Origin of the sequence: Staphylococcus shinii, from assembly GCF_017583065.1 — a bacterium.
Taxonomy (GTDB): Bacteria; Bacillota; Bacilli; order Staphylococcales; family Staphylococcaceae; genus Staphylococcus; species Staphylococcus shinii.
On record NZ_JAGEVL010000007.1, the window covers coordinates 57,672 to 115,342 of the forward strand.

General features: G+C 32.6%; 64 protein-coding genes. 45 read left to right on the forward strand and 19 right to left on the reverse strand.

What is annotated here, in order from left to right:
* The first annotated feature begins 110 nt into the window (after positions 1-110).
* Positions 111-1,493 (forward strand): amino acid permease, encoded by a 1,383-nt coding sequence (locus J5E45_RS09890; protein WP_208182141.1) that lies wholly within the window; start codon positions 111-113, stop codon positions 1,491-1,493.
* A gap of 266 nt (positions 1,494-1,759) precedes the next feature.
* On the forward strand, positions 1,760-2,236 hold the full coding sequence (locus J5E45_RS09895; protein WP_069792799.1) for an SRPBCC domain-containing protein: 477 nt from the start codon (positions 1,760-1,762) through the stop codon (positions 2,234-2,236).
* A gap of 183 nt (positions 2,237-2,419) precedes the next feature.
* On the opposite strand, the gene J5E45_RS14460 is transcribed toward J5E45_RS09895, so the two are convergent.
* Entirely contained in the window at positions 2,420-2,551 is a 132-nt protein-coding gene (locus tag J5E45_RS14460) for a hypothetical protein (protein ID WP_017723505.1), read from the reverse strand.
* A gap of 263 nt (positions 2,552-2,814) precedes the next feature.
* Between J5E45_RS14460 and J5E45_RS09900 the strand changes: the two genes are divergently transcribed.
* From J5E45_RS09900 to J5E45_RS09930, 7 genes are all read left to right on the forward strand, one after another.
* Complete coding sequence (locus J5E45_RS09900) at positions 2,815-3,168, forward strand: zinc ribbon domain-containing protein YjdM (RefSeq protein ID WP_039068944.1); 354 nt, start codon at positions 2,815-2,817, stop codon at positions 3,166-3,168.
* A 314-nt stretch (positions 3,169-3,482) separates the two neighbouring features.
* On the forward strand, positions 3,483-4,340 hold the full coding sequence (locus J5E45_RS09905; protein WP_107548822.1) for a MurR/RpiR family transcriptional regulator: 858 nt from the start codon (positions 3,483-3,485) through the stop codon (positions 4,338-4,340).
* Positions 4,341-4,491: 151 nt separating this feature from the next.
* Positions 4,492-5,148: an RraA family protein gene (locus tag J5E45_RS09910; protein ID WP_039068942.1), complete on the forward strand. Its 657-nt coding sequence runs from the start codon at positions 4,492-4,494 to the stop codon at positions 5,146-5,148.
* Positions 5,149-5,159: 11 nt separating this feature from the next.
* Positions 5,160-6,023, forward strand: a complete 864-nt coding sequence (locus tag J5E45_RS09915; protein WP_107548820.1) for a DUF1932 domain-containing protein — start codon at positions 5,160-5,162, stop codon at positions 6,021-6,023.
* 15 nt (positions 6,024-6,038) lie between these two features.
* Positions 6,039-7,388 carry a TRAP transporter large permease subunit gene (locus J5E45_RS09920; RefSeq protein ID WP_208182143.1) on the forward strand — a complete coding sequence of 450 codons (1,350 nt, stop codon included), beginning with the start codon at positions 6,039-6,041 and terminating at the stop codon, positions 7,386-7,388.
* 5 nt (positions 7,389-7,393) lie between these two features.
* Positions 7,394-7,618 carry a hypothetical protein gene (locus J5E45_RS09925; protein WP_039068937.1) on the forward strand — a complete coding sequence of 75 codons (225 nt, stop codon included), beginning with the start codon at positions 7,394-7,396 and terminating at the stop codon, positions 7,616-7,618.
* A gap of 282 nt (positions 7,619-7,900) precedes the next feature.
* A complete protein-coding gene (locus J5E45_RS09930; RefSeq protein ID WP_208182152.1) occupies positions 7,901-9,208 on the forward strand; it encodes an NtaA/DmoA family FMN-dependent monooxygenase in 1,308 nt (435 codons plus the stop codon).
* A 249-nt stretch (positions 9,209-9,457) separates the two neighbouring features.
* On the opposite strand, the gene J5E45_RS09935 is transcribed toward J5E45_RS09930, so the two are convergent.
* Positions 9,458-10,633: an MFS transporter gene (locus J5E45_RS09935; RefSeq protein ID WP_069792792.1), complete on the reverse strand. Its 1,176-nt coding sequence runs from the start codon at positions 10,631-10,633 to the stop codon at positions 9,458-9,460.
* A 122-nt stretch (positions 10,634-10,755) separates the two neighbouring features.
* Between J5E45_RS09935 and J5E45_RS09940 the strand changes: the two genes are divergently transcribed.
* On the forward strand, positions 10,756-11,646 hold the full coding sequence (locus J5E45_RS09940) for a LysR family transcriptional regulator (RefSeq protein WP_107548816.1): 891 nt from the start codon (positions 10,756-10,758) through the stop codon (positions 11,644-11,646).
* A gap of 45 nt (positions 11,647-11,691) precedes the next feature.
* Here the strand turns inward: J5E45_RS09940 and J5E45_RS09945 are convergent, their stop codons facing one another.
* Positions 11,692-12,348 carry a FusB/FusC family EF-G-binding protein gene (locus J5E45_RS09945; protein WP_208182154.1) on the reverse strand — a complete coding sequence of 219 codons (657 nt, stop codon included), beginning with the start codon at positions 12,346-12,348 and terminating at the stop codon, positions 11,692-11,694.
* Positions 12,349-12,788: 440 nt separating this feature from the next.
* Between J5E45_RS09945 and J5E45_RS09950 the strand changes: the two genes are divergently transcribed.
* On the forward strand, positions 12,789-13,751 hold the full coding sequence (locus J5E45_RS09950) for an NAD-dependent epimerase/dehydratase family protein (RefSeq protein WP_069792789.1): 963 nt from the start codon (positions 12,789-12,791) through the stop codon (positions 13,749-13,751).
* Between the two features lie 498 nt (positions 13,752-14,249).
* Positions 14,250-15,326 (forward strand): branched-chain amino acid aminotransferase, encoded by a 1,077-nt coding sequence (locus J5E45_RS09955; protein ID WP_039068931.1) that lies wholly within the window; start codon positions 14,250-14,252, stop codon positions 15,324-15,326.
* A gap of 151 nt (positions 15,327-15,477) precedes the next feature.
* On the opposite strand, the gene J5E45_RS09960 is transcribed toward J5E45_RS09955, so the two are convergent.
* The gene (locus tag J5E45_RS09960) at positions 15,478-15,696 is read right to left on the reverse strand and encodes a hypothetical protein (RefSeq protein ID WP_208182286.1); all 219 of its coding nucleotides are present in this window, start codon (positions 15,694-15,696) and stop codon (positions 15,478-15,480) included.
* Positions 15,697-15,865: 169 nt separating this feature from the next.
* Here J5E45_RS09960 and J5E45_RS09965 point away from each other — a divergent pair, with 169 nt between their 5' ends.
* The 3 genes from J5E45_RS09965 (at position 15,866) to J5E45_RS09975 (ending at position 17,607) form a co-directional block, all read left to right on the forward strand.
* Positions 15,866-16,336 (forward strand): DUF1648 domain-containing protein, encoded by a 471-nt coding sequence (locus J5E45_RS09965; protein WP_039068929.1) that lies wholly within the window; start codon positions 15,866-15,868, stop codon positions 16,334-16,336.
* A 106-nt stretch (positions 16,337-16,442) separates the two neighbouring features.
* Positions 16,443-17,135, forward strand: a complete 693-nt coding sequence (locus J5E45_RS09970) for an HAD family hydrolase (protein ID WP_039068928.1) — start codon at positions 16,443-16,445, stop codon at positions 17,133-17,135.
* 82 nt (positions 17,136-17,217) lie between these two features.
* Entirely contained in the window at positions 17,218-17,607 is a 390-nt protein-coding gene (locus J5E45_RS09975; RefSeq protein WP_069792786.1) for a hypothetical protein, read from the forward strand.
* A 72-nt stretch (positions 17,608-17,679) separates the two neighbouring features.
* Here J5E45_RS09975 and J5E45_RS09980 read toward each other — a convergent pair whose 3' ends face one another.
* Positions 17,680-18,342: a deoxynucleoside kinase gene (locus J5E45_RS09980; RefSeq protein WP_039068926.1), complete on the reverse strand. Its 663-nt coding sequence runs from the start codon at positions 18,340-18,342 to the stop codon at positions 17,680-17,682.
* Entirely contained in the window at positions 18,335-18,952 is a 618-nt protein-coding gene (locus tag J5E45_RS09985; RefSeq protein WP_039068924.1) for a deoxynucleoside kinase, read from the reverse strand. Before J5E45_RS09985 ends, J5E45_RS09980 begins: the two co-directional genes overlap by 8 nt.
* Before the next feature lie 64 nt (positions 18,953-19,016).
* Here J5E45_RS09985 and tadA point away from each other — a divergent pair, with 64 nt between their 5' ends.
* The 3 genes from tadA to J5E45_RS10000 all read left to right on the forward strand — a co-directional run bounded on the left by tadA (position 19,017) and on the right by J5E45_RS10000 (position 21,066).
* Positions 19,017-19,508 carry a tRNA adenosine(34) deaminase TadA gene (gene tadA, locus J5E45_RS09990; RefSeq protein WP_039068923.1) on the forward strand — a complete coding sequence of 164 codons (492 nt, stop codon included), beginning with the start codon at positions 19,017-19,019 and terminating at the stop codon, positions 19,506-19,508.
* Between the two features lie 100 nt (positions 19,509-19,608).
* On the forward strand, positions 19,609-20,481 hold the full coding sequence (locus J5E45_RS09995; RefSeq protein WP_039068922.1) for a Cof-type HAD-IIB family hydrolase: 873 nt from the start codon (positions 19,609-19,611) through the stop codon (positions 20,479-20,481).
* Between the two features lie 18 nt (positions 20,482-20,499).
* Positions 20,500-21,066 carry an NADPH-dependent FMN reductase gene (locus J5E45_RS10000; protein ID WP_039068920.1) on the forward strand — a complete coding sequence of 189 codons (567 nt, stop codon included), beginning with the start codon at positions 20,500-20,502 and terminating at the stop codon, positions 21,064-21,066.
* 160 nt (positions 21,067-21,226) lie between these two features.
* On the opposite strand, the gene J5E45_RS10005 is transcribed toward J5E45_RS10000, so the two are convergent.
* The 5 genes from J5E45_RS10005 to J5E45_RS10025 form a co-directional block, all read right to left on the reverse strand.
* Positions 21,227-21,565 carry a transcriptional regulator, SarA/Rot family gene (locus J5E45_RS10005; RefSeq protein WP_039068919.1) on the reverse strand — a complete coding sequence of 113 codons (339 nt, stop codon included), beginning with the start codon at positions 21,563-21,565 and terminating at the stop codon, positions 21,227-21,229.
* Positions 21,566-21,662: 97 nt separating this feature from the next.
* Positions 21,663-22,412 (reverse strand): hypothetical protein, encoded by a 750-nt coding sequence (locus J5E45_RS10010; protein ID WP_069792784.1) that lies wholly within the window; start codon positions 22,410-22,412, stop codon positions 21,663-21,665.
* A 299-nt stretch (positions 22,413-22,711) separates the two neighbouring features.
* Positions 22,712-23,590 (reverse strand): GTP cyclohydrolase FolE2, encoded by an 879-nt coding sequence (gene folE2, locus J5E45_RS10015; RefSeq protein ID WP_039068917.1) that lies wholly within the window; start codon positions 23,588-23,590, stop codon positions 22,712-22,714.
* A 14-nt stretch (positions 23,591-23,604) separates the two neighbouring features.
* Positions 23,605-24,270 (reverse strand): bacillithiol biosynthesis deacetylase BshB2, encoded by a 666-nt coding sequence (gene bshB2 / locus J5E45_RS10020; RefSeq protein ID WP_039068915.1) that lies wholly within the window; start codon positions 24,268-24,270, stop codon positions 23,605-23,607.
* A 12-nt stretch (positions 24,271-24,282) separates the two neighbouring features.
* Entirely contained in the window at positions 24,283-24,642 is a 360-nt protein-coding gene (locus J5E45_RS10025) for a YojF family protein (RefSeq protein ID WP_039068914.1), read from the reverse strand.
* Positions 24,643-25,011: 369 nt separating this feature from the next.
* Between J5E45_RS10025 and nagB the strand changes: the two genes are divergently transcribed.
* From nagB to J5E45_RS10060, 7 genes are all read left to right on the forward strand, one after another.
* Entirely contained in the window at positions 25,012-25,743 is a 732-nt protein-coding gene (nagB, locus tag J5E45_RS10030) for a glucosamine-6-phosphate deaminase (RefSeq protein ID WP_039068913.1), read from the forward strand.
* A gap of 109 nt (positions 25,744-25,852) precedes the next feature.
* Complete coding sequence (gene hxlA / locus J5E45_RS10035; protein ID WP_208182162.1) at positions 25,853-26,485, forward strand: 3-hexulose-6-phosphate synthase; 633 nt, start codon at positions 25,853-25,855, stop codon at positions 26,483-26,485.
* A 1-nt stretch (position 26,486) separates the two neighbouring features.
* Complete coding sequence (hxlB, locus tag J5E45_RS10040) at positions 26,487-27,035, forward strand: 6-phospho-3-hexuloisomerase (protein WP_039068909.1); 549 nt, start codon at positions 26,487-26,489, stop codon at positions 27,033-27,035.
* Between the two features lie 455 nt (positions 27,036-27,490).
* The gene (gene dcuS, locus J5E45_RS10045) at positions 27,491-29,071 is read left to right on the forward strand and encodes a DcuS/MalK family sensor histidine kinase (protein WP_069792783.1); all 1,581 of its coding nucleotides are present in this window, start codon (positions 27,491-27,493) and stop codon (positions 29,069-29,071) included.
* Between the two features lie 14 nt (positions 29,072-29,085).
* Positions 29,086-29,805, forward strand: coding sequence for a response regulator (locus J5E45_RS10050; protein WP_039068907.1), 720 nt, complete (start codon positions 29,086-29,088; stop codon positions 29,803-29,805).
* A 154-nt stretch (positions 29,806-29,959) separates the two neighbouring features.
* Complete coding sequence (locus J5E45_RS10055; protein WP_039068906.1) at positions 29,960-30,328, forward strand: YbaN family protein; 369 nt, start codon at positions 29,960-29,962, stop codon at positions 30,326-30,328.
* A gap of 215 nt (positions 30,329-30,543) precedes the next feature.
* A complete protein-coding gene (locus J5E45_RS10060) occupies positions 30,544-30,708 on the forward strand; it encodes a hypothetical protein (protein ID WP_172643897.1) in 165 nt (54 codons plus the stop codon).
* Between the two features lie 135 nt (positions 30,709-30,843).
* Here the strand turns inward: J5E45_RS10060 and J5E45_RS10065 are convergent, their stop codons facing one another.
* Positions 30,844-31,080: a hypothetical protein gene (locus tag J5E45_RS10065; RefSeq protein ID WP_039068905.1), complete on the reverse strand. Its 237-nt coding sequence runs from the start codon at positions 31,078-31,080 to the stop codon at positions 30,844-30,846.
* 277 nt (positions 31,081-31,357) lie between these two features.
* Here J5E45_RS10065 and J5E45_RS10070 point away from each other — a divergent pair, with 277 nt between their 5' ends.
* Complete coding sequence (locus J5E45_RS10070; protein ID WP_237282877.1) at positions 31,358-31,906, forward strand: NDxxF motif lipoprotein; 549 nt, start codon at positions 31,358-31,360, stop codon at positions 31,904-31,906.
* 189 nt (positions 31,907-32,095) lie between these two features.
* On the opposite strand, the gene J5E45_RS10075 is transcribed toward J5E45_RS10070, so the two are convergent.
* Positions 32,096-32,503, reverse strand: a complete 408-nt coding sequence (locus J5E45_RS10075) for a carboxymuconolactone decarboxylase family protein (protein ID WP_208182163.1) — start codon at positions 32,501-32,503, stop codon at positions 32,096-32,098.
* Between the two features lie 110 nt (positions 32,504-32,613).
* Between J5E45_RS10075 and J5E45_RS10080 the strand changes: the two genes are divergently transcribed.
* Positions 32,614-33,024 carry an Lrp/AsnC family transcriptional regulator gene (locus tag J5E45_RS10080; protein WP_069792781.1) on the forward strand — a complete coding sequence of 137 codons (411 nt, stop codon included), beginning with the start codon at positions 32,614-32,616 and terminating at the stop codon, positions 33,022-33,024.
* A 46-nt stretch (positions 33,025-33,070) separates the two neighbouring features.
* Here the strand turns inward: J5E45_RS10080 and J5E45_RS10085 are convergent, their stop codons facing one another.
* Positions 33,071-33,979, reverse strand: coding sequence for a PhzF family phenazine biosynthesis isomerase (locus J5E45_RS10085; RefSeq protein WP_069792780.1), 909 nt, complete (start codon positions 33,977-33,979; stop codon positions 33,071-33,073).
* A gap of 293 nt (positions 33,980-34,272) precedes the next feature.
* On the opposite strand from J5E45_RS10085, the gene J5E45_RS10090 reads away from it, so the two are divergent.
* The 8 genes from J5E45_RS10090 to J5E45_RS10125 all read left to right on the forward strand — a co-directional run bounded on the left by J5E45_RS10090 (position 34,273) and on the right by J5E45_RS10125 (position 42,653).
* Positions 34,273-35,616 (forward strand): 2-hydroxycarboxylate transporter family protein, encoded by a 1,344-nt coding sequence (locus J5E45_RS10090; RefSeq protein ID WP_069792779.1) that lies wholly within the window; start codon positions 34,273-34,275, stop codon positions 35,614-35,616.
* A gap of 68 nt (positions 35,617-35,684) precedes the next feature.
* Entirely contained in the window at positions 35,685-36,860 is a 1,176-nt protein-coding gene (locus J5E45_RS10095; protein ID WP_069792778.1) for an NAD(P)-dependent malic enzyme, read from the forward strand.
* A gap of 340 nt (positions 36,861-37,200) precedes the next feature.
* A complete protein-coding gene (locus tag J5E45_RS10100) occupies positions 37,201-38,571 on the forward strand; it encodes an AMP-binding protein (RefSeq protein WP_069792777.1) in 1,371 nt (456 codons plus the stop codon).
* Positions 38,568-39,710 (forward strand): acetyl-CoA C-acyltransferase, encoded by a 1,143-nt coding sequence (locus tag J5E45_RS10105; RefSeq protein ID WP_069792776.1) that lies wholly within the window; start codon positions 38,568-38,570, stop codon positions 39,708-39,710. The genes J5E45_RS10100 and J5E45_RS10105 overlap by 4 nt, the downstream gene beginning before the upstream one ends.
* Positions 39,682-40,044: a hypothetical protein gene (locus J5E45_RS10110; RefSeq protein WP_069792775.1), complete on the forward strand. Its 363-nt coding sequence runs from the start codon at positions 39,682-39,684 to the stop codon at positions 40,042-40,044. Before J5E45_RS10105 ends, J5E45_RS10110 begins: the two co-directional genes overlap by 29 nt.
* A gap of 1 nt (position 40,045) precedes the next feature.
* Positions 40,046-40,309 carry a hypothetical protein gene (locus J5E45_RS10115; protein WP_039068893.1) on the forward strand — a complete coding sequence of 88 codons (264 nt, stop codon included), beginning with the start codon at positions 40,046-40,048 and terminating at the stop codon, positions 40,307-40,309.
* Between the two features lie 191 nt (positions 40,310-40,500).
* Complete coding sequence (locus J5E45_RS10120) at positions 40,501-41,913, forward strand: MFS transporter (RefSeq protein WP_069792774.1); 1,413 nt, start codon at positions 40,501-40,503, stop codon at positions 41,911-41,913.
* Between the two features lie 293 nt (positions 41,914-42,206).
* On the forward strand, positions 42,207-42,653 hold the full coding sequence (locus J5E45_RS10125) for an ASCH domain-containing protein (protein ID WP_039068891.1): 447 nt from the start codon (positions 42,207-42,209) through the stop codon (positions 42,651-42,653).
* 256 nt (positions 42,654-42,909) lie between these two features.
* Here the strand turns inward: J5E45_RS10125 and vraX are convergent, their stop codons facing one another.
* The gene (gene vraX / locus J5E45_RS10130; RefSeq protein WP_017723548.1) at positions 42,910-43,080 is read right to left on the reverse strand and encodes a C1q-binding complement inhibitor VraX; all 171 of its coding nucleotides are present in this window, start codon (positions 43,078-43,080) and stop codon (positions 42,910-42,912) included.
* A 273-nt stretch (positions 43,081-43,353) separates the two neighbouring features.
* On the reverse strand, positions 43,354-44,184 hold the full coding sequence (gene thiD, locus J5E45_RS10135; RefSeq protein ID WP_039068889.1) for a bifunctional hydroxymethylpyrimidine kinase/phosphomethylpyrimidine kinase: 831 nt from the start codon (positions 44,182-44,184) through the stop codon (positions 43,354-43,356).
* Positions 44,185-44,430: 246 nt separating this feature from the next.
* Here thiD and J5E45_RS10140 point away from each other — a divergent pair, with 246 nt between their 5' ends.
* The 4 genes from J5E45_RS10140 (at position 44,431) to J5E45_RS10155 (ending at position 47,396) form a co-directional block, all read left to right on the forward strand.
* The gene (locus tag J5E45_RS10140; RefSeq protein ID WP_039068888.1) at positions 44,431-45,087 is read left to right on the forward strand and encodes a uracil-DNA glycosylase; all 657 of its coding nucleotides are present in this window, start codon (positions 44,431-44,433) and stop codon (positions 45,085-45,087) included.
* Positions 45,088-45,090: 3 nt separating this feature from the next.
* Entirely contained in the window at positions 45,091-45,456 is a 366-nt protein-coding gene (locus J5E45_RS10145; RefSeq protein WP_039068886.1) for a DUF5327 family protein, read from the forward strand.
* A 26-nt stretch (positions 45,457-45,482) separates the two neighbouring features.
* Positions 45,483-45,845: a DUF423 domain-containing protein gene (locus tag J5E45_RS10150; RefSeq protein WP_039068954.1), complete on the forward strand. Its 363-nt coding sequence runs from the start codon at positions 45,483-45,485 to the stop codon at positions 45,843-45,845.
* A 63-nt stretch (positions 45,846-45,908) separates the two neighbouring features.
* Positions 45,909-47,396, forward strand: a complete 1,488-nt coding sequence (locus J5E45_RS10155; RefSeq protein WP_069792773.1) for an APC family permease — start codon at positions 45,909-45,911, stop codon at positions 47,394-47,396.
* Between the two features lie 142 nt (positions 47,397-47,538).
* Here J5E45_RS10155 and J5E45_RS10160 read toward each other — a convergent pair whose 3' ends face one another.
* The 3 genes from J5E45_RS10160 to hemQ form a co-directional block, all read right to left on the reverse strand.
* Entirely contained in the window at positions 47,539-47,991 is a 453-nt protein-coding gene (locus tag J5E45_RS10160; RefSeq protein WP_039068882.1) for a threonine/serine exporter family protein, read from the reverse strand.
* 11 nt (positions 47,992-48,002) lie between these two features.
* Positions 48,003-48,773, reverse strand: coding sequence for a threonine/serine exporter family protein (locus J5E45_RS10165; protein ID WP_172643899.1), 771 nt, complete (start codon positions 48,771-48,773; stop codon positions 48,003-48,005).
* A gap of 498 nt (positions 48,774-49,271) precedes the next feature.
* Entirely contained in the window at positions 49,272-50,021 is a 750-nt protein-coding gene (gene hemQ / locus J5E45_RS10170) for a hydrogen peroxide-dependent heme synthase (RefSeq protein ID WP_039068878.1), read from the reverse strand.
* Positions 50,022-50,194: 173 nt separating this feature from the next.
* Here hemQ and pta point away from each other — a divergent pair, with 173 nt between their 5' ends.
* The 6 genes from pta to J5E45_RS10200 all read left to right on the forward strand — a co-directional run bounded on the left by pta (position 50,195) and on the right by J5E45_RS10200 (position 57,521).
* Entirely contained in the window at positions 50,195-51,181 is a 987-nt protein-coding gene (gene pta / locus J5E45_RS10175) for a phosphate acetyltransferase (protein WP_208182164.1), read from the forward strand.
* A complete protein-coding gene (locus J5E45_RS10180; protein ID WP_208182165.1) occupies positions 51,181-52,017 on the forward strand; it encodes a lipoate--protein ligase family protein in 837 nt (278 codons plus the stop codon). The genes pta and J5E45_RS10180 overlap by 1 nt, the downstream gene beginning before the upstream one ends.
* A gap of 618 nt (positions 52,018-52,635) precedes the next feature.
* Positions 52,636-53,559: a mevalonate kinase gene (gene mvk, locus J5E45_RS10185; protein WP_119605301.1), complete on the forward strand. Its 924-nt coding sequence runs from the start codon at positions 52,636-52,638 to the stop codon at positions 53,557-53,559.
* Between the two features lie 5 nt (positions 53,560-53,564).
* The gene (gene mvaD / locus J5E45_RS10190) at positions 53,565-54,548 is read left to right on the forward strand and encodes a diphosphomevalonate decarboxylase (RefSeq protein WP_069792772.1); all 984 of its coding nucleotides are present in this window, start codon (positions 53,565-53,567) and stop codon (positions 54,546-54,548) included.
* Between the two features lie 12 nt (positions 54,549-54,560).
* Positions 54,561-55,637 carry a phosphomevalonate kinase gene (locus J5E45_RS10195; protein ID WP_039068872.1) on the forward strand — a complete coding sequence of 359 codons (1,077 nt, stop codon included), beginning with the start codon at positions 54,561-54,563 and terminating at the stop codon, positions 55,635-55,637.
* Between the two features lie 273 nt (positions 55,638-55,910).
* A complete protein-coding gene (locus tag J5E45_RS10200; RefSeq protein ID WP_039068953.1) occupies positions 55,911-57,521 on the forward strand; it encodes an alpha-glucoside-specific PTS transporter subunit IIBC in 1,611 nt (536 codons plus the stop codon).
* Positions 57,522-57,671: the final 150 nt, after the last annotated feature.

The window sequence follows — 57,671 nt, forward strand, 5'->3', positions numbered from 1 at the left end:
AGATATATGCATGCAATATTTAAATTAGTTTATTTATAGTAAAACAAAGGGGCAAATAAACTGAACATATATTAATTATGCTTAAAAACAACTGAGGTGGGGCTAGTTTTATGACGAATACTTTAAACAGAGAGTTAAGCAATAGACATATTCAACTTATTGCGATTGGTGGCGCTATTGGAACAGGATTATTCTTAGGGGCAGGACAATCCATAAGTTTAACGGGGCCATCCATTTTACTAACTTATATTATTGTCGGTTTCGTATTGTTTATGTTTATGCGTGCAATGGGAGAAATGTTATTACATAACACAGAGTACAAAACATTTGCAGACATCGCACATGATCAAATAGGTCCGTTTGCGGGGTTTGTAACTGGTTGGACATATTGGTTAACTTGGATTACATCTGGTATGGCTGAAATTACAGCAGTTGCAAAATATGTAGAATTTTGGGTGCCAGATTTACCAAACTGGATAACATCATTATCATGTATTTTGATATTAATGGCATTTAATTTAACAAGTACAAAAATGTTTGGAGAATTAGAATTTTGGTTCGCAATTATAAAAGTAATTACAATTATCGCATTGATTGTTGTAGGTATTGTAATGATAGTATTTGCGATACAGACACCCTTTGGAAAAACGAGTGTATCTAATGTTTTTAATAATGGTTCATTTTTTCCACATGGTGCATCTGGCTTTTTCATGTCATTCCAAATGGTAGTATTTTCATTTACAGGTATTGAAATTTTAGGTATTACAGCAGGTGAAACGAAGAACCCAGAAAGAACGATACCGAAAGCAATTAATAGTGTGCCTATAAGAATTTTATTATTTTATGTAGGAGCATTGGCGGTTATGATGTCTATTATTCCATGGCAAGATATTGATCCGAATAACAGTCCATTTGTTAGTTTATTTGCATTAATTGGTGTGCCATTTGCAGCAGGACTTATCAATTTTGTAGTATTAACAGCTGCGTCGTCAGCGTGTAATAGTGGTATTTTTGCTAATAGCAGAATCCTATTTGGATTATCAGAGAAAAAGCAAACACATCATTTATTGATGAAAACTAATAAAAAAGGCGTACCGTATATCGCAATTTTAGTGACTTGTGCGTTATTATCTATAACAGTGTTGCTCAATTACTTAATACCTAATGCAACTCAAGTATTCTTTTATGTAACAGCAATATCAACTATATTGTTAGTTATTGTGTGGATGTTTATCATGCATTCTTATGCGAAATACGTTAAATCACATCCAGAAAATCATAAAAAGAGTGCATTTAAACTTCCTGGTGGCATAAACATGGCAAGAACGGTTCAATTATTCTTTGTTTTCGTATTAATTATTTTATTCTTTGTTCCTGATACGAGAATGGGTATTGTGTTATCGCCAATATGGTTTATTCTACTTGCATTAATTTATTTGAGGTATACAAGAAAAGCGCGTAAATTAGAGATGGGCGGTCTTGGTCATAAATAGATGTCTAAGATTGTGTAGTTATTTAAGCAGTTGATGACTAAAGTGAAAAATCCCTAGTTTTATGCAAGGGTTTAGCAATGGTGACCATTGGTCAAAAACATTATACTCTGGGGCATTTTTGCTAAGGATGAATTATTACAATGACACTATTTTAACAAAAATGTTTTCTGTACTATTCAAAGTTTAAATAACTCATTGTAGGCATTATGATGAAATTTAATGATATTCATTAAATTTTTTGATGTACGAGAGGAGGTAAGTTTGAGATGGAGGCTGTATATGCTAAGGACGATCAAGGTGCTTATCAAACACTGAAACTAACTATTGAAAAAGATAGTGAAACTGTTTTTAATTTATTAAGCACGACTGAGGGTGTTCAGAAATGGTTTCCTCAATTATCATTTAAGGAACGAAAAGTTGGTGGCAAGATGACATTTCATATGGATGAACAAGACGATATGGAGATGGAAATTACTGCTTTCGAAGATAATGTAGCTATTGGTTACACATGGGACACTGGTGCAGTAAGATTTGATTTGTATGATAGTGGACGTGAAACAGTGCTTATATTAGATGAGTTTTTACCGTTTGATTTTCCGCATATCATTTTAGACTTTTCGGGTTGGCAGTTCCAAATGCAAAGTATAAAAAACGTTGCAGAAACAGGAAAAACCTTAGACCAAAGTGAATGTGATTTGGACAGTATAAAAGATGAAGTAGAAACACAACTTGATTTAGGTTAAAAATTTAAATTTAGTAGAACTTCAAAAAATAAAGACTATACGATTGTATAAGTGCAACTAATTCAATAAACTAAGTAATGATTTTAGCAGTTTGATTTTTTATTGTGATAATTATCGCTTAAAACCAAAATAAAGCTGGGACATAAAATTTAATGTCCCAGCTTTATTTTTTAGTCTATAAAATTAGAATTTATCTTTTAAGTCTTTTGCTTTATCTGAAGCTTGATCTTTCACTTCTTTTTGCTTATCTTTATCGTTTTTTACTTCGTCAACCTTATCTTTTGCTTTGTCTTTAAATTCGTCAAATTTACTCATTATAAAAACCTCCTTTAAGATTTGTGACACAAGTATTTTTCCACTTATTAATGTAAATAAACATATTTCTTTATATTGATTGAAAAAGATAAGAAGACAATGACGTTAGTATTATTAAAAAAATATAGTATATCGACTTTTTAACAGTTTAGTTAGATGAGAAAAATAAGTGACGATTTTAATAAAAAAGTAGAGAAAATAGAGGATATATTTTATAATATGGTAGATTAAAAGCAAGTTAATAATTTAATGGAGGTTTAAGCATGGAATATACTTTACCTAATTGTCCAGAGTGTGATTCAAGTTATACATACGAAGATGGAAATTTATTCGTTTGTCCTATGTGTGGTCACGAATGGTCTGAAGCTGAAAATGATGAAAACAAAGAAGCTCAAATTACAAGAGATGTGAATGGGCAGGAATTAGTTGACGGGGATGCTGTTACAGTTATTAAAGATTTAAAAGTAAAAGGTACATCATTTGTAATCAAACAAGGTACGAAAGTAAAAAGTATAAAAATAGTTGAACCTGACGATGGCCATGACATCGACGCGAAAGTTGATAAAATTGGACTAGTGGGATTAAAATCTTCACTTGTAAAGAAATTAAAAGGTTAGAGCAAAATTTAGCATAAAATAACAACATTGAGGGATGGGGTAAAACCTGATTTAAATAAGGAATCTCATCCTTTTTGTTATTTATATTTAGTGAAGTTAAGTAGCTGAAAGATTATTTATAGTAATTGAATAAGTGTATTTACTATAAATGAATATGACGTTACATCGAAAAATTACATGTTGTGTATATCTCTATATGTTATTATAAATCTAACTATTTTACATTCGTTAATTATGTTAGGTATGAAATTTATCTATAATTTTCTCAGATAACAAATACGAATTTAATTACTTATTACGAGGAGATTGAGTATATGTCAAAAGATAACATTTTTATAAAAATTAAAGAAAATATAAAAAACTTATCTCAATCAGAAAGAAAGGCAGCCAATTTTATAACTAAAGAACCAACAGATATTATGTTTGATACTATAAACGAATTATCTGAGAAAGTTGGTACCAGTACTACAACAATTATGCGTCTCGCAAGTAAATTAGGTTACTCTGGTTATACAGAGTTGCAACGAGACATTCAAAATTTTATAAAAGATGGAAAAGCACCTCAGTCTAGATTAACTTCTAATTTACAAAATATAGAGAAAGATAATTTGTGGACAGAAACGGTTAATTTTCATGCTACACAATTACAACAATTTTCAAACCAACTTGATGAGCAAACTTTGGATAAAGCTATAAATTTAATTGAAAATGCTAATCTTATTTGTTGTACATGTGTGAGAAGTGGCTTGCCTGCAGGTCATTATTTTTCACAAAATATAAATAGAATAAAAGGCAACTGTAACCTTATAGTAGCGGATACTTCAGATTGGGTAGATGAAGTTGTGTCAATGAATGCTCAAGATGTGTTAGTGGCGATTAGTTATCCTAGATATGCTAAGCGTATTAATGATTTCGTGAAAATCGCCAAAAATAAAGGTGTGAAGATTATTGTAATAACAGATACATTTTCGTCTCCATTGGTTGATTACGCAGATGTAATTCTACCTTGTGATTCTAATAGTTTAGCTTTTCACAATTCACCGATATTGTCACTTGTAGTAATTGATTACTTGATTAATGCTTTGGCAGTTAAAGAAACTAAGAAGAATTCAAGTCGCTTAGATGATATAAATGAAATATTAAAACAAATAAAATATCACACGAATAACTAAAAAACAAACCATTTTAAAAATATAATGGTTTGTTTTTTTATGTAATTTTTTATGTAAGGGTTTACATTTGTTTAGGCAAGTGGTAACTTTGTAAATAATATTACAAATAAAAAGTTATATGTAATAAATTTTACGAATGGATGGTGGCTCAATGAATGGTAATAATGATGAGATTTTAAAGCGTTTAGAGAAGCTAAGTTCAACGTTAATTGCAGATAGCATGAAATTTGAAAATATTATGAATCATAGATTAAAGCCAGTTAATTTTCAGGAACCTCTTGTCGGGCAAGCAAGAACGGTATCACTTTATCCAGGAGATAATCTCTACTTGCACCTTGGAATATATGAGGCAAAACCAGGAGAAATATTGATTGTTGAAGGAAAAGATTCTACAACTTCAGCTTATATGGGGAACTTGATGGCAGCAGCAGCAGAAAAACTTGGTATAAAGGGAATAATTATTGATGGTTTAATTAGAGATAAAAAAGAATTAGAAAGTATGAATATACAAATCTACGCAAATGGATTTATACCTAAAGGACCGAGAAAAAATGGACCAGGTGCATTTGATATACCAATTCAATGTGGAGGAGTTTTAGTAAATCCATATGATTTTGTAGTTGCAGATGAGGATGGTATTGCAATCATCCCTTATAAAAAAGCAGAAGAATTTATAGTAAAAGCAGAAGAAAAATTAATATATGAAGAAAAAAGATTAAATACTATAATGTCATTTAGCTTGGATCAGGGGTATGACAAAAGCACAATAGAGCCGTCCTGGTTAAGAGAAAATATTGAAAATCAATAGGGGTGGATAAAATGGATATAGGATTTATAGGGTTTGGAGAAGTTGGAAAAGAATTGTCTAAAGGATTTAGTAAATATGAAGTAAATCGTATATATGCTTATGATCCATTACTGATAGGCTCAGATTCTAAAAAGTTATCTGAAAGAACCGAGATTAACTACGTTGAAAAGGCAGAAATTGTAGCAAAACAAACGTTATCTATATTATTTGTTGCTGTTCCTGCGACAAAAACTGTAGAAGCTTGGTCAGAAATAAGTGATGTTGTTGCTAATGAAACAGTACTAGTGGATCTAACAACTGCTAGTTCTGAAGAGAAAAATAAGGTGAATGAAATGATGTACAACAAAGGCATGACAATCATAGATGCTGCAATACTTGGTGCATTAAAAGTATATCAAAATGAAGTGCCTATATTAGCATCTGGAACACAAACAAATAAGTTTATAGAGTTAGGTTATCAAATTGGGATGAATATTACTAAATTAAATGAAAAAGTCGGCGATGCTACTAATTTTAAATTTGTGAGGAGTATATTTACAAAAGGATTGTCTGCATTATTATTTGAAGTTATGGCATCTGCAGAACAACTTGATATTACAGAAGAAATATATGAATCTATCACCAGTACGATGGATAAAGATAACTTTGGAGAAATTATAAGTAGATATATAAAAAGTAACGTAAAACATTCACAGCGCCGTGAGAAAGAAATGAAAAATGTAAGTGAATTTTTAGAACACCATCACATCAAACCTGTAATGACTAAAGCTACGATTCAAAAATTGAAAAATATAACTCAATCAAATTTAGAAAATAAATTACGAGATGAAGTTGATGATTGGTGTAACGTGATAAAGGCTTACAATCAAAAATAAATAGGAGGCATGTATATGGGGATATTGGCTTTATTAATTTTTGTATCTATTTTAATTATATGGAGCGTTTTCTTAAAAAGGAATTTAGGAGAAGCGTCATTAATTGGGTTTATCGCGTCAAGTCTTTTAGGTGGCAAAGAAGCTTTAGGATTACTTGCAAATGGTTTTTCATTTGCGGCAACATTTTCAGTGCTTTATGCTGCACTAGCATTTGTATTTATGGCATATATCATTGATAAATTAGGGATTGTTGAAAAGCTATTAGCGATTTTAAATTCTATGGTAGGAAAGATTCCAGGAGCGCCAGCGTATATGGACGCAGTAGGGTCAGTTGCATTAGGCACGCTGTCAGGTGGTGATTCCGGTAATACGGCTGCCACTGGTTCAATTACAGGACCTTGGATGTTGAAAAATAAATGGAAGAAAGAGATTGCCGCAGCAGTTATGGTTGGGAATGGTGGTATAGCATCCGTATTTCCACCAACTACTTCAATGTTTATCATACTTGGCTTCGCTCCAGTTGCTGCGGCGGTAGGCGTTGGTGAGTTTTATATTGCATTGTTTATTGCATCATCATATCAACTTGTCCACAGATTATTAATGATTTGGTTCTTTGTAAAGAAGCAGAATATAAAAGCATTCTCTATTGAAGAATTAGAGCCATTAAGTAGTTCATTTAAAAGAGGATGGACTTCGATATTATTATATATTGGCGCCATTATTCCTTTAGCTATAACAATTGGACCATTAGGGGAAAAACTAGTAAGTATACCATCAATAGGAGAAAAATCATTAGATAGTATAGATATCGTTGTATGGATACCAACTTTAATGATTACTATCGCCTTTATATTAGGAAGAAAAAATTTACCAAAAACAGTACCGGAGTTTATGAAGTTTATTCAAGCTTCAATACCGAGATTTACTACAATTGGTGCTTTAATATTCTTTGCTGTTGCAGCGAGTGAAGTTTTAACTAAATTAGGTTTATCAAATAATATTGCCTTTCTTATAGAAACGGCGAATGCACCAGCTTGGTTAACGCTATTACTCATAGGTGTAGGTATTACAATTATTGCTGGACCTTTAACATCTACTGGGACGCTTACGGCAGTAGGGCTGGTTTCCTATCAAATTTTAATTTCAAGCGGATTCTCGCCATTAATTTCTGCAGTAGTAGTGATGACGTTTGCTTCTACATCGGCACAAATGCCACCTGCCTCAGGATCTATTTATATTGCTTCAGGGATTGTTGATGCTAAACCTGAAAAAACATTTGGCATGTTGATTGTACTTTATGCACTGCCTGTAATTATTATAGGTTGGCTTATAGGTATGGGTATATTGCCAATATGGGGAGGATAAAATTTATGGAAAAATTACTAGAAAAAATTTTCGCAATTTTCTTATTACTTTCAATTGTAACGGCACTTATTATGGTAAGTGCACAACTACTTGGATTAATTATGCTTAACGGAGAATTTATTATAAAAGTAAATGATACGTTGTTAACACCTGCTATTATTTTAGCCGCAATATTTTCAGGAGTAGCATTTATATTAGGTTACTTCCCAAAATATAAAGATAAAAATTAAAGTATTAAAAATATATTTTATGTCTGAAGTGAAATGAATAAAATAATAATTCTAAGCTACTAACTTCAATTTCTTTAAAGAATTTAGTAGCTATTTTAATGTTTTATTTATTTGAACATTTTAATCTTTATGTGTAAAAATTATTTGAATTAAGTGCATAAAAGTAATTGTTTTTATATACTATGTGTAATTAAAACTTTGTGAATTTTTTCGTAATATCTTACTTTGTAAGATTATAGTGATAAAAATTTCATAATAATAAGGGGATTAGAAGACAATATTATGAAGAATCAGATGCATATTGTTTCACTTATTTATAGTACAGGTTTACATCCTGCTTCATGGAGACTAGAGCATTCTAAGATTGATGAAATAGGCCAAATTACATACCAACAAGAAATTGCTAAAATTGCAGAACGTGGTTGTTTAGATGCTATATTTTTAGCGGATGGACAATATATTTCCCAAGAAAATACAGGACATTTATCTTATTTTTTAGAACCTATCACTACATTGACGGCTATTTCACAAATCACTAAGCATATTGGATTAATAGCTACGTTATCTTCTACATTTTATGATCCCTACAATGCAGCACGCTTAATAGGTAGTTTAGATCATATTAGTCATGGGAGGGCCGGTATTAATATTGTTACCTCACAATTTGACAATGAAGCACGTAATCATTCAATGACTCAACTTCCTCCTTTAAATGAAAGATATAAAAAAGCAGAAGAATTTGTACATGTATTGAAACAATTGTGGCAATCGTTTGATAGTCATGCATTAATTAATGATAGAAAGTCTGGCAGAGGCATAGAGTGGTCTATAGTAAATGAAATTAATCATGAAGGAGACTATTTTAAGATAAAAGGCCCTATAAATTTACCATCTAGCCCTCAAATATATCCGGTTTTGTGTCAAGCTGGTACTTCGATTCCAGGTCGTGATTTTGCTTCGAAAGCAGTAGATATGATCTTTTCAGTAGCTTGGAACAAGGCAGACGCTAAGAGATTTTTGAAAGATATTGAGAAACGAACAGAACAGCTTAATAAGTCTGAGGGTAGACCATTGATTTTACCAGGTTTGACTGTTTATGTTGCAGATACGATGGAAGAAGCTGAAGAAAAAAGAGCGGCACTAGATAGTTTCATAGATGTGAATGATAAAATTAAGCAGATTGAACAAAGTATAGGGCAAAGTGTTGAAGGATGGGATTTTGATGCTGTAGTCCCCCCTTTACCATCTTTTGATAAATTACCGACAAAAGTTGTGTCGAAAGCGCGCTATGAAGCAATAAGAAATACTATAGAAACAGAATCGCTTACATTAAGAGAACTAGCACAGCGTGTAAGTACATGGATGGGACATAAGACAATTGTTGGAGACCCAATAACAGTTGCAGATATGATGCAAGAATGGTTTGAAGAGGAATGTTGTGATGGTTTTACGCTTATGCCGCCTACTTATCCAGATATGTTTGAAGCTTTTATTGATAAAGTAATTCCTATATTGCAAGAGCGTGGCTTATTTAGAAAAGCGTACACGGGAACAACTTTGAGAGAAAATTTACAATGCGTAGTGGAATAGCGCGTTAATGCAAAATATAGTAGCAAAAAGAGTTACAAAATTTCATGAAAACAAAGAAAACGTCAAATTCTATATCTCAAGAGAATTTGACGTTTATTTTCTTCATAGAAAAACTTACTATATTCTTGATTTTTTTGTTATAAATTGTAAAAAGCTGTAAAAGTTTGATCTAAGTCGATTTCAGCATTTTGTAAAACTGCGATTCAGACAATATTGTTGTTCCTTTCTTTTTATACAATTTAGAACATATTAATACGGTTGACGAGCACGTTGTTTACCATGCATAAAGTAATAAAGTATTATCGAAACAATTACTAAAATTGACATAGTTAAGTATAGATTTCGGTATCCCATCAATGGAATGACAACTCCTAGCACAAATGGTCCAATGCCGGCGCCGAAATCTGCAAACATATAAAACGTAGATGTCGCTAAGCCGATTTTATCTGTAGGTGATTGTTGAATAGCGATGGCTTGGGCAGTTGGTATTATCGTGCCATAGCCGATCCCAATAAATATTGCAGCAATGAGTAATAAAATACTTGTGTGGGTTAGACTTAATAGTATTAGACCGAAGGTAAAGCTGATTAACACAGGGTACATGACCTTATTTTCACCGTAATTATCGTAAATCTTGCCTGTAAATGGGCGAGTTACAAAGGTGCTCACTGCATAAACAACAAAAAAGAAACTTGATGCCGTGGCAAGGTTGATTTGTTCTGTGTAAACCGTTAAGAATGATAAAACGCTTGAATAAGCAATACCTACGAAAATAATAACAAATGAAATTGGTAGGGCTTCTTTTTGAATATATGCAGCCACGCCTGTAATTTTCTCAGTATTAGAAGTTTGGACAGATACTTTTGGTAACCCTTTGATTAATAATGCCACAATTAAAGCGACGACAATAACGATAAGACTAACTATAAAGATAGATTGGAAACCAAATTGTTGATTTAATATTATGCCACAAAAAGGTCCAATCGCGGATGCAGTTGTTACACTAAGTGCGTAATAACCAATACCTTCGCCTTTGCGCTTTTGTGGAATAATTCTTGATGAAATCGTACCGGTTGCAGTTGAAGATAATCCAAAGGCAATTCCATGTAATAGTCGTACAATCATTAATATTAACAGGCTATGAATTGCGAAATACAAGCCAACAGTTATGATAGAAAAGATAATCCCAAAGAGCAGCACTTTTTTTGGTTTCAAATTGTCAATCACACGTCCAGAAGCCAAACGTCCGAATAGCATGCCGATAATAAATATGCCTGCCGCTAATCCTCCCATACTTTCTGAAGCGTGATATTTATCAATAGTAAATATGGTGACTGTAACGATTAATGTATAATGAATCAAATACATTAAAAAATTTACAATTGTAATGGAGATAAAATCTTTTGACCAGAGTTTATCATACATACGAAGACCGTCCTTTAATTAATTTTTCATGCACTATATATTATAATGATTAATATATGCTAATGTAAAATTAGAATTTATGATATTTGTATAAGTATTGCTTATATAAAAGGGGTGGGATAATGAACTTTGAACAATTAACTTATATTCAAAAAATATATGAAACGGAATCAATCGTTAAAGCAGCAGATATTATGCATATCAGTCAATCTGCGATGAGTCAGTCAATCGCAAACCTAGAATCAGAAGTAGGATATAAAATATTTAATCGATCACGTAAAGGAACTTTGCCAACTGAAGTTGGGAAGAAACTGATTCCGTTAATGATTAATATTATTGAAGCACGTAGTGAATTATTATCTGAGGTAGACGCGATGCATTCAAATATCGAGGGTTCATTAACAATTGCTACGATACCTACACTATTCAATAAAATTATTCCTAAAGCATTATCTGCATTTAAGAGAGATTATCCACATATTGAAGTGGAAGTAATCGAAAGTGATAGAGATGACATTTTAAAAATGGTTGAAGCTCAGGTAGTTGATATAGGATTGATTGGTAAAGCTGAAAATGAACAGTTTGGACAGCACATTATAGCGCATTCATTGAATATTGCTACAGATTTTAGGTTGATTGTGCCTAAAAAATCAAAATTATCATTGCAAAACACGGTAGATATGAAAGCGATTAGTGAATATCCTTTTGTTTTGTACGATCGCAATTTCTACCATCACAATTTCAAGCAATTTGAAGATGACAATGGCCCCTTGAAAATTGTGTTCCGTACTAATAATCCAAGTGTGTTAATTAAAACTGTGTCAGAGGGTTTAGGGATAAGTATTGTATCAAGTTTGATGTTGGAAGATGATCCGTTTATATTGAATGGCTTGATAGAAATGTTGCCTATTGGCTCACCGTTTGATTATTATATTTATTTTACGGCACTTACACAATCAGATAGAACTAATGAACAAACAATAAAGAGATTTATAGAATATTTAAGAAAATGAATAATCGCAAAATAAAGCAGAACCTATAGGGTGACATTGAAGTCCTTATAGGTTCTGCTTTTTAATTATTTTATTGAGAAAATGATAAAAGTAGGATAAATCAGAGATTTGTTGATTACAAACTGTACTATCGAAGCATATATAATCACCTTTTTTAGTGAATTGTCCATCACTAGTGGTGCGTGTTTTCCTCATGAATAAGGTAACACGAGACTCCTTATTACAAATTGAACAAAAGCCTTTAACTGTTTGGTTTGAAATATCCCCATAAAACCCATCTAATTTTCCAAAATCATTATAATAGATTATATATTTTCTATTGGAAGCCACATCGTTCCAACCAATAAATGTACTTTCTAATAGCACTTCATTACTGATAAGTGGTGTTTTCAATTTCTTTACTTTTCTAAAAACCTTATCTACTTGTTTTTTAGAAGGGTGTTCGAAAGGCAAAACATAACCTTGAAGTGTACTTAAGATTTTTTCAGCTTGCATTTTTGATAATTGGTAATTCATTAATTTTTCAACTTCTAATTGAATATGTGAATCTACTTTTTGAAACGTATTGAGAATTTGTTCACGTGTAGCCTCTTGGATAGAAGTGATAGTATTAAGGTCATTGACTGAATTGTACACATTGATTAAATGCGCGACATGTTCTTTTATATAATTAAACTGATAAGGGTATAGTTGTTTTTTCATAATTTGATATTCCTCTCACATTTTAATAACTGTATGCATAAGATAGATGCTCTGTGAAAAGAAAAAGTTTTACAAAGCATCGACTATTTTACTCGAAAACTTTGTATTAACAATGTGGCATTTGTATGCAACATATTATCATCTCCATAAATACTTATTAAATAACTTATACCAACATATAATACCTGTGTCAAACGTTGAATTTTATCACAATTTACTAGATAAATTTTATATTAAATAGAGATATAGCAACTAGAAATAGTGAAGAATGTAATGGCTAAATAGTAGACATTAGCGATTTACACTGCTAAAATTCAAAGCGAATGTTCACTCAAAGTATACAAAAAAGCGTTTTTATAGTATAATATTGTTGAAAATAGGGGTATTGTCCACTGGGAAAATACATTACAATTTCTGTAATATACAAGGGAGATATAAATATGAAAAAAATTATTATTACTGGTGCATTAGGACAAATAGGAACTGAATTAGTTGTGAAGTGTAGAACATTATATGGCAATGACAATGTTTTAGCTACTGATATTAAAGAGCCAGAAGCTGATGCTGCAATTGCAAATGGTCCATTTGAAATATTGGATGTGACTGATAAATCACGTATGAATGCACTTGTTGAATCGTTTAAGCCGGACACGATTATGCACATGGCTGCTTTATTATCCGCTACTGCTGAAAAAAACCCGTTATTTGCATGGGATTTGAATATGGGGGGATTAATGAATGCTTTAGAGATTGCACGTGAGCATGATTTATTATTCTTTACACCAAGTTCTATAGGTGCGTTCGGTCCATCAACACCTAAGGTAAATACACCACAAGTAACGATTCAGCGTCCAACTTCAATGTATGGCGTGAATAAAGTTGCAGGTGAATTGTTATGTCAGTATTACTTTGAAAAGTTCGGTGTTGATACACGCAGTGTAAGATTTCCAGGCTTAATTTCACATATTAAAGAGCCAGGTGGCGGCACAACAGACTATGCGGTTGATATTTATTTTAAAGCTGTAAGAGAAGGACGTTATTCAAGCTTTATTGAAAAAGGCACATTCATGGATATGATGTATATGGAAGATGCAATCGATGCCATTATCCAACTTATGGAAGCAGACGGTGTTAAATTAATTAACCGTAATGCATATAATTTAAGTGCGATGAGTATTGAACCAGAAATGGTTAAAACAGCAATTCAAGAATATTACCCAGACTTTAAATTAGACTATAATGTAGATCCAGTGAGACAATCAATTGCTAATAGTTGGCCAGATAGTATTGATGTAAGTTGTGCAAGAGCAGAATGGGGCTTTGATCCACAATACGATTTAAACAAAATGACTAAAGTGATGTTAGATGCTATCGAAGGTAAAGAAACAGCTGAAGTAAGATAAAACAATACCAGCTGTTATTCAATAGAATTTAAAAATTCAAGCAGCTATGATGATAATTAAAAATGGAGCGTTTGCTGTTATAAATTATAACTAAATACTATTTATTTTCGTCTGTTAAGCGTATAGAAAGTCTAATACGGCGTGGATATGTTGCCAAAATTTTGAATTTGATAACATGTCTACGCTATTATTATTAATAAAAATATTAAGATCAATGAAAATGAAACAGTTATAAAACAGCATTTTACCAGTTATGAAAATTAGGCACTTATGCAGAAACTTTAGCTTAGGTGCACCTATTATATAAATCTTTTCAAACTTTCAATCGTCATATTAAGGGGGAGGTGAGTACAACGAAAACAGTGTATTAAAATTGTTTTCTGTTCCTCTCCCTTATTATTTCTTTATTTTAAATTTTTTGAAAATTATTGAACAGCACTCGTTGGATTGATATAATTTAATGTAATACTCAAAGAAATACCATTAGGAGGAAAAATCATGTCAGAAAAAATTGAATTTGTACAACGAGAAACACTTAAAGAAAAACCGGATCCAAGTGATTTAGGTTTCGGGAAATATTTTACAGATTATATGTTAAGTTTCGACTACGATATTGATCAAGGATGGCATGATTTAAAGATTGTGCCTTATGGACCAATTGAACTTTCTCCGGCAGCACAAGCCTTACATTACGGCCAAGCAGTATTTGAAGGTTTGAAAGCTTACAAGCATGACGGTGAGGTAGATTTATTCCGTCCCTCTGAGAACTTTAAACGTATTAATAATTCATTATCACGATTAGATATGCCGAAAGTTGATGAAGAGGCAGTGTTAGAAGGGTTGAAGCAATTAGTAGATATAGAACGTGATTGGGTGCCAGAAGGTGAAGGTCAATCGTTATACATACGTCCATATGTTTTTGCCACAGAAGGTATTTTAGGCGTACGCCCTTCTTATTCATATAAATTATTAATTATTTTGTCACCATCAGGTTCATATTATGGTGGGGAGTCGTTAAGTCCAACTAAAATTTATGTAGAAGATGAATATGTGCGTGCTGTTCGTGGCGGTGTAGGCCATGCAAAAGTTGCTGGAAACTACGCTGCTAGTTTATTAGCACAAACGAATGCATCAGCACAAGGCTATGACCAAGTATTGTGGTTAGATGGCGTTGAACAAAAATATGTAGAAGAAGTCGGTAGTATGAATATCTTCTTCGTAGAAAATGGTAAACTTGTAACACCAGAATTAAATGGTAGTATTTTACCAGGTATTACACGTAAAACTGTAATTGAATTAGCGCAAAATTTAGGCTATGAAGTGGAGGAACGTCGAGTATCTATCGATGAACTTATTGAAGCGCATAATAAAGGTGAATTGACAGAAGTATTTGGTACGGGTACTGCAGCAGTTATCTCACCAGTAGGTCAATTAAAATATGGTGAAACTGAAATTGTTATTAATAATAATGAAACTGGTGAAGTTACTCAAAATTTATATGATAATTATACTGGTATCCAAAGTGGTAAACTTGAAGATCCACAAGGTTGGAGAGTCGTTGTACCAAGATACTAAACCACACAAAAATATAATGATTATTGAACAATAATCTAAATTATGAGAGTAAATTGTAATAACTAATATAATATTTGAGGCTGAGACATACCAATGTATGTCCCAGCCTCGCTTTATGTATGATTTGATAAAATGTATTCCAATAGAATTATTATTTTGAAGATGACTGAGATTGATTTTCCTCTTTTATACCATCTTTAGCACCTTTTTTTATATCATCTATATGATAAAATCCACTAACGACAATCATAGAAACTACAATGACACCAATACCTTTAAACCAACTAGATGGAGACATTTGTTTTTCTCTTTTAGCAAAATATAACCCGATTAATACGGCAACAATAATAAAAGTAATTGCGTAACCCATAAAACAAACCTCCTTTTTGAAATGTTTGAAAATAAACAAAACTAAATTTTTAAGAAAATACCTTCATATCAAAATAGTAACACAACTTTTTAAAACATTAAATATTTAAAAAATAGTGTTTAATGCAATCATTATTAAAGTGAAACTTGTTTTTGAAAGGAACATCGACGTGAATAAAATATTGAACATTACCAGTTTTATTATGCTTATCTTGTTACTACTATATATATTGATAAATTATAATGCTTTGCCTAAAACGGTGCCAATTCACTATGATTTATACAATCATCCAGATGGATGGGGTGATAGAAATTCATTGTTTGCCATTCCTTTGGTAGGTTTGATGATATGGTTTTTAATGTATTCATTGTATAAATATTATCCAAAACTTATAAAACTAGATATTAACTTAAGAGGCGAACAACCGACAAAGAAGGCGATTAAAACGCATATAACTTTTGTTGTTATTTTGAACTTTGAAATTACTTTGTTTATTTTTTTAATGGGAGTAATGGATATCTATAATATCAAAGATGGATCGATACATTTAGGCATCTTTCAGTTTATCGCTTTCGCTATAGTTATTGGAGTAACCTTAATATGGTTAGTAGTGAGCGACTATAAGAACAAAAGGAAATAATATAACGACGGCAGTTTCATTATTTGTATACAAAGTTAGTTTTATATTAAAATAAAATAGGTTTTAAAAACAAAGATAGTGTAAAACTATAGGAGCTGTTCTAGCGATGAAATGGATTTTATTTGATAAAGATGGCACGATTATATATTTTGATCGTAGTTGGATGAAGATTGGTTTACAACTTGTAGATGATTTTATGGAAGTTTACCAAGATGAAATTGGAGATAAAGAAGCGGCTTACGCGCATTTAGGTGTTGTCGATGGAGAAATTCAACCAGGCACAATCATGGCTTCAGGTGCCTTAGATGAAATGGTTAAAGCGTTCTGTGATATTGCAGGCCAAGATGTTACTAAATGGGCACAAAGTAGAAGTCAAATACTTGTAGATAACCGTGTTCCAGAAAATGTCTTGGTAGAAGGTATTGAAGAGACACTTGAAACCTTAAAACGCCAAGGTTATAAGATGGGTATTGTAACAAGTGATTCTAAAAAAGGTGTGGAGCAGTTTCTAGAAATTACGAAATTCGATCATTTCTTTGATGTGGTTATTTCAACAGAAGCAAACGCAGTTGAAAAACCAAATCCAGAAGTACTTAATCCGTTATTTGATTATTATGATGTAGCGCCTCAAGATGTAGTTATGGTAGGTGACACTGCAAATGATATGCAAACAGGTGTTAATGCGGAATTAGGCTTGAAAATTGCTGTTTTAACGGGCGTGGGTTTGGAACAAGAATTTACAAATGCGGATTACATAGTAGAAACTGCAAATGATATTGTGGAAATAATAAATCAATAGGCTTAACCACTAAATTATGTCATAATATACGTAACGTATATTATGATTTTTTTATATTTAATATAAGTGTCGAGGTGATTAGATGATTGATGGTAAATATGCCGATTATCAAGGTGAAACTTATAAAGTAGTGGAAATTATTAGTAATGAAGTTGTATTGGTCACTGAAGACGAGCGAGCTTTAGCGCATGGTTTTAAAGCAAATACGACAAACCACACTGCACACGCGTTGTATTTTAAACACGTTGCACGAGATGATATAGATGAACTGTATGCACTGTATCAAGAAGCGAGATACGGTGGTGCTGTTTTTGATCTCTATCAAGATACTGAGGGGCAATTATATATTGGTACCGAAGATGAAGATAAGGCTAGCACCTTTGGTTTAGTACAAACAGATGAATATTACTATAGTAAATACGTGACTGAAGATGAAATTGAAAAAATTATATATCGAAGTCATATTGAATAAATTACGATACCTGAATAAAAAGTCACTCCGACTAAAAGTTTAGTGGAGTGACTTTTTATGTAAAGTTAGAGGCTAACGTTGATCAACTTTACGGTATGTGTCAATGACATGACGTATTTTATCGATAACTGGGTTTAATGATTCGGGATCCTCGTGTAAGTCATATTCATTAATGTTTACTCGAACAACAGGGCACGCATTAAATTCGGAAATCCAATCTTCATAGCGTTGGAATAATTTTTGCCAATATGCTACATCTGTTTCAATTTCCATTTGACGACCACGTTGCTTAATTCGTTGAATTACATCGTCATAATCACATTCTAAATAAATTAAGACGTCTGGTTTAGGGAAGTAAGGTGTCATTACCATAGCGTTGAAGAGTTCAGAATAAGTTTGAAAGTCTTCAGAACTCATTGTTCCTTGTTCTTCATGCATTTTGGCAAAAATATCAACATCTTCATAAATAGAACGGTCTTGAATAAAACCGCCACCGTATTCAAACATTCGTTTTTGTTCTTTAAAGCGTTCTGCTAAGAAATAAATTTGTAAATGGAAGCTCCAACGTTCAAAATCATTATAAAATTTATCGAGGTAGGGATTATTATCGACATTTTCAAATGACGTTTTAAAGTTAAAGCGTTCTGCTAAAGCTTTTGTTAATGTTGATTTGCCAACGCCTACTGTACCAGCGATAGTAATTACAGCATCTTGTGGAATACCATATTTATTCATGCTCATGTCCTCCAATAAGTGGTTTCACTAATTCTAAAATATAATTATAATCTTCATCATACTTAACAAAGTCAAGTTGAGTAGTATCGATTCGTATAACGCGAGCGCCTTCTGATTTAAGAGACTCGTAATAAGCATTATAGTCACGCTTTAGATTTAATAAATAATCATCTGCAATTTGATGTTCAAAGCTACGATTACGATGTGCAATACGTGTTTTTAGCATTGCTAAATCAGCATCTAAAAAGATGATAACATTCGGCATTTCTAAATCTTCGGTTAAAATATCGTATATTCTTGAGAATTTATTATATTCTGATGTGGTTAAGGTATTATTCGCAAATATCTTATTTTTATATATGTGATAATCGCTAACAATCCCATTATTAATTAAAGCAAGATCTTGAAATTGTTTATATCGATTACATAAGAAAAACATTTCTGTTTGGAAACTCCATTTTGAAATGTCATCATAGAAATCTGATAAAAAAGGATTTTCTGTAATAATTTCTTTTTCTTCATAATATTTATAAGTTTGACTGAGTTTATGTGCTAAAGAAGATTTTCCGACTCCAATCGGACCTTCAATTGCGATAAAATGTTTTTTCATATTTTCCGCTCCAATGTTAAAATAGACATTAAATATTGTACCATATGTGAGGTGTGTGAGACACATGACAAATCACCAATTTTATATGAAAATGGCGATTGAAGAAGCTAAAAAAGCTGGCGATATAGGTGAAGTACCTATTGGTGCTGTGATTGTTAAAAATGATGAAATTATTGCAAGAGCACACAATTTAAGAGAATCAAAAAAAGACCCAACCGCACATGCAGAATATCTTGCTATTCAAAAAGCATCAAAGCTCTTAAATAGTTGGCGACTGGAAGAATGCCAACTATATGTGACATTAGAACCTTGTGTTATGTGCGCTGGTGCCATTGTAATGAGCCGTATTCCACAGGTGATATATGGTGCAAAGGATCCCAAAGGCGGATGTGCGGGTAGTCTAATGGACCTCTTACAAGAACCTAGGTTTAACCACCGGGCACAAGTAGAAAGAGGTGTAATGGAAGAAGCATGTAGTCAACTATTGACTGAATTTTTTAAGAACATAAGAAAAAAGAAAAAAATCATACAAACAGCCGATAATACAAATAACTAAACTTTTGGTAGAATAAGAATATGTTACAAAATTATGGCAAATGAGAATGAGATGTAATTAAATTTGTGTAATCGATCTAAGAAGGGAACGAGGTAAACGAATGATAAACTTAATTGCTACAGATATGGATGGGACGTTACTTAATGCCGCACATGAAATATCCGAGGAGAATATTAAAGCCATTAAATATGCGCAGTCACAAGGGATTACTGTTGTAATAGCAACAGGTCGTGCTTTTTATGAAGCAAACACGCCTGTAAATCAAACAAATTTAAAAATGCCGTATATTTGTTTGAATGGTGCTGAAGTGAGAGATGAATCATTTAACATCATGAGTACTTCTAATTTGAACCGTGAATTAATCAATAGAATTACGCATGAACTTAAGAATGAAGATATCTACTACCAAGTGTACACAAACTTAGGTATATATACAGAAAATCCACAGCGTGACTTAGAAATTTATATAGATATTGCTGAACGTGCAGGACAAAATGCGGATGTAGAAAAGATTAAAGCTGGCATCCAAAAACGTATTGATAACGGTACTTTAAAAGTGGTAGATAATTATGACAAGATTGAAGATACACCTGGTGAAATTGTAATGAAAATTTTAGCGTTTGATAGCGATTTGTCTAAAATTGACCGTGTCAGTGAAAAATTAGCACAATCAGAAAGTCTTGCAATATCTTCATCATCTAGAGGTAATATTGAAATTACGCATTCAGATGCACAAAAAGGTATAGCTTTAGAAACAATTGCTGAACGACTAAACATTGATATGAAAAATGTTATGGCAATCGGCGATAATATGAACGATATTTCAATGCTTGAACGTGTAGGATATTCTGTTGCTATGGAAAATGCTGCGCCAGAAGTGAAAGTAGTAGCAACTTACGCAACAGATTCTAATGAAGCAAGCGGTGTTGGTAAAGCAATAATGAAACTACTCCAAGAAAACAATGAAAAATAGTATGAGGTGAAGTAATAAATGAAAGGTTTAATTATAGTAGGTAGCGCGAAATTAGGTTCGCATACTACTGCATTATCAAAATATTTAAAAGGTCATTTTGAAGAACATGATTTTGAAGTCGATATCTTCGATTTGGCAGAACGTCCAATCCATCAACTTGATGTATCTGGTGCTTCACAACCAAGTGAAGATTATAAAAACAATTTAAACATATTAAAGGAAAAAGCGAGAGCAGCAGACTTCTTTGTGTTAGGTAGTCCGAATTATCACGGTTCATATTCTGGTATTTTAAAAAATGCATTAGATCATTTAACAATGGATGATTTTAAAATGAAACCAGTTGGCTTGATTGGTAATAGTGGGGGTATAGTAAGTTCTGAACCACTATCACATTTAAGATTAATTGTTAGAACGTTGTTAGGTATAGCGGTACCAACACAAATCGCTACTCATGATACAGATTACAAAAAACTTGAAGATGGTACATTATACTTAGATAATGAAGAGTTCCAATTACGTGCACGTCTATTTGTAGATCAAATAATCTCATTCGTTAAAAACAGTCCTTACGAACATTTAAAATAGGGTGAGAGTACCATTTCATTTATGAACTAAAATGATGCTGTTAATCAGTGTAAAATGGTTATAAAAGGAAGCAAAAATCCTACATAATACTCTACATCACAATAATGGGCTGGAACATTTATATGTTCCAGCCCATTATTTATATTATAAACTTGGTTGATTAGCTTTTTCTACTTAATATCGTATCGACTATTAAATGATATTGCTTAATAATAGATTTTATTTTAGAGAAATCAATATCATGTAAGAAAATGCGTCTTTCATCATAAACGTCTCTTGATTTTTTAAACAATCCTAAGTCACTTAAGTGGTTAATTTGTACTGATATTGGTGTATTTTCAATATTTAAGTGTTTTTTAAGTTCTACAGCATCAATTTTTTCTTTATTGAGGTAATTTAGCTTTTCTAAAATTACAATTTCTAAAAACGACATGTCTAAATTCTTCTTTAGTGCTCTTTTAATTGTATTTCTATTTTCTTCATAATAAATTGTATCCATATTTACCCTCTCAATTCTTTTTAAACTTTGTATAAAGATTTGTCTTATTGGTTCACTTTATAGTGCGCATCCATATTGACTATGCCTTTAATACGTTTTATTTATTAAAAGATTGATAGGGAGCATAGCCTTTAATTTTTTCAAATTGTTGCAAATAATTTTGAAAAGTACGGAAATGATATATTTTCCAGACGTCTTCTAATGTATCTCCGTTCAATAATGAACAATTAGAAAAATGAATTTTTGCAGCAACAATATATTGTGACAATGTACTACCTACGATCATTGTAAAAGTTCGAGATAAAAAGCTAGCATTTACAAAAAATATTTCGGCAATTTGCTGACAATTTAATTTATCTTGTATATGATTGTGAATGTAAATTGTCACGTTTTTAATTAGCGCATATTTATAATTATTTGCTTCATATCCAAGTTGATTGTTACACATGCTTAATGTATGTATAGTTGTTAAAAGTGTTAAAAATGCTTGATTAGGTATATGACTTTGTTCCGTCAAAGTTGAAAAAAGATTTGTAAATTGTGATTTTAGTATACGGTGCGCTTCAAGATGTGTAACAATGGTTTTGGACATTGTTTGTTCGATATCATTTATGTAATGGTAGTTGTTTATTGATAAGCAAAGTAAGTCAGCATCAATAGATATAAGCTCGGTATATTCATAATCATGGACGTAAAAAATATCACCAGCAATATATTGTTCAAAGATATCGTTTTTTAGTAAAGTGACATCGCCCTTTGAGACCCAATAAATATTTAAAAAGTGTGGCGTACTTAAATTATAATCAGTGCTTTTTATAAGTTTATGAAGTTTAATTTTATAGTCCATCTTTTCATTACCCCACACTTATCGTATAAAAATTGATTTAAAGTTACTATCATAATCATTTTAATATGGAAATCGTATATAGAACATTAGCTAAATTTAAATCTTAGTATTTATTGTTTTAAAAATAGAGAAGTGCAGCTTAAATAGATGTTAAAATTTTAATCTAACATACTAAAATTTTACTCAAGTGTCACTTATACTACCAAAACATAAAAAATATATTATATATGCAAACAAAAAAAGCGTACAAAAAGTCTGGTTAATATCGACGTTTTGTACACTTTTTAAATGTCTAAATTTTATTTTCTGTATTTTAATTTTGCAAAAGCATCATGTTGATGTATAGATTCTTCGTTACGACATTCTATATCGAATCCATCGAGCCATTCAAAACCGACTAAGTCTGCAGCGATTAGACGAATTAAATCTTCTACAAATCTTGGGTTTTCATAAGCGCGTTCTGTAACGCTTTTTTCATCTGGACGTTTGAGGATAGGGTATAATATAGAGCTTGCGTTAGCTTCCATGGCATCAAGAATTTTTCCTTTATAATCGTCTACTAGTTCAACATCTTTATTGATGTATGCTTTGACAGTTACGATACCACGTTGGTTATGAGCTGAGTATTCACTAATTTCTTTAGAACAAGGGCAGAGTGTCGTTACTGCAGCTTGAATTGTGATTTCCTTACGTGTTACTTCTTTTTTATCTATTGCTAGGCCGTAAGTAACATCTGCATGACCTACAGCTTTAATTTGAGTTACTGGGCTGTGTCGATCAAAAAACCACTTTGCTGATACATCTAGGCCAGCAGCATTTTGATTCATGCTTTCTTGTAAACTACGTAGCAGTTGATAAAGTGAGTCAAAGTCTAATTCTATACCGTTATGGTAGTGTTTTTCTACGCTTTCTAAAATACGGCTCATATTGATACCTTTTTCATCTTGATTAAGGCTTGTTGAGAAACTAAAGTTTCCAGCAGTTTGGAAACGATCAACAAGTACAGGATAAACAAGGTTTTTAATGCCGACTTCTTCTATCTCAAATAAGAAGTCTTTATGAGTGCTTTGCAAGTCTTTCATATTTTCTTTTACGGTTGGTTTAGTTCCTTCAATAGGGTCGACGGAGCCGAAATGTTTCCAACGACCTTCTCGAGTAGATAAGTCAAATTCTGTCATGCTATTGCCTCCACTTAAGATTCAAAGTTATAAGTCCAATAAGGTTCTACTTCTAAGAAACTGTGCACTTCTCCAGGGACATCAGGTGTTGCTAATTGCTCTAAAAATGGCCCTGTTTGTGATGCGTGTGCTTCAAATGCACGAAGTTTTACCTCTTTATAATCACTGATCTCATTTAGAATGTCAGGTTCACCTAATTTTTCAGGTGCGTCATTACTAAATGCTACAAGTTGTAAACGTGGTCTTTCAGATGCTGGCATACGACCAACAGTTCTTACGACTGCCTCAGCAGTAGCTTCATGGTCTGGGTGTACAGCGAACTGAGGATAGAACGAAATAATTACAGATGGTTGTAATTCATCAATTAAAGATTTAACCATAGCATCCATTTCGTCATGTGGTTCAAATTCAACCGTTTTATCTCTTAATCCCATTTTACGTAAATCAGTTATGCCTATTGCTTCCATGGCATTTTCTAATTCTTTTTCTCTAATGTCCGGTAATGTTTCACGTGTTGCAAAAGGTGGGTTACCTAAATTACGACCCATTTGCCCAAGTGTTAAACATGCATAAGTGACCGGAACGCCATTGTCGATATAACGTGCGAGTGTGCCCGCAGATGAAAATGATTCATCATCTGGGTGTGGAAAAATTACTAATACTTGGCTTTCCTCTGACATAATATGCCCTCCTTAAGCTTTAAATGGTTGAGTACTTATTTCTAAAGCAGCAGCTAATTGACCTTCATAGTTAAATCCCGCTAATAGAAACTCGTCATTTTCATTTACTTCGTAATGTGTTAACCCCTGAACATAAACCCAACCGTTATCTTTTAATTTTAGTCCAACGCGGTAAGGATCTTTGTTGCCGCCTTTCAGTTGTGCATGTTCATAAGTCACTTGTATATTTCTTAAAAAGGTTCCCGCATTAAATACACGTTGGTCAAAGTGTGCAGCGTAAGCACCATTTGTCGTTTCGACGTGTAGGTATACAGGTTTATGCTCATATGAAGAAAGTAAAGATTGTACTTTTTCATGATTTATTTCTTCCAAAATTTTGCCTCCTTGCTTTCAAAACCCAACATTACAAAATTCATTTGATTTAAATTTAGTACAAACAATGTACGCAAAAAGATATCTACAGTCTAGTTTAAACCGACTTTTGTACATTTGCCACCTGAAAAGTAAATTTTATATACAAGAATTGTACTGTAATTTTGATTATCTATCTATTCTACTAAAAACAGCAATAGAAATGTATAACTCTGCTCATTTTAATATAATTAATTTATGAATTTTTTTAAGGTGTAAGTTCTAAAATTCAATTTCTGTTAAAACGAATAAAAAAACGTATAATGAGTAGTGTGATTGTATATAGTATAAAGTAGTAGTTTAATCATCTTAATAGGAGGGCATTTGTTTATGAAAATAACAAATCTTGGAACAAGAGATTATGCTTCTTTTTATGTAGCTTGCGAATTATATAAACAGATGAGTCAACAATGTCATAGCAAATTAGGTTTGGCTACAGGTGGTACCATGATAGAGGTCTATAAATTTTTAGTCGACTTATTAAAGAAAAATAAATTAGATGTATCACAAATAGAAACATTTAATTTAGATGAATATGTAGGGCTTGATGCAAATCATGCACAAAGTTATCACACATATATGAATAACGTATTATTCAAACGTTATCCTCACTTTAATCTGTCATTACTTCATGTTCCAAATGGTAATGCAATGGATTTAGATGAAGAAACAAAGCGCTATGAAAATTTGATTAATCAACAAGGTCCAGTAGATATTCAAATATTAGGCATCGGTGAAAATGGACATATTGGTTTTAATGAGCCTGGTACAGATGTGAACAGCGCAACGCATATTGTAAATTTAACAGAAAGTACGATTAACGCGAATAGTCGTTATTTTGAAAATGAAGCTGAAGTACCAAAACAAGCTATTTCTATGGGGCTTTCTACTATTTTAAAAGCTCAGAGAATTATTTTACTGGCATTTGGAGAGAAGAAAAGAGAAGCTATTGAGAAATTAGCTGAAAATGAAGTGAACAGTGAAGTTCCAGCTACCATATTGCATGCACACCCCAATGTAGAAATTTATGTTGATGATGATGCAGCACCTAGATTAAAGTGAGTGAGTTTTAATCATACAGAAAAGGGTAAACATTTTAAGCGTAAGATTTTAAAGCGTAAGCATAGCCAAATGAGGCTTTGATAATCTAATTCAAGAAGGGATGATCATTTTGGAATTACAACTAGCAATTGATTTATTAAACAAAGAGGAAGCGGCAGAGCTTGCAAATAAAGTTAAAGATTATGTAGATATTGTAGAAATTGGTACACCGATTGTAATAAATGAAGGGTTACCAGCAGTACAACATCTAAATGATAATATTGAAGGCGTTAAAGTTTTAGCTGATCTTAAAATTATGGACGCAGCAGATTATGAAGTGAGCCAAGCGGTGAAATTTGGTGCAGATGTAGTAACTATTTTAGGTGTTGCTGAAGACGCTTCAATCAAGGCTGCAGTAGAAGAAGCTCATAAACACGGTAAAGAATTATTAGTCGATATGATTGCAGTACAAGATTTACAAAAACGTGCGAAAGAATTAGATGAATTAGGTGCGGATTATATTGCAGTTCATACAGGTTACGACTTACAAGCTGAAGGTGAATCACCGTTAGAAAGTTTACGCCAAGTGGAGTCGGTAATTAAAAGTTCTAAAGTTGCAGTAATTGGTGGTATCAAACCAGATACAATTAAAGAAGTAGTAGCAGAAGAACCAGATTTAGTTGTAGTTGGTGGCGGTATTGCTAATGCAGATGATCCAGTAGAAGCTGCAAAACAATGCAAAGATGCGATTGAAGGCAGATAACATGACTGAAATTACAAATTACCGTCTAATCTTAGACGAACTAGACCATACCCTTTCACATGTGAAAGATAATGAAGCTGAAGTATTTTTAGCACAGGTCGTTAAAGCGAAACAAGTTTTTGTTGCTGGCAAAGGCCGTTCTGGCTTTGTAGCTAATAGTTTTGCCATGCGTTTAAACCAATTAGGTAAATATGCGTATGTTGTTGGAGAGTCAACGACACCATCCATCACTTCAGAAGATTTATTTGTGATTATTTCAGGCTCAGGAAAAACCGAACACTTGAAAATTTTAGCTGATAAAGCTAAAAGTGTTGGAGCTGAAGTTGTTTTATTAACGACAAGCCCTAATTCGCCAATTGGTCAATTGACTAATGCAATCATTGAGTTGCCAGCAGGTACTAAATATGATGCAGAAGGCTCAGCTCAACCATTGGGCAGTTTATTCGAACAAGCATCGCAAATATTCTTAGATAGTATTGTTTTAGATTTAATGACGGAACTAAAAATAGATGAAGAAACCATGCAACAAAACCATGCAAATTTAGAATAAGTAAGGTGTTAGTCACTTAAATTATTAACATCTTCTAGACTGTCGACAGGGTCTCCGACTTTGTTGGCAGTTTTTTTGTGCAATTGTTATGTATATTTTTCGTGAGTTTCTTCAATCTTCGGCTGTACGCTACAGTTATCGCTATTCGCACAAAGGCATACTTTAATAATGAATAGTTTTTTTGTACGTATACATAATTTGCGATGGAATTGAATATATATTCTGTTGTAGGATTATATATTATGAATATACGATGAGTTTATTAATATTTCATTTTTATTGGAGTAAGGGCTTTCAAAAAATGCGTATATATTTTAATATTAATTGAATAGATAAAAATAAATTTAGCTAACTATTTATAAATATAGTTTTTATAAATAAATTTAGTGTGATTAATAAATAAAAAGTTAAGATATATTGATGTTTTAGCGTCTAATGTGATGAAGGTGAGATATTTGAAGAAACGACAATGGAAATTAAGTACAATAATTATTATTTTTGTATGTATCGTTGTGCTAATTTCTTTAGTTATTACTAGTATTTTAATAGGAAATACTGTTAAAAATTCTATTCATAGAACTGCTGAAGAGAAGGCAGAAGCTGTGTCTAGCACAACGGCACAATCTAATATTGTTAAAAGGGGTTTGAAAGATAAAAGTAAGGAACAACAAATACAGCGTTATGCTTCTGAAATTAAGGCAGCGACAGACGTCAGTTTCATTGTTGTTATGGATATGAATAGTATAAGAAAATCGCATCCCAATTCTGATTTAATAGGTAAAAAATTTCAAGGAGGAGATGAATCACCAGCCTTAAAAGGGAAAGAAATAATAACTGAATCTAAAGGAACTTTAGGCAAATCTTTAAGGTCATTTACTCCAATTTATGATGAGGGGGAACAGATTGGTATAGTCGCAGTTGGTATACCCATTGAAACTGTAAATGAAGCATTTGCATCGGGAATGAAAGATATTTGTATTGGTCTGATTATAGGTTTGTTTTTCGGCATTGTAGGTGCATACTTATTGGCGAGGTATATTAAAAAGATACTACATGGTTTAGAACCTGGAATTATTGCGAAACGATTAGAGGAAAGAAATACGATGTTGCAGTCTGTTCATGAAGGTATCGTTGCAGTAGATAAAGAGGGTAAAATTAATTTGGTAAATAAATCGGCTATACAAATATTTAAAAAAGCGGGATTAGCTGCATATCCAATCGGCATGAAAATAAATGAATATTTGGATTCAACTCAATTAGATAAAGTGGTAGAGATTGGACAACCTCAAGTTGATGAAGAACAAAATATTAACGGCGTGAAAATATTGGTTAACAGAGTGCCACTATATGTTAATAACCAAATCGTTGGAGCAATTTCAACTTTCAGAGATAAAACAGAGATGAATAGATTATCCGAACAGCTAGTTGGGGTGAAAACTTATGCGGAAACTTTAAGAGCACAATCTCATGAATTTAGTAATAGGTTACACGTTATTATGGGCATGTTACAAATGGAAAATTATGAGGAAGTAAAACAATATATTCGAGAAATTGTGAGTTATAGTGCTCAAGAAAATGTTAATATTGCTACACAAATTAAAGATGCGGCATTGGCAGGGTTTCTAATTGGTAAACTGAGTTTGGCTAGGGAGAAAAATATAGAATTAACGATTCACATAAATGAAGTGGTTCCCGAACCTCATGATAGTCGCTTAACACATGAAATTATTACCGTAATTGGTAATTTAATTGATAATAGTATAGATGCTTTAGAACATCAGAATGACAAAATAATTAAAGTTAATTTAAACTATACACAACAAAATTTGAAATTTGATATAACAGATTCTGGAGAAGGTCTAACAACACATATGCAACATAAGATCTTCGAAAAAGGTTACTCTACAAAAGGAAAAAACAGAGGGTATGGTCTATATTTAATAAAAGAAAGTGTTAAGAAGCTCAATGGCTCGATTAATGTCGATAAAGATTTGGATGGATGCACTAAATTTATAGTTGAAATCCCATATGATTGAAAGAAGGGTAAAAGATGATTGATGTATTAATTGTTGAAGATGATCCGATGGTCGCTCAATTAAACCAACAATTTTTAGAAAAAATAGCAGGATTTAATATAAACGATATCGCATATAACATTAAAGATGCCACAGCAATACTTCAATGTAAGAAGGTTGATTTAGTATTATTAGATGTCTATTTACCAGATGAAAGTGGTTTGACGTTACTTAATTATATACGTCAACATCAATTAAAAACAGATGCAATCTTAATTACGGCGGCCTCAGACATAGAAAAAGTTCAAACTGCGCTACATTATGGGGCAGTCGATTACTTAATTAAACCTTTTGAATTTGAAAGATTTGAACAAGCATTAGTTAAATATAAGAATAAATTTCAAATATTTAATCAACGTGAAGTAGTAGATCAAACCGCGTTAGATGAGGCGCTACTTAATAAGCGCAATGCTGTTAATGAGACTAAAGCAACACTCCCTAAGGGTTTAACACAGAGTACATTACAAGCGATTGTTAATAACGTGAATCAATCAGAAAAGAGTGAGTTTTCTACGTCAGAAATTGCAGAAGTGGCACATATATCTAGAGTCTCTGTACGCAAATATTTAAAGTTTTTAGTAGAAATAGATATTCTTGAAGAGTCACTCACTTATGGCATTGGTAGACCAGTTTATTTATATAAATTTAAGAAGAAAAACATCGATTTTCTACAAAGATATATCTCAGTTACCTAGAAATTATGTAATAGTGTCTCAAGTAAATCTTTGTAGCGTCTATAACTACAGATTGAATATCTACTGATTAATTTGGGTTATGATTGAAGTCTAAAGTTCAAAAAGGTATATAATTAGTTTATAATTGGAATTAATTAACTTTAGGAGTGTTTTTTTGAAATACTTTTTAATTACTATGGGTGTATTATTTACAATTATTGGTTTTGTAGGAGCTGTATTACCGCTATTACCTACGACTCCATTTTTATTAGTTGCTGTTATTTGTTTTTCAAAGAGTTCGGAAAGATTTGAAAACTGGTTAGTAAATACTAAAGTTTATATAACTTATGTAGAGAGTTTTAAAAACAATAAAGGTTATACTTTGAAGAATAAATTTAAGCTATTGATTAGCGTTTATATTGTCGTTGGGTTTTCGATTTTTATGATAGATCATTCATTAATAAGACTAGGGTTGGTAATTATGGTAGTTATCCAGACGATTGTACTATTTACAGTTGTTAAAACATTACCTAAGGATTTTTAAGTTTGAAAAAGTAGGAATAAAGCAGTGATTAAACTATATTCAACTTTTGTTTTAAACATTTGTATTTATAAAAGATAGAAATGGACAAATGTTCATGTAACCATCACTAACTCAATAAGCAGAGTACAAGCGATGGTTTAAAAATAAAGGTATATGGTCGATGTGCTTAAAACTAGTTTTTTTAAGCGTTATCCTTTATAAAAGGAGGAGTGAAAATGAAACTTATCAGCATTATTTTGGGAATTTTAGTGATATTTTCTTGGTTGTTTGTACTTAAAGAGTACAAACAAGGAAATGAGAAAACAGAAAAAGGTAAGACAGTCCTCCTAATTGCTTGTGCTTTGACTTTAGTAATGACATTAATGAATTTCTTTGACTAGTTAGAAACTTGAACATAATGCTAATTGGTTTTAAAAGTTATAGAGTTAAAATTTAGTAATTATATTACATAATATGAATAGAAAAGCTCCCCGGAATCTATATAGTCGATTTCGGGGAGCTTTTTAACAAGAAAATTATTTTATTCTTTTAAATATAGTTGAAGCAATAGCACAAAAAATTGTAATACAAAGTAAGACACATAAAAGTATAAAGCTACTGCCAGTGACGTTAAAGCCCATTTCAAAAGCAGTATTACTCTTACGCATATAAAAATTCATAATTATAATAATCATCACGCCAATAAAGGAAAGTATGCCTATAATATCAATCATTAATTTAGCGTAAGGGTACTTGATATTTTTAGCAATCATATCTTCACTTCTTTCTTTAAATTTGATTTATGGAAAATGCTAGTTGTTTGTACTTAAAGTAAAGTGATAAATAATAGATAAATCAAACAAATTTTTTATAGGAAAAATGCTTCACTTATCATCAAAGAATTAGCAATTCATTTTTCTTTAAACTTTAAATGTTAATCATAATTATAAAATACATAATATTTTGTGATAAATACTATATACACAATAACATAGTTTATTAATATGTTATAATCGTAACAAATATATTTTAGGAAAAAAGGGTTTGATAATGAAAGTTTTAAAATACTCATTACTAATCGCGGTAACATTACTATTAACAGCTTGTAATAATGCTAAATCGGAATATGAAACTCCTGATAAAGAAACACAAGGGACAGAAACACCAACTGAAATATTTTCAAGTCAGAAAATAGATGAAACTATTAGTGAAGAAGAAATGGATTCAAGTATTAAGCAATATTTAGATACGTTTAATGCGTTGGAGGAAAATACTTCAAAAATGAGTGAGAGAGATGAGTTAAGTGAGAAGGATCAAGCAAAATTAAATAGATTAACAAAAATGGCTCACAAGAATGATGAAAACTTTAAGCATTTTATAGAATCAAATCAAATACCTGAACAGTATGAAAAAGGAAGTTTTGAAGTTAGTGATTATGTAACTTCTGTGAATGAATTAATGAGTAAAATTAATGATAAAGTAAACGAAATGAAAAATGAGGGACATTCAGATAAGGCAAAATTAAAAGCTGTAGGAGAAATTGAAGATCTGAATGCTAAATATAAAGATAGAGTTAATGGAAAAAACAGGAAAAAGTAGAACAATTTCTAAATAAACATGAGATTAAAACTAAGTCGTTTGATTAAAATAAAAGAGAAATATATTGATTAGTAATGTTAACCCCCTCACTGCTATATATATGTAGTGAGGGGATTAACTGTTTAAATAGGTTCATTTAGTTACCGAAGTTATTTTCTTTTAAATTATTGAAATTAATATCTGATTTGGTTATGGTTCTAACTGCATAATTGCTCCAAAGTATTGTTGGCAAGTAGTAAAAGATACAAATGCTATCAATTCACTTATTTCTGAAGGAGTTAGATGATCTTTCAATATTTTAATAGCATAATCAGGGATTGCATTTCCTAATGTGAGATATACTTCTACAAAACCAATACAAATGGCTGATTTTTCATCAGTTAATTCATGGCTTGGTTTTCCTTTTGCTTTACAGTATTTGCAACCATTCTTTTGAGCTAGCATTCTGCGTAATTCTTCTTTTAAGGCTTGAGATAATAAACGTTCCTTTTCTAATGATTTACTAAGGTTATTCCAGTTATACAGAATTTCCCTGTTATAACCTAATAATTTTTGGAATGGTGTTTCACCGCAAGCAGACAATTCAATTATAGGCATATATATTCCTCCTTTAACTTAGTTAATTTTATGATACTTATAAATTTAATTACATATTAAAAATTAGGTATAATGTAAATATTATTACTAAATTGAAGGGGATTATATAAATGGACTTAACAGATAGAAAAATCTTAAAAACTTTAAAAGAAGATAGTAAAGTTTCTCTAAATTATATTAGTAATGAAGTTAATCTTTCAACGCCTTCGGTGCGAGAAAGAATAAATAAATTGAAAGATTTAGGTGTTATAAACAAATATACAATTGAAATTGATTATAAAACGTTAGGATATGACATTGAAGTCATAATAGATATAGTGATTAAAAATAATTTATATAAAGATTTTAAACTATACATAGCAGAACAAAATAATGTGGAATTTTGTTATAGGATTTCTGGGGAAAGTTGTTTTATTTTTAAAGTAAGATTTAAAAATATAATAGACGTAGAACGTTTTGTCGATAGTATGCAAAGGTATGGTCATACTAAAACGCATTTTATATTTTCAAAAACAATTTAAACTAAAGCATGTGGCATAAATATATGATCCATATGCTTTTATTGATTTAAATGTTATCTAAAACAATGCTAAAGGTTTTGACATACACAGCATTTCCAGAAATTTTTATATCATAAGCATCAGTATGAGTTGTCACTTCAACGTTCACTTTACCATCCTTTTCTAGTTCTTGGCCTTGTTCGATGAGTAGCGTTAATGTGTTTGATACCCTCTGCCTCTGTTTTATATATTTAATGTAATATGCACCCATTACACCGGATGCGGTACCTGTGACTGGGTCTTCTTTAGTACCTGAAAAGGGTGAGGAAAAATGTCTTGTATGCATATCAGTGTTGAAATGATGCGTTTCCATGCAGAATGGATGAATAGAAACGTGTGGCATTTCTTTTAATATTGAGGGAAATAGTTCATTATCTGGGTTCAATTTTTCACAAACTTTAAGGTTTTTAACTGGGGTAATAAGTGTCCAAACACCCGTGCTTCCATAAACAATAGGTAAATTGTCGTCAAAATCGCTTGTTTCTATACCCAAAACCTTAGCTAAATCAACCTTAGAACCAGAGAATGTTTTAAACTGTGGTGAGGATTGTTGCATAGTAATATATACACCATCACTTGAATTATCAATTTTTATTGGTAACACACCAGCGTTGGTTTCGATTGTAAAGTCGGTTTTATTCTGTAATAAACCTCTAGTTTTTAATGCGTAAAGCGTTGCAATAGTTGCATGACCACACAGGTTCATTTCATGACCTGGCGTAAAAAATCGTATCCTTAAATCAGCTTTATTAGATTTAAGTGGAAAAGCAGTTTCATTGAATCCAACTTTTAAGGCAATTGCTTGCATTTCTTCAACCTTTAAGTCATCACCACATAATACGACACCCGCTGGATTACCCTTATTTGCTTCAGTACTAAATGCGTCATAGTGATAAACTTCTACAGATTTTGTCATTAAATCACTCCTACATAAGTAACAACCTCACACTTTAAGATTGTTGATAAAATAATTTGTTGTTATATATAATTTATCAAATATTAGCAGCTTGATAATAATTAAATACTAAAACAAGCCTACTTGTAATCATATTCAAAACCAAAATATTATTCTGTTTACCCGTTATTATTTAATAATGTTACGTATTTTTGGTTTTTTTAATTACAAAAAGATTTAAAAATTTACATAAGCTATCATTCGTCCTTATTTAGCAATATTATGAAAATATTCATTATTTAAGGGGGATGTCAATGATATCTAAAAGTGAAATGAAAGCGCTTACTATAGATGGGGTAGAAAAAGATGGCCGAATCTGGTCGAAATTAACACATATGAAGGTAGGGGTTATACCTTTACCTCTCTATATAACATTAGCAGTAATCATATTTATTGCCTCTGTTTACAATGCATTACCCGCTGATATGATTGGTGGGTTTGCGATCATTATGATTTTAGGGGTACTGTTTGGTGATTTAGGAATGAAAATTCCAATTTTAAAAGATATAGGTGGTCCTGCAATTTTAGCTTTATTAATACCATCTACTTTAGTATTTTTAGGTGTGTTTAATACAGCTTCGATGAACGCCGTTACAACGCTAATGAAAACATCAAACTTCTTATATTTTTATATTTCATGTCTCGTTGTCGGTAGTATTTTAGGAATGAAGAGTAAAGTTTTAATACAGGGTTTTACTCGAATGTTTATCCCATTAATTGTTGGTACTTTAACAGCAGTTATTGTTGGATTACTTGTAGGTATCTTATTTGGTTATGACATCAAACATACATTATTTTATATTATTGTACCTATTATTGGGGGAGGAATTGGAGAAGGCATTTTACCTTTATCAATAGCATACTCATCAATTTTAGGGGAATCTGCTGAATCCTTTGTTGCGCAAATGATACCAGCAGCCGTTATCGGTAATATTATTGCAGTTGTGACAGCTGGATTAATGATGAGATTAGGAGAAAAGAAAAAGTCATTATCTGGTAATGGGACATTAGTAAAGGCATCTGATGATAAAGAGATGGCAGCTGATACAAACGACGATAATAAGAAAGTAGATTTTTCGCTTATGGGAGCTGGTTTATTAATAGCCTGTACGTTCTTTATTTTTGGTGATCTTGCACACAAATTTATTGGTATTCCAGGACCAGTAATTATGATTTTATTAGCGACGTTGATTAAATGTTTACAATTGATGCCTAATAAAATGGAACAAGGGGCACATCAACTATACAAATTTATATCTACAAGTTTGACTTGGCCTCTTATGGTTGGTCTAGGGATGTTATACATCCCATTAGAGGAAGTGGTTAAAATTGTATCACCTGCATATATTGTAATTTGTGCTTCAGTTGTTATAACGATGATTAGTTCAGGATTTTTTGTAGGTAAATTAATGAAAATGTATCCAGTTGACGCCGCTATTGTGACAGGGTGTCATAGTGGATTAGGTGGTACAGGTGACGTCGCAATTCTGTCAGCATCAAAACGCATGTCATTAATGCCGTTCGCGCAAGTAGCAACAAGATTAGGCGGTGTATCAACAGTAATAGCTGCAACATTCTTAATGAAATTATTAAGTTAGTAAGAATGCATTCACTACTATTTATAAATAAAAGACGAAATAACAAATAATTAAGGGAGTAGAAATACATGACTATAAAAAACTATAAAGCTGAATCAATAGAGCTTCATCAAAAACATGCAGGGAAATTGGAAATTAATAGTAAAGTAGATGTGAATACGCAAGAAGATTTAAGCACAGTTTATACGCCTGGTGTTTCGGAAGTGTGTAATGTAATTGCTGAAGATGAAGAAAAGGTAAACACATTGACGTCTAGAGGTAATATGATTGGCATTGTCTCAGACGGTACAGCTGTTTTGGGGCTAGGCGATATTGGGCCTAAAGCTGCGATACCAGTCATGGAAGGAAAAAGTATATTATTCAAAAAATTTGCGGACTTAGATGCATTTCCAATTTGTTTGGATACTAAAGATACTGAAGAAATTATTAATATTATAAAAGCACTTCAACCTAATTTTGCAGGAATAAATTTAGAAGATATTGCAGCACCTCGTTGTTTTGAAATTGAAAAAAGATTAAAAGAAGAATTAGATATTCCTGTGTTTCATGACGATCAACATGGGACGGCTATTGTTGTGCTTGCTGCATTAATTAATGCATTAAAAGTTGTCGAGAAAGAAGATTATGAAGTGCAAATAGTGATTAATGGTGCAGGGTCAGCAGGTATTGCAATTGCGCAATTATTATTAAGTGCTGGATATAAAGATATTGTATTATTAAGTATTGAAGGTGTGGTTTGTCAAGGCGAGACATGGATGAATGATGCACAAAAGGATATTGCTGAAGTGACTAACTTAACGCAAAAACGCGGTGGTTTAGATGATGTGATTCAAAAGGCAGACGTATTCATAGGTGTTTCGGCACCTAATGTTTTAAATGAAAGTCACGTTAAAGCGATGAGTGATCAACCAATTATTTTTGCATTAGCCAATCCAATACCTGAAATCTTTCCAGAGAAAGCAATTGCTGCGGGCGCTGCTGTTGTAGGAACTGGTCGTTCTGATTATCCAAATCAAATTAATAATTTACTAGCGTTCCCAGGTATCTTTAGAGGCATTTTAAATGCGCGTAAGCAGAATATTACGACTGAAATGAAAGTAGCTGCTGCACAGGGTATTGCAAATGTTATTTCTGAAAGTGAATTAAGTAAAGACTATGTAATTCCACATGCATTAAATTTAGACGTGGTAGCAACGGTAGCCAATGCAGTTGAAAAATCAGCTTTGGAAACAGTCCATAAATAAATTGATTTAAATGAAGTGGATGATTGATATAGCCAGTAACTGTAACTGATTTTTAAACCTATCAAAGTTACCGATATTAAAAATTCTATTTCTTGTAAATGCTGTTGAGAGCATTCTAAATCGTATAATAAATGAGGTCGATATGAGTCGAGGATAGTGTTTCTGTCCCGAAATCATGTCGACTTTTTTATTTAAAATGGACTGATTGTTATAGAAATCGTAATAATAAAATATAAAAGCATTTGCAAAAGAAACAGTATATAGCTACACCGAACAATAGGAAATCTATATAAGAAATGTTAACATTAAGAATATTATAGTTAACAATAAGGTGATAAAAATGCAATTATTAAAAAATATTGAAATGTACGCACAATATCAACCGTACGATTGTGCACTTCAATTTGATGCAGAACTTATAAGTTATAAAGCGTTGCAAGCACGCATAGTAGCGATTGTAGAACAATTACATGATATTCCTGAAAATCAATGTGTTGCGCTTACGATGAACAACCCGATGTCTACAATATTGTATTATTTGGCTTTAATCAAAAAAGGGTGCATACCTTGTGTTATGGATTTTCGATGGACTCAAGAGCAAGTAAACAAGCTCATAGAAAAATACGATATTGCATATCTTATAAATAATGATTTAAAAGTCATATTATTTAAACAAGTAGAACAAAATACTACAGAGATAGATAATATATTACATATTGGTTTTACTTCTGGAACGACAGGTCTGCCTAAGGCGTATTATAGAAATGAGTTGTCATGGCTATATTCATATGAAGAAACTGAAAAATTAATGGAAAATGAAATAGATACTATGATTGCACCAGGGCCGCTATCACACTCTTTATCTTTATTTGTATGCATCTTTGCTTTGTATAGTGGTCGCAAATTTATTGGGCAGCAACAATTTAATGCAAAAGTATTAATGAATAAAATGAAAACAGACAAAACAATAAAGCATTGCGCTTTATTTGTAGTTCCTACAATGTTAGATACTTGTGTTTCCTGGAACAGTTCTGTGCAACAAATTAGATATATATTTACGACCGGAGATAAGTTACAACATCGTTTAAGAAATAGCGTTACCATGCTTTTTCCTAATGCAACATTAATAGAGTTCTTTGGAACTTCGGAGGCGAGTTTCATTAGTTATAACTATAATAATGAGGCACCTAGCCATTCTGTTGGAAAACTATTTCCTAATGTTACAGTCAATCTCGACCAAGTTGATGAATATGGTATTGGTAAATTAAAAGTTAAGAGCAACATGGTATTCAGTGGATATATTGGGGATTCACATCCAAATGATGATTGGATAGAAATTGGTGATTTTGCATCATTAAATTCAGAAGGTTACTTATATTTACATGGTCGCCAGCATGATCGAATGATTATTGGTGGTAGGAATGTTTATCCAAGTGAAATAGAACGTTTCGCTCAAAATTTTAAAGAGTTCAAGGAAGTATTAGTCATTAGTGAGTCTCATTCAAAATTTGGCGAAATCGCAGTATTACTTTATACCGCTAAGCAAGAAGTGACGTATCGGGAGTTTAAGCATTATTTAACTCAGTATTTGGCTCGTTATCAGGTGCCATCAAAGTTAGTGAAAGTAAGTAAAATGTATTATACACAAAGTGGTAAAATTGCACGCAAACTTATGAGAAGTCTTTATTTAAAGGGTGAATTAAAACAATGAACGAAGCAGTTGTAATCGCAGCGAAACGAACGCCATTTGGCAAATATGGTGGGAAATTAAAGCATTTAGAACCAGAAGCATTATTAAAACCATTATTTGAGCATTTCAATGAACAATATCCACATATAATGTCAGAAATTGACGATGTTATTTTAGGTAATGTGGTAGGAAATGGTGGCAATATTGCTAGAAAATCTTTGCTAGAAGCTAGATTGAATCAAAATATTCCAGGGCTTACATTAGACAGGCAATGTGGTTCTGGGCTAGAAGCTGTGATACATGCATGTCGAATGATTCAAGCTGGCGCGGGTTCAATATATATTGCTGGTGGTGTAGAAAGTACAAGTAGGGCGCCATGGAAGATTAAAAGGCCGCAATCCGTCTATGACACGCAGTTACCTGAATTTTTTGAACGTGCCTCTTTTGCACCAGATAGCCAAGATCCATCGATGATTCAAGCTGCGGAACATGTAGCACAAACATATAACATTTCAAGAAAAGATCAAGATGCATTTGCATGGAAAAGTCATAGCAAGACAATTATGGCTTATAAACAAAAGCATATTAATCAAGAAATTGTTCCGTTGGAAGTAAAAGGTGAAATTTTTAACAGAGACGAAAGTATTAAAGAAAAAATGGGTGAACGCACATTAAATCGTTTGAAACCGTTATTAACTGAAGGAACAGTCACTGCAGGTAATTGTTGTATGAAGAATGACGGTGCAGTATTATTGTTGGTTATGGAAAAAACAGTCGCTGAAGATTACGGTTTACAAGAAGGTTTAATTTTTAAAGATGGTATTACAGTGGGAGTTGATCCTACTTTACTTGGAATTGGTCCAGTACCTGCGGTAAACACATTACTTAAGAGAAATAAACATACCATAGGTGAACTAGACGCTATAGAATTAAACGAAGCATTTGCATCTCAAGTATTAGCAAGTCAAAGAGAGCTAGGTATGTCACTAGATAAGTTGAATATATATGGTGGCGCAATCGCTACAGGACATCCATATGGAGCAAGTGGAGCTGCCTTGGTTACACGCTTGTTTTATATGAAGAATTATCATAGAACTATTGCAACTATGGGTATTGGAGGGGGCATGGGGAATGCAGCATTATTCGAACGATGGTCATGAAGTTAGAGATGTTATATTCAATGATAAGGAAGTAAATATTTACAATCAATTTTTTGGCGATGAGCCAACTAATATAGTTCCTCCACTTTTGTGCGCAAAGCTATGGCCAGAATTTACCTTGTTTCAAGAATTTATAGAAAATGAAATTTTACTTAGAGAAACCGAGGTTACTCAAATACAACCTTTAAGTGTAAATGAACATTATTTAGCACATATGCATATTGTTGACTGTAAGAAAATTCGTCAATATATGAAATATATAGTCAAGTTAGAAATTAATAAAAATAAATATAAATGTATATCTATTACGCAAACTTTTTTGGAGCGTATTTAAAATGTTTGAGCTAAATATAAAACAAGTAAATGAATATTTATCATTAATTAACGATCATAATCCTGTACATAAGCAAATTGTTCCAGGTCAAATGGTAGTTCAAATAGCCCTTACAAAAACAAAAGTAAATTGGTCATCTTACAGAGTCAAATATGTTGAATCTATTGAAATATCAGAAATTATTAAAGTTAAATTTGAAAAGCCTAATAAATTAATTATTTTAAATGAAAATGACAAAATAAAAATATGTATAACAAAAAAATGAGTTCCCAAATTTACTTAAGGGAACTCATTTTTTATTTTGTTATAAGTTTTATATGTGCGAAAAACAAAAAGATTATTATACATTTTTTGCATAAAAATAAAGAGAAAAGTGATTAAAAGGTTGAGGTCAGTTTGACAATATTCATTAACTACGTATAATTGTATAACATGTTAAAGGGAGTGGACATATTCATGGATTATGAAAAGGATTTTGATAAAAGTAGTATAAATAAGGTTGATCCCAAAACTGCTAAAAAAACTGTGTTTGCCACAGGTATCGGAAACGCAATGGAATGGTTTGACTTTGGTTTATATTCTTATTTAGCGGTGATACTCGGACAAAACTTCTTCAGTTCGGTAGAAAATGATCAACTCAAAACAATATTTACATTTGCAACATTTGCAATCGCGTTCTTACTTAGACCAGTCGGTGGTATTATCTTTGGTATAATTGGAGATAAATACGGTAGGAAAGTTGTATTAACAACAACCATTATTATGATGGCGTTCTCAACGTTACTTATTGGTATATTACCTACATACGATCAAATTGGTGTTTGGGCGCCGATACTACTTTTATTAGGTAGAGTGTTACAAGGATTTTCAACAGGTGGGGAATATGCAGGTGCAATGGTATATATAGCAGAATCTTCACCGGATAGAAAACGAAATACGCTTGGTTCTGGCCTTGAAATTGGTACATTGTCAGGTTATATTGCTGCATCAGTATTAAGCGGATTATTATTCTTCTTTTTAAATGATGATCAAATGGCTTCATGGGGTTGGAGAATTCCATTTATCTTAGGCTTATTCTTAGGTATCTTTGGTTTTTATTTAAGAAGAAAACTAGAAGAATCTCCAGTGTATGAAAACGAACTTGCAGATAAACCGAGAAGAGATAATATCGGTTTCTTAACAATTATTAGATATTATTATAAAGATATTATTGTATGTTTTGTTGCAGTCGCATTCTTTAACTGTACAAATTATATGGTAACTTCATATATGCCATCATATTTACAACAAATTATTAAATTAGATAGTACAACAGTATCTGTTTTAATTACAGTTGTTATGGCAGTGATGATTCCATTAGCATTAATGTTTGGTCGACTTGCTGATAGAATTGGTGAAAAAAATGTATTTTTAATTGGATTGGTTGGTACTGCAGTGTTTAGTATTGCTGCTTTTTCACTTTTACAAACAACGTCGATTATCTTTATTATCGTTGGTATCTTTGTCTTAGGTTTCTTCTTATCAACATATGAAGGAACTATGCCTGGTTCGTTACCAACAATGTTCTATACTCATATTAGATATAGAACGCTGGCAGTAACATTTAATGTATCTGTGTCATTATTTGGTGGTACGACACCGTTAATCGCATCTTCACTTGTAGCAAAAACAGGCGATCCATTATCTCCGGCTTATTATTTAACGGTTGTGAGTATTGTAGGTATTATCGTTATTTCGTTATTACATGTAAGTACAGCAGGGAAATCACTTAAAGGTTCATACCCTAATGTCGAAAGTGACGAAGAATATGAATATTATAAGGATAATCCTGATAAGGCATTGTGGTGGACGAAAGATAAGCGCGTTTAATTAAAAGTTTTAAATATATTTAAAAGAGGGACAGAAATCAATTTTTTATAAAATGATTTTTGTCCCTTTTTAGTATGATAAGGAATGAAATAATTTTTGAAGCAAGAAATGCTCGAGTTAGTGCTCATATATAAGCAAGACTAACTCAATAAGGTGATTGCAAGGACTAAAACTACTTATGTTCATTTCAGTTATTTACAGACTATATGATGAAATAGTGCCAGACATTCAATGACCAAGACTGATTTTTTATGTTATCTTAAGATTAACTGAGAAAAATTAGGAGGATGAATATGGCTGTAACAGTAGAACAATATTGGAGAACATTTATTGAAGCATTTCCAGAATATAAGGGTGTGAAATTTGAAGCATGGTCCTTTGGTGTTGATGAAGATGAATTAGCAGAATTAGTAAAGCAAGGTGAGAAAACTGCTACGACGAGTGGTTACGAAACGTATAAAGTTGAAGAAGAACCGCTACCTCAAGTAGGAGAAGTTAGTGTGATCTTAAATGAAAAGGGACAGCCAAAATGCGTAATTGAAACAACACGTGTTTATCAAACTCCTTTCAATGAAGTAACTGAACATCACGCTTACTTAGAAGGTGAAGGCGATAAGTCATTAACATATTGGCGGAAAGCACATATTGATTTCTTTAAGCCGTATTACGAGTCTTTAGGATTGGAGTTTAATGAATCTATTATCGTAGTATGTGAAGAATTTAAAGTGCTATATGTATAAAAATAGTGGTACATAAGTTAGGACTGCTTCGAGGTTGCTCTCCAAGCAAACAAAGGGGACAATCTTTGCCTAACTATGTACCACTTAGGGTGAGTGTTTATAGGGTTGTGTGTTCAAAGTGTGTATAAGGGGACAACTTATACACGCTTTGCTTTTTTAACTTCATATGTCTTAAAGGGGAGTTAATTGTATATCTTAAATTCTGAATTCTTCTTAGTGCAATTTCTGCATAGTCTTCGATGTATAGAAAATGTGCTTAATAACTTAGCTTCATGTTATCAACATCATTTTCAAGTAGAGAGAGTAACTTATATAATTCATTCATGTTGAAATTTTCATCGAATTTAACAGAAATTGTTTTGAAAGTCTTGGTGATAATTTCATATATTGGGTTACCATTTTCAAAAGCCTGTTTGTAGATAATCATGTTGTGATTCCCTCCTTTATCTCTCTACACTTATTATAATAATGGAAAATCAATGTAAATACATGAGTCTACAGTATCAACTTTTTATCAGACTAATGTCGTATATTATTTGAAGATTTAAATAATTGTGCGTGTTAGGTATGATTTTATAGGTTGTTTAAAGTCTGTATTATATATTTATAAAAGCCTTATTTTTCAAAACCTTCCATAATATATATAAAGCACACCTCACTATTAACATTCTTTTGAGGTGTGCTTATGGCTCTTATTTATTTAAACTTCTGTAACTTCTACATCTATGTGTTCAACGCGGTTAAATGCGCCGTGATCAACTGGACCAACGAAGTCGTTCATTTTCCAACCATTTTTAATTGCTGAAGCAACAAATGCTTTTGCAGCGATTACAGCATCTTTAGGTGATTTGCCATTTGCTAAGTATGCAGTGGTAGCAGCTGCGAATGTACAACCAGCACCATGGTTATAACTTTGTTGGAACATATCTGTTGTTAATTGATAGAATAGCTTTCCATCATAGTATAGGTCATATGATTTATCTTGGTCTAATGCTTTGCCACCTTTAATAATTACGTGCTTTGCGCCTTGTTGGTGGATAATTTCAGCTGCCTTTTTCATATCATCTATTGATTTTAAAGTACCTAAATTGGCAAGTTGGCCAGCTTCAAATAAGTTCGGTGTTACGACAGTTGCTTTTGGTAATAAATGTTCTACCATTGCATCTGTGTTACCTGGGTTTAGCACTTCGTTTTCTCCTTTACATACCATTACTGGATCTACAACAAAGTAGTCTGCGCCAGATTCAACAAATGCTTCGCCAGCACGTTTGATAATTTCTTGTGTACCCAGCATTCCTGTTTTTACCGCGTCTGGGCCGATTGAAATTGCTGTTTCTAATTGTTTTTCAAATACATCAAATGGAATTGGCGTCACATTATGTGACCATGTTTTTTCATCCATTGTTACGATTGAAGTTAGGGCTACAATGCCGTATGTCTCTAGTTCTTGAAAAGTTTTTAAATCAGCTTGCATACCTGCACCAGCGCTAGTATCTGAACCGGCAATCGTTAATGTTTTTTTCAATGCCATTAAATTTCACTCCTAAATATCTTTTGCACTTATCATACCATGTTTAACGTGTATTCTAAATAACGAGGTGTTGATAAAGGTGGCTTTGAGAAGCTTGTAAGGTTTTAGAGGGATTTATGTAAGTGAGGGTCGTTAAATTAATAAACAGAGCGTACACCTGAGCTAAAGCTCAAGCGTAAGAACCCCTAATTTTGCTAAAGCAAAAAAGGGGTTCTTTATGTTACTATATGAATGAGGTGAGACGATATGGAATGGTCGGATGTTTTTCATGATATAACTACGCGACATGACTTTACTGCCATGCATGATTTTTTAGAAAAAGAGTATACTACTGAAGTGGTGTATCCCGATAAAGAAAATATTTATCAGGCATTTGATTTAACGCCTTTTGAACACGTGAAAGTGGTCATATTAGGTCAAGATCCTTATCATGGACCTAATCAAGCACACGGACTAGCTTTTTCAGTACAGCCAGATGCCAAGTTTCCGCCTTCTTTAAGAAATATGTATAAAGAACTGGAAGATGATATTGGTTGTGTGAGAAAATCTCCACATTTACAAGATTGGGCGCGTGAGGGTGTCTTATTATTAAATACTGTTTTGACAGTTCGCCAAGGAGAAGCGCATTCTCACAAAAATATTGGTTGGGAAATTTTTACTGATGAAGTGATAAAAGCGGTATCTGAACAATTGAAAAATGTTGTGTTTATTTTATGGGGCAAACCTGCGCAACAGAAAATTAAGCTAATAGACACTACGAAACACCATATTATTCAGTCTCCACATCCAAGTCCGCTGTCAGCATATCGTGGTTTCTTTGGATCAAAACCGTATTCTCTGACAAATAATTATTTACAAACAAATGGCATTAAACCAGTGAATTGGTGTGAGAGTGAGGATTAATACATGGAAAAAGAAAAGATTATTCAATTGATTGAACAGGAGTTAGTCCAAGCAGACGAAGCTCAAAGTAATGTTGATTTTGAGAAGCATATATATGCGATTCATACATTAACATCATTAGTTACTGAGACCCGTTCTAATAAACAACGTTATAGTGACAATAGTTTCAATGTATCATCTTCTTTTAAATCATCAACAGTACAACATGGAAATACTAAATCGAATATTTCTGAAAATGAAATCAGAGCGATGGGCGGAAAAGTACCAAATAGTTCCAGTCAGAATGTAACAACCGACACTGGATTAAATTCTAATAAATTGGTTACAGATGATGAAATAGGTAACGGTGACTCAATTTTTGATTTTTAAATAATGGAAGGATGGAAATTAACATGATGAAAGTGTTTATTGTTTTAGGTGCGCTTAACGCGATGATGGCAGTGGGTACAGGTGCTTTTGGTGCACATGGGTTAGAAAATAAGCTATCAGAAAAATACTTATCCATTTGGGAAAAGGCGACAACTTATCAGATGTATCATGGTCTAGGATTATTAGCGATAGGTATCATTAGTGGTACTACATCTATTAATGTCAATTGGGCAGGTTGGTTACTATTCTTTGGTATTATATTTTTCAGTGGTTCATTGTATATTTTAGCTTTAACTCAAATTCGTATATTAGGCGCGGTTACCCCAATTGGCGGCGTACTATTTATTGCTGGCTGGCTAATGTTAGTTATAGCAACGATTAAATTATAAAGTTATAATTGTTATAGAATTCATCTTATGGGTATAATACACTCCATGAGGTGAATTTTATTTATGAGTCAAAATGAAAAACAGATAGATAGAGGAGATTTAAAACAGAATTTATCTGAGAAGTTTGTATGGGCAATCGCCTATGGATCGTGTATAGGTTGGGGTGCTTTTATATTACCTGGTGACTGGATAGGTCAATCAGGCCCGGTTTCTGCAGCGATAGGTATCGTCATCGGTGCATTATTAATGATACTTATAGCAGTAAGTTATGGTGCATTAGTAGAACGTTTTCCTGTATCTGGCGGAGCCTTTGCATTTAGCTTTTTAGGATTTGGGAGGTACGTAAGTTTCTTCTCATCCTGGTTCTTAACATTTGGGTATATTTGTGTGGTCGCATTAAACGCCACAGCATTTAGTTTATTAATTAAATTTTTATTACCTGATATTTTAGAAACTGGTAAATTATATACGATAGCAGGATGGGATGTGTATATCACTGAAATTCTGATTGCTTCATTATTATTAATTGTCTTTATGTTTATAGCAATTAAAGGTGCAAGTGTTTCAGGTTCTCTGCAATACTATTTCTGTGTAGCAATGGTTATTACAATAATATTATTATTTTTCGGATCTTTCTTTGGTAATAACTTTTCTTTTGAAAATTTACAACCATTAACCAATGAAAGTAAGGGATGGTTTACTTCCATCATAATGATTGTGGCAATTGCGCCATGGGCATATGTTGGATTTGATAATATACCACAGACGGCTGAAGAATTTGATTTTTCGCCTAATAAAACATTCAAACTTATTGTATATAGTTTGTTAGCCGCAGCATTTACCTATGTATTGATGATATTATACACAAGTTGGTTAAGCACTTCGTCAACCAGTTTAAATGGAAACTTATGGTTAACAGGTGCTGTAACACAAGCAGCCTTTGGTTATATTGGTTTAGCAGTATTAGCAATTGCTATTATCATGGGAATTTTTACTGGATTAAATGGCTTCTTAATGAGCTCAAGTCGTTTGTTATTCTCTATGGGCCGTTCAGGTATTATGCCATCAGTATTTAGCAAATTGCACAGTAGATATAAAACACCATATATAGCAATTATCTTCTTGGTTACTATTACGTTAATTGCTCCGTGGCTAGGACGTACGGCGTTGACTTGGATTGTCGATATGTCGTCAACAGGAGTGTCGATTGCTTACTTTATTACTTGTCTGTCAGCTGCTAAATTGTTTAGTTTTAATAAAGCTAGTAATACGTATAGTCCTGTATATAAAATATTTGCAATATTGGGCACGGTTGTATCATTTGTCTTTTTATTGTTATTATTAGTTCCTGGTTCACCAGCGTCGTTATCTGTACCGTCATATATTGCATTAGGTGGATGGTTAGTGATTGGCTTAATCTTCTTTGTAGTCCGCTATCCAAAACTAAAGCGTATGGACAATGATAAATTAAGTAGATTGATTTTAAACCGTTCAGAAGATGACGTTGTAGATTTAATAAATGAACATAAGTCAGAGAAAGCGAATCAATAGTTATTACTTCTAGTAAAAATATGTAATTAACATGAAATAGTGAAAATTTAATTATTATAAAAAGAAGGCCAGTTAATCACAATGTTGCACATCATGGATTACTGGTCTTCTTTTTATATGTCTATAGGAGTAAATATAGTGTTTATACACGCTTTTTACGTATTTTTGTTCCTGAAACAATTAGTTTGGCTATCTGGTCAGCAAAGAGTAACCCCAACGCTATTGCACCAGCTATAAGCGTTACTTCTAACATAGTGTTTATAGCTTTACTAAACTCTAATAGTACTAGATTTTTAGTAGCGTCGAAGGCGAGGCCACCAGGAACTAATGGGATTATTCCAGGAACCATAAAGATGATAACGGGTTCTTTTTTTATGCGAGCCATGATGTGGCTTAAACAACCTAGAGCTAAGCTCCCGAAGAAACTAGAGTATATCGTGTGTGCAGAAAAACCATCATAAAATAAAATATAAACCATCCATCCGCTTGCTCCAACAAGACCAACAATGTTATAAAGACGTTTCGGAACATCAAATATTACGCCGAAAAAGAGGGAAGCGGTATAGCTAAATATAAAATTTAATATCCAAAACATAGACATAACTCCTAAAAAATAATAAGTATCGTACTAACGCCAGCGCCAATACCAAAAGCTGTGACGAGTGCTTCTAATGATTTAGTGGTAAACATCAACATATGTCCGCCGAACAAATCTTGAATGGCATTTGTGATTAATACCCCTGGTACGATTGGCATGACGGCTGCAATCATAATAGTAGCGACGGAACCACCTGGAATGAGATGATGACCAATAATTGTAATCAACCCAATTACTAATGCCCCCATAAATTCAGGAATAAATTGGGCGTGCAATTTTTGATGTAATAATTCTACTACAATATAGCCAAAAGACCCAGCTAGTAATGCAGTTAAAACATCAATCAAATAGCCACCTTGTAAATATAAAAAGCTGACAGAAATAACTGCAGCAGCTATAAATTTATAAAAAAGATAATGGTTTTGAATGCTCTGTTCATTGTATATTTTTTGTAATTCTTGAAATGCGTCTTCTAGGGAAATATCACCAAGTGCTAGTCGTCTAGAAATGCCATTAGTACGTGAAATTCGCAGTAGATTCGTATCTCTTGTTTTAATTCTAAATATTCTTGGGTAAGACTCATTGTGGAGCATAAAATTAATAACGGTATTCGTAACGAAGCTATTACTCTCTTTGTATCCTAAAGTAAAAGCCATTCGTGTCATCGTATCTTCTACACGTGAACCTTCTGCCCCTGATTCTAATAGAATTCTTCCGGCAAGCATAATTACATCTTTTGCCATTTTTTCATCATAGCTCTCGATTGTTTGATTATATATTGTCATTTAATCACCAATTAAAATGTATTTAACTAACACTATAGAATTATTGTTATAGCGTGGGAATAAGTTATTGAGTTAATATTTTTTATTGTAACATTTTCCTATTACATTTTGTTATAAGGATTGCTTTATTTCTTATTGTATAAGGGAGTTAATGTATTTTACGCAATTGTTACAATACATTTATGTTTCAAATATTTCAAATAGGTTAAAATAGTATTAGTTAACTGTTACAGACATATATTGAGTAGCGACAATATAAACAGTTAATATTTAAATTAAGTAGTGGCTAAAGTTCTCCCAAACACACTACAATTAGATGAGTATAGGGAAATATCCTTTATCTCAAAAGTAAAAGATCTCGTCATTAGTTAATCTAGTGACGAGATCCTTTTTAATTATAATGTGAAATTTTTAAACGAGTTAGTAGCAGTTGCGCAAATTATTTCACAGAATACAAATTTTACTTCGCATAATTTCTGCTTGCTTCATAATTTATAATGAAAAAAGGTCTTGTAAATTTTCTTTCTTAACAATGTGACCTACGTAGAAACTACCGAAGTCCCCATAGCGAGCAGTGGTTTCATCAAATCTCATTTCAGAGACGATTTTTTTGAATTGTAATGGATCATCTGCAAATAATGTGACGCCCCATTCAAAGTCATCAAATCCCATTGAACCAGTAATAAATTGTTTGATTTTTCCAGCGTATTGACGACCTATTTTACCGTGTGCATACATAAGTTCTTGGCGTTCTTCAAGAGGAAGCATGTACCAGTTATAAGTTTCATTACGACGTTTATCCATTGGATAGAAACAGATATACTCAGAGTGTGGTAATTCAGGGAATAATCTTGGTTTAATATGAGGATTTTCATAAGGGTCTTCATCAGATTTTCCTGCAAGATAATTTCCTAATTCTATGATTGAAACATATGAGTATGTTGGGATTAAGAAATCTGTAATTTTTAATTTATTGAATTCATTTTCAAAGGCGTTTAAGTCTTTCATTTCTGGACGTAATGCCCATAAAAGAATGTCCGCTTTTTGACCTGTTATATTGTAAAATGCATGGTCGCCAGTGTTGTTTGTTCGTGCAGATTCATGTTTATTTAAAAATGATTGTAACTCTTCTACGAGGCTTCGACGTTCTTCATCTGGCACTAAACGTAGGCTTGACCAATCAATTGCATATAATAAATGTAAACTGTACCATCCATCTAAAGTTTCTGGTGCTTGTGGCATTTAAATCTCTCCTTTAATGAAAATTTTTATGTCTTCACTACAAAATTTTACCATAAAGGGAGTATTAAAACATAAGTAAATGATTACAAATTGGTGACATGGAATTCTAATAAAAAATAACGTATAATGGTATTCGTAAAATAAAAAAGAATTGAAATTTTGAGGAGGCCCTTATGTCTTTATTAGATGTATTACAAGAAAAACTTTCAGGAAAAAACGTGAAAATAGTCTTACCTGAAGGGGAAGATGAACGAGTATTAACAGCGGCAACACAATTACAAGGGACAGACTATGTGACGCCTGTAGTATTAGGTAACGAAGCAAACGTTAAAGCTTTAGCTAATGACAAAGGATTAGATATTTCAAATTTAGAAATTATCGATCCAGAAACAAGCGAATTAAAACAAGAATTAGTAACTGCTTTTGTTGAACGTCGTAAAGGTAAAGCAACGGAAGAACAAGCACAAGAAATGTTGAAAAATGTTAACTATTTCGGCACAATGCTTGTTTATACTGGTAAAGCAGAAGGACTTGTTAGTGGCGCTGCGCATTCTACTGGAGATACTGTGCGCCCAGCATTACAAATTATCAAAACAAAACCTGGTGTCTCTAAAACTTCAGGCATCTTCTTTATGATTAAAGACGATCAACAATATATTTTTGGTGATTGTGCAATTAACCCTACACTTGAAGCACAAGATTTAGCTGAAATTGCAGTTGAAAGTGCTAAGTCTGCTAAAAGTTTCGGAATGTCACCACGCGTTGCAATGTTAAGTTTCTCAACTAAAGGATCTGCTAAATCGGATGATGTTGAAAAAGTTTCAAATGCTGTAGACATAGCTCAAGAGAAAATTAAAGCTGATAATATTGAAGACGTAGTTGTAGATGGTGAATTCCAATTTGACGCAGCAATTGTACCAGAAGTTGCGAAGAAAAAAGCGCCAGACGCTAAAATTCAAGGCGATGCAAATGTATTCGTATTTCCAAGTTTAGAAGCTGGAAATATCGGTTATAAAATTGCGCAACGTCTGGGTGGATTTGATGCGGTTGGTCCAGTATTACAAGGTCTTAACTCACCAGTAAATGATTTATCACGTGGTTGTTCTATAGAAGACGTATATAATCTATCAATCATTACTGCTGCACAGTCATTACAATAATGGATTTAGCAAGCAAATATTTTAATGCCGCAGATTGGCGTTATATAGATCATTCTTCAGGTTTGGAGCCTATGCAATCATTTGCATTTGATGATACTTTTTCTGAAAGTGTAGGGAAAGATTTATCATGTAGCGTTGTTCGTACATGGGTACATCAACATACTGTAATACTAGGTATTCATGATTCAAGGTTACCTTATTTGCAAGATGGTATACGTTATCTTACAGAAGAGCGTGGTTATAATGCGATTGTTAGAAACTCGGGTGGACTAGGTGTGGTCTTAGATCAAGGTGTGCTGAATATTTCTCTGATTTTTAAGGGTAAACATGATATTACAATTGATGAAGCTTTTTCAGTAATGTATTTATTAATTGCTAAAATGTTTGAAGATGAAGATATTGAAATAGCGACACATGAAATCGAAAGGTCATACTGCCCAGGTAAATTTGACTTGAGCATTAATGGTAGAAAGTTTGCTGGTATTTCACAAAGGCGCGTTCGTGGTGGTATTGCAGTTCAAATTTACCTTTGTGTAGAAGGTGATGGCAGTGAAAGAGCTGAGATGATGCAATCCTTTTATGAGCGTGCGTTAAAAGGTGAGGAAACCAAGTTCACTTATCCAAATATTGAACCGTCTTGTATGGCATCTTTAGAAACGCTGTTAAATAAGAAGATAACAATGCAAGATGTGATGTTCCAATTGTTGTATGCAATCAAGGATTTAGGTGGGCGCTTGAACATGGAACCAATCACTGATGAAGAATGGCAATTATATGAAGGTTATTTTGAAAAAATGATAGAACGTAACGCTAAAATCAATCAAACAATGAATTAGATTAGAGTGAGGCTAGTATGGGTACTTGAAGATTAAGTATACATACTAGTCTTTTTTTATTTTGTTAAATCAAATAAGATTTATAGCAATAGGTTTTTAAATCTGTTGAATTATAGAAATGAAATAAGTAATATAGTGAAAGTATGGTTTAAAAACTAATAATTAATAAATTTGGCTATTTTCAATGTAAGTTTTTGAATATATAGTCCGAGCGTTTTATAATGAGTAAGTATGAGCATGAATTAGCATCTGGTGTTAATTTTTGTAATGATTGTTTATAGGTCTCTATGCTAATGTAAGCAGGTATAGTTTTTAAAATTTAATAAACTATGACCAGAGTCGTATGGCATTATGTAGATTTTGTGAGATAATATAAAATGATGTTTGCAAAAATAATGAAAATGTTTAATGATGATGAAATTTTATCTGATTTTAAAAATGACATACTTAAATATTAATTCTTTTTCATTATCTATAGAATGAAAACAGAAAATTTCCTTGGAAATATGATTTAAGTAATGAGTGTGTTGTTATGGGCGAATAAATAGATGCCTGAACTGTACAAAAATCAGTACATATAAATACAATTTAAAGAAAATACTAAAGGTGATTGAAAATATGGCACAACAAGGATACGGGGAAGCGAATGGTAAAGTAATATTAATTGGTGAACATGCTGTAACGTTTGGCGAACCAGCAATAGCAATTCCATTCACGACTGGTAAAGTAAAAGCAACAATTGAATCTTTGAAGGAAACAAGTGTTTCTTTTATTAAAAGTGAAGTATTTGAAGGTGAATTAAGCAAAGCACCTGAACATTTAAAAGCAGTAATTACAAGATTTATTGAAAAATATAGTGTTAAAACGCCTATAAAAGTGTCGATTGATACAAATTTACCACCTTCAAGAGGGTTAGGTTCTAGTGCTGCTATGGCAGTGGCTTTTGTGCGTGCAAGTTTTGATTATCTTAAAAAACCGTTATCTGATGCACTATTGATTGAAGAAGCAAATTGGGCTGAGCGTATTGCTCATGGTAAACCAAGCGGTATTGACACACAAACTATTGTTTCCAATAAACCCGTCTGGTTTCAACAAGGACAAGTACAAACATTAAAACCATTAGGCCTAAGTGGCTATATGGTTGTTATCGATACAGGCGTGCGTGGCTCTACAAAGCAAGCAGTAGAAGACGTGCATAATTTATGCAAGGAAGATCGTAAATATCTGCAAAATGTAAAGCATATTGGTAAACTTGTACATGAAGCAAGTGAGTCAATTGAACACCATGATTTCGAACAATTAGCCTCTGTATTTAATTTATGCCAAGAGAATTTGAGAACACTAACTGTAAGTCATGAGAAAATTGAAGAAATATTAGAAGTAAGTAAGCAACAAGGTGCTATTGCTGGTAAGTTAACTGGTGGTGGGCGAGGTGGTAGTATGATTGTACTAGCTACTGATTTAGAAATAGCAGAGAACATCGTTAAATGTGCAACAGATTTAGGTGCACATCATACGTGGATTGAATACTTAGGAGGGTAATGAGGTTGGTCAATAGTGGTAAGGCACGTGCGCATACAAACATTGCACTGATTAAATATTGGGGGAAGGCTGACGAAACTTATATTATTCCGATGAATAATAGTCTTTCTGTAACATTAGATCGTTTTTATACTGAAACAAAAGTTACTTTTGATGAAAGTTATGACAAAGATACGCTTATTTTAAATGGTGAAGTGGTTGCAGAAAATGAAGCTGTTAAAATAAGTAAATTTATGGATATCGTGAGAGAATTAGGTGGAACATCTGCGCATGCATATATTGAAAGTGAGAATTATGTACCAACTGCAGCAGGGCTTGCTTCTTCAGCAAGTGCGTATGCAGCATTAGCAGCTGCGTGTGACAAGGCTTTAAATCTTGGATTAACGGGTAAAGCATTATCTAGGTTAGCTCGTAGAGGTTCTGGATCAGCATCAAGAAGTATCTACGGTGGCTTTGTAGAATGGGAAAAAGGTCATGATGATGCAACATCATACAGTTTTCCTGTTGAAGCAGACAATTGGGAAAATGACTTAGCAATGATATTTGTAGTGATCAATAATAAATCTAAAAAAGTATCTAGTCGTGCTGGTATGTCACTAACACGTGATACATCTCGATTTTATCAATATTGGTTGGATCATGTAGATGAAGATATAACAGCAGTTAAACATGCGATAAACCAAAAAGACTTTAAGCAATTAGGTGAAGTTATAGAAGCAAATGGTTTACGTATGCATGCAACGAACTTAGGAGCACAACCACCATTTACGTATATGGTAGATGATAGTTATCTTGTAATGGATATTGTACACCAATGCCGAGAAGCGGGCTATCTTTGCTACTTTACAATGGATGCTGGACCTAATGTCAAAATTTTAGTTGAAAAGAAAAATCAACAAGCAGTGATAGATGCCTTATATAAATCGTTTGACGAAGCACAAATCATTGCGAGTGATATTATAAGCACAGGCGTTGAAATTATTGAGTAAGGAAGAGATAAAATGATTCAAGTCAAAGCACCAGGTAAGCTATATATTGCAGGTGAATACGCTGTTACTGAACCTGGATATAAATCTGTATTAATTGCAGTAGATCGATTTGTAACAGCTACTATTGAAGATTCTAATGTTTCTCAAGGCACAATACATTCAAAAACATTACATCATGAACCTGTGACTTTCCAAAGACGTCAAGATAGAATCGCTGTTTCTGACGTCCATGCTGCTAAACAATTGAAGTATGTTATTACTGCGATTGAAGTATTTGAGCAATATGTTCGAAGTAACAATATTAGTTTAAAACATTTTAATTTAACGATAGATAGTAATCTAGACGATGCGAATGGTCATAAGTATGGTTTAGGATCTAGTGCAGCTGTACTCGTTTCAGTTGTAAAAGTATTAAATGAATTTTATGAGACACATTTATCCAATCTCTATATTTATAAATTAGCCGTGATTGCTAATATGAAATTACAAAGCTTAAGTTCTTGTGGAGATATTGCTGTAAGTATTTATACAGGATGGCTAGCATATAGTACATTTGACCATGAGTGGGTTTCACAACAAATAGAGGACACTTCTGTCAATGAAGTACTAAATAAAAACTGGCCTGGCCTACATATTGAACCATTACAGCCTCCTGAAAATATGGAAGTCCTAATTGGTTGGACAGGTTCTCCGGCGTCGTCACATCATCTTGTTAGTGAAGTCAAACGCTTAAAATCAGATCCCACATTTTATGGCAAATTCTTAGAACGCTCACATTTATGCGTAGAAAAACTGATTCACGCCTTCAAAACAAATCACATTAAAGGCGTACAACAAATGATTCGTACCAACCGTGAAATTATTCAATCGATGGATAAAGAGGCGACGATTGATATTGAGACAGCACATTTGAAAGTTTTATGTTCTATAGCCGAAAAATACGGTGGTGCAGCTAAAACATCAGGAGCAGGCGGTGGTGATTGTGGTATTACAATTATCGATAATAAAGTGAAGAAAAAATTAATTTATCAAGAGTGGTTAGACAATGAAGTGAAACCACTTGAATTTAATATTTATCATGGTCAATAAATAATGAATATTAAGGGGAATGCAGTATTTTAATCCGAATAAGAGGATTAAAGTGCTGTTTTTTTAATGCATAGGATTAAGAACTTGAAATTTAGAAGATATATCTATAAGTTCCGTTTTGTTAAAAAATTGGAAAATTTACCTTTTGATGAAAATAAAATCATTCAAGGGTACATCATGTCAGAATCGCACTATTATATTGAACTTATAAATATTTAAGCATATCATCGTTTTAAGAAAGCGCTTCCAAAAAGAGCGAAAAGGATGATGATTATGAACATTGGACGAAACATTGGCAATGCAATACGTAGGTTCGGTGGAGCGATGATAGTACCTGTGTTATTGTTCCCATTTTTTGGTATTATTATTGGAATTGCGACACTTTTCAAAAATGAATCTATTATGGGAGGGCTTGCCAACCCTGATGGTATATGGTTTCAAATATGGTCATTAATTGAAAACGGAGGATGGACTGTATTTGAAAATATAGAGCTCATTTTTGTTATTGGATTACCTATTTCATTAGCGAAAAAATCAGCAGGGCATGCAGTGATGTCTTCTGTTGTTACTTATATGATGTTTAATTATTTTATTAATGGCATATTAACGACATGGGGACCTACTTTTGGTGTTAACTTTAAAGAGAATGTTGATGATGCGACAGGACTGACAGAGTTAGTAGGCATTAAAACATTAGATACTAACATTATTGGAGCTTTAATTATCTCGGGTGTCGCAATATGGTTACATAACCGTTATTATGATAAGAAATTGCCTGAATCATTAGGCATATTCCAGGGATCGCCATTTGTAGTTATGCTTGCATTTTTTTGTATGATTCCAATTGCCTTTTTAACAAGTTGGGGGTGGCCGATTGTTCAAGGTTGGATTGCATCGTTACAAGTCTTTCTTGCTACATCTAGTTATATTGGTGTGTGGCTATTCCATTTCTTAGAAAGGATATTGATACCAACCGGTTTACATCATTTTATATATACGCCATTTGAATATGGTCCAGCTGTTGTAGATGGCGGTATTAAATCTTATTGGATATCACACCTTACTGAATATTCTGAGACAACTAAATCATTAAAAGATATCTTCCCTGGCGGAGGGTTCTTATTACAAGGTAATACGAAAATCTTTGGTTCGATTGGCATAGCGCTTGCGATATATTCCACAGCTAAACCTCATAAAAAGAAAGAGGTAGGTGCGCTATTATTGGCAGCCACATTAACTGCAGTATTTGCAGGGATTACCGAGCCATTAGAATTTACATTTATATTTATTGCACCTTTCTTATTCTTAATACATGCTGTTTTAGGTGCAACAATGGTTACAATTATGCATGCATTTGGCTTAGTTGGGAATTTAGGTGGCGGTTTTATTGAAATAGCGGCAACCAATTGGATTCCTCTATTTGGATCACATTGGGGAACCTATTTAGCACAATTTATAATAGGGATTATTTTTATCTTTATTTATTACTACTTGTTTAGATTTATAATATTGAAGTTTGATATTCCTATGCCTGGTAGGGAAAAAGATGACAATAAAGATACTAAACTATATACGAAAAAAGACTACCGTGAAAATAAAAAACAAAGTTCGCTTTCTGATAGTTATAGTGAATATCAAATGAAAGCAGATGTATATATAGAAGGATTAGGTGGCGCAGATAATATAGTTGATGTTACTAATTGTGCCACAAGACTTCGCGTCACCGTAAATGATCCTGAACAAGTAGCAGCAGATAATTATTTTAAATCAAAAGGCGGTGCCCATGGTCTTGTTAAAAGTGGTAAAAATGTCCAAGTTATTGTTGGACTTTCGGTATCACAAGTAAGAGAAGAAGTAGAACAAATTTTAAACAAATCAAGTTAGCCTTGTTAATATTCTAAATTAGTGGAGAAGTGTAGAAATCAAAACATATAATGATTTTCAAACACCCCCTCCACTTTTTATCAATACAGGATTTATAATGTCTTTTACTTGGAATTTTGTAGTAATAAAACCAGTTGTAAATTCACATGA

Coding starts and splice junctions, on each gene's coding strand:
- J5E45_RS09995 (WP_039068922.1), top strand. CDS start 19,609: ATGATAAACTTAATTGCTACAGATATGGATGGGACGTTACTTAATGCC.
- J5E45_RS10195 (WP_039068872.1), top strand. CDS start 54,561: ATGATTCAAGTCAAAGCACCAGGTAAGCTATATATTGCAGGTGAATAC.
- J5E45_RS10000 (WP_039068920.1), top strand. CDS start 20,500: ATGAAAGGTTTAATTATAGTAGGTAGCGCGAAATTAGGTTCGCATACT.
- vraX (WP_017723548.1), bottom strand. CDS start 43,080: ATGATTATCTACAAACAGGCTTTTGAAAATGGTAACCCAATATATGAA.
- J5E45_RS09900 (WP_039068944.1), top strand. CDS start 2,815: ATGGAATATACTTTACCTAATTGTCCAGAGTGTGATTCAAGTTATACA.
- J5E45_RS10160 (WP_039068882.1), bottom strand. CDS start 47,991: ATGTTTTGGATATTAAATTTTATATTTAGCTATACCGCTTCCCTCTTT.
- J5E45_RS10060 (WP_172643897.1), top strand. CDS start 30,544: ATGAAACTTATCAGCATTATTTTGGGAATTTTAGTGATATTTTCTTGG.
- J5E45_RS10200 (WP_039068953.1), top strand. CDS start 55,911: ATGAACATTGGACGAAACATTGGCAATGCAATACGTAGGTTCGGTGGA.
- J5E45_RS10085 (WP_069792780.1), bottom strand. CDS start 33,979: ATGACAAAATCTGTAGAAGTTTATCACTATGACGCATTTAGTACTGAA.
- J5E45_RS10075 (WP_208182163.1), bottom strand. CDS start 32,503: ATGCCTATAATTGAATTGTCTGCTTGCGGTGAAACACCATTCCAAAAA.
- J5E45_RS09960 (WP_208182286.1), bottom strand. CDS start 15,696: ATGGGTTACGCAATTACTTTTATTATTGTTGCCGTATTAATCGGGTTA.
- J5E45_RS10010 (WP_069792784.1), bottom strand. CDS start 22,412: ATGGACTATAAAATTAAACTTCATAAACTTATAAAAAGCACTGATTAT.
- J5E45_RS09890 (WP_208182141.1), top strand. CDS start 111: ATGACGAATACTTTAAACAGAGAGTTAAGCAATAGACATATTCAACTT.
- J5E45_RS09925 (WP_039068937.1), top strand. CDS start 7,394: ATGGAAAAATTACTAGAAAAAATTTTCGCAATTTTCTTATTACTTTCA.
- J5E45_RS10050 (WP_039068907.1), top strand. CDS start 29,086: ATGATTGATGTATTAATTGTTGAAGATGATCCGATGGTCGCTCAATTA.
- J5E45_RS09905 (WP_107548822.1), top strand. CDS start 3,483: ATGTCAAAAGATAACATTTTTATAAAAATTAAAGAAAATATAAAAAAC.
- J5E45_RS10110 (WP_069792775.1), top strand. CDS start 39,682: ATGCAGCATTATTCGAACGATGGTCATGAAGTTAGAGATGTTATATTC.
- J5E45_RS14460 (WP_017723505.1), bottom strand. CDS start 2,551: ATGAGTAAATTTGACGAATTTAAAGACAAAGCAAAAGATAAGGTTGAC.
- folE2 (WP_039068917.1), bottom strand. CDS start 23,590: ATGACAGAATTTGACTTATCTACTCGAGAAGGTCGTTGGAAACATTTC.
- nagB (WP_039068913.1), top strand. CDS start 25,012: ATGAAAATAACAAATCTTGGAACAAGAGATTATGCTTCTTTTTATGTA.
- J5E45_RS10145 (WP_039068886.1), top strand. CDS start 45,091: ATGGAAAAAGAAAAGATTATTCAATTGATTGAACAGGAGTTAGTCCAA.
- J5E45_RS09935 (WP_069792792.1), bottom strand. CDS start 10,633: ATGTATGATAAACTCTGGTCAAAAGATTTTATCTCCATTACAATTGTA.
- J5E45_RS10115 (WP_039068893.1), top strand. CDS start 40,046: ATGTTTGAGCTAAATATAAAACAAGTAAATGAATATTTATCATTAATT.
- J5E45_RS10140 (WP_039068888.1), top strand. CDS start 44,431: ATGGAATGGTCGGATGTTTTTCATGATATAACTACGCGACATGACTTT.
- J5E45_RS09930 (WP_208182152.1), top strand. CDS start 7,901: ATGAAGAATCAGATGCATATTGTTTCACTTATTTATAGTACAGGTTTA.
- J5E45_RS10100 (WP_069792777.1), top strand. CDS start 37,201: ATGCAATTATTAAAAAATATTGAAATGTACGCACAATATCAACCGTAC.
- hemQ (WP_039068878.1), bottom strand. CDS start 50,021: ATGCCACAAGCACCAGAAACTTTAGATGGATGGTACAGTTTACATTTA.
- J5E45_RS09945 (WP_208182154.1), bottom strand. CDS start 12,348: ATGAAAAAACAACTATACCCTTATCAGTTTAATTATATAAAAGAACAT.
- J5E45_RS09940 (WP_107548816.1), top strand. CDS start 10,756: ATGAACTTTGAACAATTAACTTATATTCAAAAAATATATGAAACGGAA.
- thiD (WP_039068889.1), bottom strand. CDS start 44,184: ATGGCATTGAAAAAAACATTAACGATTGCCGGTTCAGATACTAGCGCT.
- J5E45_RS10095 (WP_069792778.1), top strand. CDS start 35,685: ATGACTATAAAAAACTATAAAGCTGAATCAATAGAGCTTCATCAAAAA.
- J5E45_RS10070 (WP_237282877.1), top strand. CDS start 31,358: ATGAAAGTTTTAAAATACTCATTACTAATCGCGGTAACATTACTATTA.
- bshB2 (WP_039068915.1), bottom strand. CDS start 24,270: ATGTCAGAGGAAAGCCAAGTATTAGTAATTTTTCCACACCCAGATGAT.
- hxlB (WP_039068909.1), top strand. CDS start 26,487: ATGACTGAAATTACAAATTACCGTCTAATCTTAGACGAACTAGACCAT.
- mvk (WP_119605301.1), top strand. CDS start 52,636: ATGGCACAACAAGGATACGGGGAAGCGAATGGTAAAGTAATATTAATT.
- J5E45_RS10180 (WP_208182165.1), top strand. CDS start 51,181: ATGGATTTAGCAAGCAAATATTTTAATGCCGCAGATTGGCGTTATATA.
- tadA (WP_039068923.1), top strand. CDS start 19,017: ATGACAAATCACCAATTTTATATGAAAATGGCGATTGAAGAAGCTAAA.
- J5E45_RS10065 (WP_039068905.1), bottom strand. CDS start 31,080: ATGATTGCTAAAAATATCAAGTACCCTTACGCTAAATTAATGATTGAT.
- J5E45_RS09955 (WP_039068931.1), top strand. CDS start 14,250: ATGTCAGAAAAAATTGAATTTGTACAACGAGAAACACTTAAAGAAAAA.
- pta (WP_208182164.1), top strand. CDS start 50,195: ATGTCTTTATTAGATGTATTACAAGAAAAACTTTCAGGAAAAAACGTG.
- J5E45_RS10125 (WP_039068891.1), top strand. CDS start 42,207: ATGGCTGTAACAGTAGAACAATATTGGAGAACATTTATTGAAGCATTT.
- J5E45_RS10120 (WP_069792774.1), top strand. CDS start 40,501: ATGGATTATGAAAAGGATTTTGATAAAAGTAGTATAAATAAGGTTGAT.
- J5E45_RS10080 (WP_069792781.1), top strand. CDS start 32,614: ATGGACTTAACAGATAGAAAAATCTTAAAAACTTTAAAAGAAGATAGT.
- J5E45_RS09920 (WP_208182143.1), top strand. CDS start 6,039: ATGGGGATATTGGCTTTATTAATTTTTGTATCTATTTTAATTATATGG.
- J5E45_RS09915 (WP_107548820.1), top strand. CDS start 5,160: ATGGATATAGGATTTATAGGGTTTGGAGAAGTTGGAAAAGAATTGTCT.
- J5E45_RS09910 (WP_039068942.1), top strand. CDS start 4,492: ATGAATGGTAATAATGATGAGATTTTAAAGCGTTTAGAGAAGCTAAGT.
- J5E45_RS10105 (WP_069792776.1), top strand. CDS start 38,568: ATGAACGAAGCAGTTGTAATCGCAGCGAAACGAACGCCATTTGGCAAA.
- J5E45_RS09895 (WP_069792799.1), top strand. CDS start 1,760: ATGGAGGCTGTATATGCTAAGGACGATCAAGGTGCTTATCAAACACTG.
- J5E45_RS09980 (WP_039068926.1), bottom strand. CDS start 18,342: ATGAATAAATATGGTATTCCACAAGATGCTGTAATTACTATCGCTGGT.
- J5E45_RS09970 (WP_039068928.1), top strand. CDS start 16,443: ATGAAATGGATTTTATTTGATAAAGATGGCACGATTATATATTTTGAT.
- J5E45_RS10090 (WP_069792779.1), top strand. CDS start 34,273: ATGATATCTAAAAGTGAAATGAAAGCGCTTACTATAGATGGGGTAGAA.
- J5E45_RS10005 (WP_039068919.1), bottom strand. CDS start 21,565: ATGGATACAATTTATTATGAAGAAAATAGAAATACAATTAAAAGAGCA.
- J5E45_RS09950 (WP_069792789.1), top strand. CDS start 12,789: ATGAAAAAAATTATTATTACTGGTGCATTAGGACAAATAGGAACTGAA.
- J5E45_RS09975 (WP_069792786.1), top strand. CDS start 17,218: ATGATTGATGGTAAATATGCCGATTATCAAGGTGAAACTTATAAAGTA.
- J5E45_RS10155 (WP_069792773.1), top strand. CDS start 45,909: ATGAGTCAAAATGAAAAACAGATAGATAGAGGAGATTTAAAACAGAAT.
- J5E45_RS10150 (WP_039068954.1), top strand. CDS start 45,483: ATGAAAGTGTTTATTGTTTTAGGTGCGCTTAACGCGATGATGGCAGTG.
- J5E45_RS09985 (WP_039068924.1), bottom strand. CDS start 18,952: ATGAAAAAACATTTTATCGCAATTGAAGGTCCGATTGGAGTCGGAAAA.